Raw genomic sequence first — 55,949 nt, 5'->3', positions numbered from 1 at the left:
ACCCAAGACGGCCTGTCCAAGAAAGAGATCATCCGCTGCCTCAAGCGCTACATCGCCCGCGAGCTCTATCGGGTCATCACCAGAACTGATCATGAACCCAGTGCTTGACATCAATAGGAGCATCCCGCACGGGGACGGCCGCCGTCACGGCGTGCCTTTGACCGGGTTATGTGGTTGTACTCCGGCCGGTCAGCGCATGAAAGCTTATTCTGGAAGTCGTGGCGGATGTGCTGGCAGGCCGGGGCTGCTCGTGGGAGTTCGAATCCGAATTCCTGCGTATCAAGCCCGAAAGCGGAAAAGCGCCCAAACTTCTCTCCGAACTCGGCGAGCGGGTGGTGCCCCACGAGGCGATCGCCAAGGTCACCCTCACTCCAGGCAAGCGGGGCACCGTGGTGTTGCGGGCCGACCTCAGGCGTGGGGCCGACCCTCTGATGGCCGCCGCGGCCGGGCAGCTCAGGGAGGCCGCCGACCCCTACCGGCTGGTGCTGCCGGCCGACAAGGAGTCGCTCGCCGACTACTACGCGGATGAGCTGCGCTCGGTCCTCACCGACCGCGGTCCGGCCACACGTTTCCTGGTGTCCCCTCCCGAGCCGCCACGTGCCTTCAAGGGCTGGGACGGCGCGGCGGCCTTCGACGGCGAGACCGTCACCCTCACCTGGTTCTGGTCGGGCGCGACGTCGGCCAAGTACGCGGCGGGCGACCAGCGCTACACCCCCGCCGACCTGGAGGGTGTCGACTGGCACACGCCGGACGGAGGAAGCGGGTGCCTGCGGCTCAGGGTGCGCGGGCGGCGACCGCCTCCCGAGCCCGACAAGGATCCCGCCGCCGTCGTGTTCGGGCTGGGCTGGGGTGCCACCCACAAGTCCCTTCCCTTCGCCGCCGCCGTCCTCGCCGCCATCCCCGCCCCCGAGCCCGTCCCCGCGGCGAAGACGCTCCCCTGGGCCGTGGCCGACGTCGCCGGGTTGATCGTCAAGCTCGGCGAGCTGCGCGACGCCGGGCTGCTGACAGAGGAGGAGTTCCGGGTCAAGAAGGCGGAGCTGCTCTCCCGCATCTGAGGGCAGAGGCTCACACGAGTTCCAGGCCGCCGTCGACGGTGAGGACCTGGCCGGTGATCCAGGTGGCGGCGGGGTCGGCGAGGTGCACGATCCAGGCGGCCACCTCGTCGGGCTCGCCACGGCGGCCGAGCGGGATGCGGGCGGCCTCGTCCTGCTTGATCTGCTCGACCGTGTCCTGGGGCAGCCCGGAGGCGGCCAGTGCCTCGCTCTCGGTCGGGCCGGGGGCCAGGGCGTTGACGCGGATGCCGTCGGGTGCGAGCTCCAGGGCCCAGCTGCGGGTCAACTGCTCCAGGGCGGCCTTCGAGGCGGCGTAGTGGGCGGCGCCGGGCAGCGGGCGGTGCCCGTACGTGCTGGAGACGTTGACGATCGCGCCGCGGGCGGCCTTCAGGTGCGGCAGCGCGGCGCGGGCGAGCAGGCTGGGCGCGGTGACGTTGAGCGCGAACAGGTCCCCGACGCGCTCGGCGTCGGTGTCGGCCAGCGCCATCATGGCGGTGGCGCCGGCACTGTTGACGAGCACGTCGAGGCGCCCCCACCGCTCGATCGCCGCGCCGACGATCGTTTCCGGCGCGTGCTCGCCGCGGACGTCGGCGGCGTGGACGGCGATGGCGGGGTGCTGGTCCGCGGTCTCCCGCAGCACGTCGGCGCGGCGGCCCACCCCGAGCACGTGCGCTCCGCCGCGGGCGAAGGCGAGCGCGGCGGCGCGGCCGATCCCCGTGCCCGCCCCTGTCACGATCACCGCTCTGCCCTCCATCCGGCCGCCTGGTCGATCGGTCACGACGTTCCCCCATGTTCGATGTTCGTGAAACGTCGAACAAGCTAGCATGGACGCATGCATAAGGCACATCATCCCGAGTTGGGCAAGATCGCACTGACCGAGGTGATGGCCGCGCTGAGCGATCCGATCCGGGTCGGGCTGGTGCGCGTGCTGGCCGACGGCCGCGAGCGCGGCTGGGGGCAGCTACGCGCACCGGTGGCCAAATCGACGCTCAGCCATCACCTGCGCGTGCTGCGCGACGCCGGGCTGACCCGCACCCGCCAGGAGGGCACCCGTTGTTACGTGACCCTGCGCGGGGACGACTTACAGGCCCGCTTCCCCGGCCTGCTCCAGGTCGTGCTCGCGGCGATGGAGATCGACGACGTGGGCTGCCAGGTCGGCCTGCGCGACGACGCCGATCGTTGACGCCCCGCTCCGGCGAGCGCGCGGCAACCTTCCGGCACCACCGCGAGATCGTGGAGCGGTCGGGGTTCCGGCCGGTCCGGAGCCGGGGCAGCAAGCGGCCCGCCACCCCGGTCAGGCAAGGGTGGCGGGCCGTCGAGCCGGCTAGACCGGGCTGTGCATGCGGCGGGTCAGGGCGTGCTCGACCAGCGTGATCAAGGTGCCTTTGACGGATTCGCGCTGCCGGGCGTCCAGCCGCACGATCGGGATGTGGCCGCCGATCGACAGCGCCTCGCGGAGCTCCTCCTCGGCGTGCGCGAACTGGCCGTCCCAGCCGTTGATGCCGATCACGAAGGGCAGCTTGGCCTCTTCGAAGTAGTCGATGGCCGGGAAGCTGTCGGCCAGGCGGCGCGTGTCGACCAGCACCACCGCGCCGATGGCGCCGCGCACCAGGTCGTCCCACATGAACCAGAACCGGTGCTGCCCGGGCGTGCCGAACAGATAGAGGATCAGGTCACGGTCGAGGGAGACCCGGCCGAAGTCCATCGCCACGGTCGTCGTCGTCTTGTTCGGCGTGAGCGAGACGTCGTCGACGTGCGCCGAGGCGTCCGTCATGACCGCTTCGGTGGTGAGCGGCAGGATCTCCGACACCGCACCCACGAACGTCGTCTTCCCCACGCCGAAGCCCCCGGCCACGACGATCTTCGTCGAGGTTAGGCCGGGGCTAGAGCCTGCGAAGTCCACTGAGCACCCTTTCGAGCAAGTTGAGGTCCGGCTTTCCCGCGTCCAGCGCAGGCTGGTGCACGCGGATCAGGCCCTCCGACGCCATGTCGGCGATCAACACCCGGACCACACCGAGAGGCTGGCGTAAAAGGGCGGAGATCTCGGCAACCGACCTGACGTTCCGGGTCAGCTGAATGATCGCCTGATACTCCGGACTAAGTAGGGAAATGTCTTGGTATTCCGATGTCACGGAGGACACCAGGGCCTCCATGGCGAACTTCATCCGCGGCGCGGTACGCCCCCCGGTCACGGCATAGGGCCGTACCAGGGAACTCGGTTTCTGCGGACGGGGAACCGCCGGATGCGGCGGGGTACTATCACCAGCCCAACCCTGACCTGACACCATGATCTCCTGTCACCGCCCCCTAGCGGGGACGGGCCGCTTGCAGCTCCGCGCGCACCGCCGGAGTCAGCACCTGGCCCGCCCGCTCGACCAGCAGAGTCATCTGGTATGCCACCAGCCCCATGTCACAGTCTGGTGCGGCCAGGACAGCCAGGCAGGACCCATCGCTGATGGACATGATCATCAGGAGGCCCCGCTGCATTTCGATGACGGTCTGGGTCACCATACCGCCCTCGAAGACCCGTGCCGCTCCCTGGGTCAAACTGATCACGCCTGAGGCGACCGCGGCGAGCTGGTCGGCCCGGTCCTTCGGAAAGCCCTCGGAAAAGGCCAGCGGCAGCCCGTCGGACGACACCACGACCGTGTGAGCGACGCCGGGCACGTTGTTCACGAAGTCCGTGATCAGCCAGCTGATGCCGCGCGCTCCCTGGCTCATTTCTCTCATTTGTCCTCCTCATTTTCTTCTCCGCGGGTGAACGCTCGGCCTTGCCGGACACCCTGCTGGAAGCTGGAGAGCCTGCTGCGCAACCGCTCAGGTGAGATCTGCGGCGCCGGTGATGTGGCCTGGGGCTCGGCGAGGCTGGCCGTGCCGGGCACCAGGTTGGCCTTGGGGACGCGGCGGGGCAGCCCCGAAGGCGTCGTGCCGGCCTGCGCAGGCTGCGCGGCGGCCTGCGCGGCCTGGAAGCCGGTGTCCGCGGGCGAGGACCACGACGCGCCGGCGCCCGACTGCCCCGGCTTGCGCTGAGGCAGCTTGCCCGGCGTCTGCTGGGCGGGAGCGGCGGGCGGCGGGTCCGCGGGCACCGCCGGTTGCACCGCGGTGCTCTCGTGCTCGGGCTCGGGCTGCGGCTCGTGACGAGGCCGCAGCTGCTCCGGCTCCGGCCTGCGGAACCAGTCGGAGCCGACCGACGAGAAGATCGGCAGGAACTCCTCGCTCTGCTCCTCCATGGGCGAGTTGCGCACCGCGGGCAGCGGCCCGGTCATGTCCTGCGAGGAGTAGTCGCCCGGCCCGAACGGGTTGTAGGCGGAATTCCCGTTCTGCTCGAACTGGTCGGCGGGCTTGGGCTCCTCCGAGAACGGCGAGTGGTACGACGGGTCGAACTGCTGCCGCGGCCGGTCCTCCGCCTCGAACAACGACCTGCGCGGCAACGGGTCGGCGAACGACGACCACCGCGACTCGTCCTGCGGCTGCTGCTGCGGCGGCTCCGTCGCGAACGACGGCCAGCGCGGCTCGTCATCCTGCAGCGGCGGGGGCTGCTCGGCGAACGACGGCCACCGGTTCTCCGCGAACGGCTGCGACACGGAGGAGGGCGGGGGCTCGTCCGAGAACGAGGGCCAGCGCTGCTCGCCGAACGGCGACGGCGTGGCCGGCGGCTCCTGGGCGAAGGACGGCCAGGCCGGCTCCTCCTGCGCTTCCTGCGGCTGGCCCGCGAACGGAGCCGGCTGGTCGCCGAAGGCCGGCGGCTGCTCCCCGAACGCCGGCGGCTGCTCGCCGAACGCGGCAGGTTGCTGCTCGGGCTGCTCGCCGAAGGCGGCGGGCTGCTGCTGATCGCCGAACGACGGCCAGTTGCCGGTGCCCGGCGCGGGCAGCGACCCCGGCCACTGCGTGTCCACGACCTGCTCGGAGCTCTCGCCCGAGGGCGCCCCGGAGCGGGAGCCCGATCCGTTGGTGGACGGCTGCCCGAACATGCTCGGGTCGAACGTGGTGAACGCTTCGTACTGGCCACCCTGCTGCGGCGCGCCCGAGCCGTCGCTGATGAGCATGTCGGGCATCATGACGAGCGCGCTCAGCCCGCCCGTCTCCCGCATGCTGAGCTGCACCCGGACGCCGTGACGCAGGGCCAGGCGGCCGACCACGAACAGACCCATGCGCCGCGACACGGACACGTCGACGACGGGCGGGTTCGCCAGCCGCCAGTTGGCCTCGGCCAGCTCTTCCTGGCTCATGCCGATGCCCAGGTCGTTGATCGACACGAGCACGCCGCCCTCGACCGGCGAGCTGGTCACCTGGACCTTGCTCTCGCGGGGAGAGAACGAGATGGCGTTCTCGATCAGCTCGGCGAGCAGGTGGACGGCGTCGGTGACGGCCGGGCCGACGATGAGGGTGCCGGACGCGATCTGGATCTGGACGCGTTCGTAGTTCTCGACCTCGGAGAGCGAGGCGCGGGCGATGTCGACCAGCGGCACCGGCTCGCTCCACTTGCGCGCGGCCTCCTGGCCGGCGAGAACCAGGAGGTTCTCGCTGTTGCGGCGCATGCGGGTGGCCAGGTGGTCGAGGCGGAACAGGTTGGCGAGCCGCTGCTCGTCCTCCTCGCCCTGCTCCAGGCCCTCGATGAGCTGCAGCTGCCGCTCGACGAGAGTCTGGCTGCGCCGGGAGAGGTTGACGAACATGGAGTTGACGTTCGCCCGCAGCTTGGCCTCGTCGCCGGCCAGCCGGATGGCCTCGCGGTGGACCTCGTCGAACGCCCGCGCCACTTCACCGATCTCGTCCCGGGTGTTGACGCCGACCGACGGCATCTCGGGCACGTGGGCGCCCTCGCCGGACTCGCGCAGCAGGCGGACGGTCTCGGGCAGCCGGGTCGTGGCGACCTGGAGCGCTTCGGCGCGCAGCCGGCGCAGCGGGCGGACCAGCGAGCCGGCCACGCGGGTGGTGATGATCAGGACGAGGAGCAGCAGCACGAGGATCATCGCACCGGACATGATCGCGTTGCGCTGCTCGGTGTCGCTGAGGTCGCGGGTGCCGGCCACGATCTTGGTGGCCAGGCCGTCCTCGACCTTGCGCATGGCGTTACCGGCCGCGGTGGTGCTCTCGAACCAGCGCGTACGGTCGGCGCGCGTGGTGACGTCGAGGTCCCTGATCCGGTTGAGGGCGCGCACCTGGGCGAGCGCCCGCTGCCGCATGGCGTCGGCGAGGTCGACCTCCAGGCCCTTGACGCCCTCGTGGAACGCCTCCAGGTCCGCCGGGGACGCCTCCTGCTCGAAGGTGAGCTGCTCGGCCTGCTGCTTGTTCCAGGAGCCGAGGAACTCCGCCCAGTCGTCGCTGTCGAGCTTGCTCTGGACGAGTGCCACGAGGAGGATGATCTGCTGCCGCGAGACCTCCTCCTTGACCCGCTGGAGCGCGCCGAGCGCGGCGACGTCGCCCAGGAGGGAGTCGTCGGTGACGCCGTCGCCCATGCCGGCCTGGACCGACGAGAAGACCTCGATCATCGTGGTGTAGGTGCCGATGACGGCGCGCGGGGGCACGTTGCCGACCATGGAGGCGCGCAGGCTGTCGAGGCCGTTGAGCCAGCGGTTCATGCTGGCGACGCCCTCGCGGACGCGGGCCGAGTGGGCGGCGTCGATGGCCGAGGCCGCGTTGACGACGTCCTGCTTGGCCTTGTCGGTCGTCTGCCGCTGGGTCTTGACCTGGACGAAGCGCTGGGCCTTCCTGCGGTCGGCGACGTACCACGCGGTGAGCGTGCGTTCCTTGCCCAGCTCGTGGTTGAGCGCGCCGATGCGCTGCACCAGCTCGGCGACCTGGGTGAGCCGGCGGTATTCGGCGCTGGTGCCGATGGCGTCGGCCAGCTGGATGCCGGCGAGCAGCACACCCACGACCGTGGGGATGAGGATCAGCGCGACCAGCCTTGAGCGCACACGCCAGTTCCCCAGCCGGAACCGTCCGCCTGTGTACTCCCCTGACCTCGTATGTCTGGGGTTATCCGTCCTCACTGACTCTCGCAACCTCTCGCCGGTACGTGCTCGAAAAAATCAGACACGCGTGTGGCGCATGGGATTCTGTCCGGCTGGGTAATTGGAACACAACCCGTACCAGATCGGCCAACCGAACATATCCCATCAAACACGCCCAAAGCAGCACTTCGGGGCGTCTACCGCCGTACACGTTTTCAGGCGGGCCGGAACGAATCCCGCTCGGCCGGTGCCGCGTGCTTCACCATGAGGTGGCGCGTCACCGAGTAGTCCTGCACCGCCTCCTGGCTCATGTCCTTGCCGAACCCGCTGCCCTTCACCCCGCCGTGCGGCGCCTCGCTGGCGATGGGCAGATGGTCGTTGACCCAGGTCACACCCACGTCGAGCCGATGCGACACGCGCATCGCCCGCGACACGTCGCGCGACCACACCGACGACGCCAGGCCGTACGTGGTGCCATTGGCCAGCCTGACGGCCTCGTCCTCGCCCTCGAACGGCAGCGCGACCAGCACAGGGCCGAAAAGCTCGCCTTGGACGATCTCGCTGTCCTGACCGACCTCGCTGACAAGCGTAGGCGAATAGTAAAACCCCGGCCCGTCGATCGGCGACCCCCCGTGGAGAATCCGCCCGCCCGACCTCGAGACGAACCCGTGCACCCGGTCCCGGTGGGCCGCCGAGATCAGGGGGCCGATGTCGGTCGCCGGGTCCCACGGGTCGCCGACGGTGATGTTGGCAAGAGTTGCCCGAATCGCCTCGACCGCGTCCGCGTACACCTCGCGGGCGACGTAGACGCGGGTGGCCGCCGTACAGTCCTGCCCGCTGTTGTACGTCGCCCCCATGGCCACGCCGTGAGCCATCTCGGCCAGATCGGCGTCCTCGAAGACCAGCGCCGGGGCCTTGCCGCCGAGCTCCAGATGGACCCGCTTGAGCGTGCCCGCCGCCCCGGCCATCACGGCGCGGCCGGTCTCCGTCGAGCCCGTGACGCTGACCATGTCGACCCCGGGGTCGGTGACCAGTGCCTGACCGACCTGCGCGTCCCCGGTGACCGCCTGGACGAGCCCTTCGGGCGCGCCCGCCGCGGCGAACAACTCCGCCAGCCGCAGCGTCGTGCGCGGCGTCTGAGGGGCGGGCTTGATCACCACCGCGTTGCCCGCGGCCACCGCCGGGCCGATCTTCCACACGGCCATGACGAAGGGGAAGTTCCATGGCGCGATCGACCCCACCACCCCGACGGGGCGGCGCAGCATGACCGAGGTGTACCCGGGGCTGAACACGCCGGCGCCCGACCCTTCGAGCGAGCGGGCGGCGCCGGCGAAGAAGCGCAGGTTGTCGACGGCGAACGGCAGCTCTCCGTCTCTGAACACCGCGGCGGGCTTGCCCGTCTCCTCCACTTCGAGCCTGGTCAGCTCTTCGGCGTCGGCCTCCACCAGGTCGGCCAGCCGCAGCAGCAGGCGCTGGCGCTCGGCCGGAGTGGTCTGCGACCACGTCTCGAACGCCGCGCGCGCCGACCGTACGGCGGTCGCCACGCCCTCCACCGGCGTGTCCGGAATTTCGGCACACGGGAGTCCGGTGGCGGGGTTGATCAGTTCACGCATCGGAAGACTTCGCTCTCAGGGGTCGTGCTACTTGCCGAGCTGCTCGATCAGGTCGGCGGCCTTGCGCAGCCCGTCGCGGCGCCGGATCTCCTCGCCCGCGGCGGCCAGCCTCGCGCGCAGCTCGGTGTCGCCGAGCAGCCGCGCGACCGCCCCCTTCAGCTCGTCGTCGGTGAAGGTATAGGTCGAAAGCCTGACACCATAGCCCAACTCATCCATTCTCTGGGCATTGTCGTACTGGTCCCAGAAGAGTGGCAGCAGGATCATCGGCTTGCCGAAGTGCAGCGCCTCGGTGGTCGTGTTGTTACCGCCGTGGGTGATGACGAGGTCACACAGTGGGATGATCCTAGTCTGCGGAAGGAACTCCGCGCCCCACATGTTGGCGGGAAGTTCGATCTCCTCGTGCAGCGGGCCCTTGGAGACGACGTACTGATGCGGAGTGTCGGCCAGCACGCCGATCACCCGCCGCATCAGCTCCACGTCGGACGAGCCCAGCGAGCCGAGCGAGAAGTAGATCAGCGAGCCCTCGCCACGCCGGAAGGGCAGTTCCCACTTCTCCTCCGTCTCGCGGACCGAGGAGTCGAGCCGGTGCCAGGTGTCGCCCAGCGGCCGGGCGTCGGCGTAGTCGGCGATCTCCGGATAGACGTAGAGGTTCAGGTCGCCGTTGTGCATGAAGTCGAGCTCCGGCAGCGGCTCGGTGCCCTGCTCGACGCACCACTCGTTCCAGGCGGTCCAGAGCTCGCGGTGGGTGCGGTCGTACTCCGCGCGGAAGGCCTCCCACTCCGAGCGGTCGCCGGCGGGGAGCCCGGAGAAGACCGGCGCGACGTTCTCGCCGCGGACCTCGAGCGGGTTGCAGGAGACGATGCGGACGAACTTCTTGCCCGCCGTGACCAGCGCCGGGAACGTGAGCACGTTGTCCTCGACGATGATGTCCGGCTGCACCCGCTCGATGATGGCCTTGAGCTGCGGCTCGCAGTATTTCGCGCCGTCGATCAGCTCGGCCCAGATGGGCTTGACGACGGTCTCGAGCTGCTCGCGGGTGCTCTTGCGGTACTCGGGCGCGGTCTCGCGGATGAAGTCCTTCCAGAACTGCCCGGGGTCCTGCTCCTCGGCGTCGTCGGGTGGCGGAGCGAGGTCGACCAGGTCCTCCTCGAAGCCGAGTGCTTCGAGCTTGCCCTTCCACGACGCCTCGGCGGCGAAGACGACGCGGTGACCGCGGCGACGCAGGATGTCGCCGATGCCGATGCTGTTGTTGGTGGGACCGTAGGCGCTTTCAGGCATGAACAGGATGGTGAGAGACATGGAGACTCCGGAACTGCTGATCAATTTGAAGGGGAATTCAAAAACGCATCTAGCGTGAAGGTCAACTTAAGGGCACTATGGTCACGGCCAACTGAACAGCAGCCAAACGGGTGAAGGTGGTGGGGGTGGCTCAGCGTAAAAGCCGGAGTGACCGGCGCATCGACTTGATCGAGGCCGCGCGCAGGGCCATCATCCGCCATGGCATCGACGGAGTACAACTCTCCCACGTGGCCGAGGAGGCCGGCCTGACCTCCGGAGCCGTGCTCTACCACTACCCCGACCTCAGCGAACTGCTGGTCGAGGCGCAGCACGCCGGCATGGAGCGCTTCTACGAGCAGCGGCTGCGCCGGCTCGCCGACTTCACCGATCCGGTGGAGAAGCTGGTCGTGACCATCAGGTCGGGGCTGCCGACCGGGCCGCTCGACCCCGACGTCCGCCTGCTCAACGAACTGGGCGGGGCCGCGGGCCGCAACAGGGTCTACGGCGTGTTGCTCACCTCGCTCTATGACCGCCAGGTGTCGATGTACCAGGCGATCCTCGACACGGGAGCGGCGCTGGGGGTGTTCCGGCTGAGCGCCGACTCGCTGACGGTCGCGCGCAATCTCGTGGCGCTGGAGGACGCGTACGGCTACCGCATCACGGCCAGGCATCCGGTGATCGGCCCGGCCGAGGCGGCCGAACTGATCCTCTCCTACGCCCGGGCGGCCACGGGCAACGACCTGTCTCACTGATCGACCGCCATGATGACGGCGTCCTCGGCGTTCCAGCGCACCTTGACCTTTGCCCCGGCCTCCACCGCGCTGGCGCCCTGGACGGCGACGAGCACCGGCTCGACCCGGCCCGGCACGTCCACGGAGATGTGCGACACGCCACCGTAGAAGCTGACGTCGAGGACGCTGCCCCGCAGGCCCGCGGTCTCGCTCTCGTCGACCAGCCTCACCCTCTCGGGGCGTACCGCGAGCAGCGCCTTGCTGCCCGCCGCGAGCTCGGTCATGGGCGTGCCCGCCAGCACGCCGAACTCCTCGCTCTCGAGCCCGTCGAGGCCGCCGGCGACGCCCTCGAACAGGTTGTTGGCGCCGACGAAACCGGCCACGAACGGCGACCGCGGCCGTTCGTACAGCGGGACGGGCTCGTCCACCTGGCACACCGTGCCGCTGTCGAAGACCGCGATGCGGTCGGCCAGCGACATGGCCTCCTCCTGGTCGTGCGTGACGACCACGAACGTGATGCCGACGTCGTGCTGCAGCCGCTTCAGCTCCAGCTGCATGTCGGCGCGGACCTTCTTGTCCAGGGCCGACAGCGGCTCGTCCAGCAGCAGCAGGCGCGGCCGCTTGACGATGGAACGGGCGAGCGCCACCCGCTGCCGCTGCCCGCCGGAGAGCTGGGCGGGCTTGCGCGAGGCGTGCGCGGTCAGCCCGACCGTCTCCAGCACCTCGCCGACGCGCTGCCTGATCTCCTGGCGGGGCAGGCGCTCCCGCTCCAGGCCGTAGGCGACGTTCTTGGCCACGGTCATGTGCGGGAACAGCGCGTACGACTGGAACATCAGGCTGATCGGCCTGCGGTTCGGGGGCAGGGCCAGCAGGTCCTCCCCGTCGAGGGTGACGGTGCCCCGGTCGGGCGTCTCGAACCCGGCGATGATGCGCAGCAGCGTGGTCTTGCCGCACCCCGACGGCCCGAGCAGGGCGAAGAACTCGCCCTGGCCGATCTCCAGCGAGACGCCGTCGAGCGCGGTGACGTCGCCGAACCTGCGCGTGATCCCGTCAACCTTCAGCACTCTGTCTCTCTCCGATCCTCGTCAGACGCTGGCCCGCGATCACCGCTACGAAGCTCACGAGGAGCAGGATCGCGGCCAGCGCGTTGATCTTGGGGGTCACCCCGAAACGGATCATCGAGTAGATGACGATCGGCAGCGTCGGCTCGGCGTTCCCGATGGTGAAGAAGGCGATCACGAACTCGTCGAGCGACAACGTGAACGCCAGCAGCGCCCCCGCCACGATGCCCGGCGCCAGCTGCGGCAGCGTGATCTTCATGAACGTGACCACGTGTCCCGCGCCGAGGTCGCGCGAGGCCTCCTCCAGCGAGGTGTCGGCCCCGGACAGCCGGGTGCGCACCACCGCGGCCACGAACGCCATGGAGAACAGGGCGTGCGCGAGGATCACCGAGTAGTGGCCGAGCGTCAGCGCGATCACGCCGTAGAAGAGCAGCAGCCCGATCGCCAGCACCAGGTCGGGCAGTACGGCGGGCATCAGCGCCAGCGCGTCGAGGGCCTTGGACCTGGAGTGGCGGGCCAGGCCGACAGCCAGCAGCGTGCCCAGCACGGTCGCGATCGCGGTCGACCCCACGGCCACGATCAGCGTGTTGATCAGGCCGTTCCTGACGCGCTCGTCCGCGGCCAGCTCGCCGTACCACTTGAGGCTGAACCCCTCATAGGTGTACGCCGACTCGCCGGCGTTGAACGACATGACGACGAGCACGACGATCGGCAGGTAGAGGAAGACGTACGTCACCCAGAGCGGGACGAACAGCAGCTTGGACCTACGCACGGCGCGCCACCCATGCCTGCGCCATCAGCAGCACCAGGAGCACCGCGATGAGCGCCAGCGCCAGCGCCGAGCCGAACGGCCAGTCGCGCGCCTTCAGGAACTGGTCGCGGATCAGGTTGCCGACCATGATCGACTTGTTGCCGCCCAGGATCTCGGGGATGACGAAGTTGCCGAAGCTCGGCACGAACACGAACAGGCAGCCGCTCAGCACGCCCGGGACCGTGAGCGGCAGCGTGACCTTGCGGAACGTGGTGAACGGCGAGGCGCCGAGGTTCGCCGACGCCTCCCTGAGCTGCGGGTCCAGCCGCTCGATCGCGGCGTACAGCGGCAGCACCATCAGCGGCAGGTACGAGTAGAGCAGCCCGGTGACGATCGCACCCTGGTTGTAGAGCAGCTCGTACGGCCCGAGCCCGATCGCCGCCAGCCCGCTGTTGACCAGCCCGGGACCGCTGAGCAGGATGATCCACGCGTAGACGCGGATGATGAAGTTGGTCCAGAACGGCAGCACGATCGCGACCAGGGCGATCGTCTTCCACCTGGGCGAGAGCCGCGCGATCGCGTAGGCCGTCGGATAGCCGATCAGCAGCGCGATGGCCGTCGTCAGGGCCGCGATGCGCAGCGAGCCGCCGACCACGCCCAGGTAGAGCGGGTCCATCAGGCGGGCGAAGTTCTCGGTGGTGAACTCGTACACGATGCCGCCGAAGCGCCCGCGCTGGAAGACGGTGTTGCTCAGCACCAGGGCCAGCGGCACCAGCAGGAGCACGACGAGGTAGGTCAGGCCCGGCGACAGGAACACGAACGCGCCCAGCCGGCGTCCGCGCGAAGGGGACGCCGACCGGGCCTTGAGCTCAGAGGTCACCGCTGTTACGACTGCGCCGTGACTTCCGTCGACAGGCGGGTGTACTTCGTGGACGCCTGTCCGAGGTCGACGATCGACTCACCGTCGAGCAGCTCGTCCGGCTTGATGCCGAGCAGCGAGCCCTTGGCGACCTTCACGCGCTCCATGGCGGCCTTGTTGGGCACCTTGTAGTTGATGTTCTCGGCGGCCCAGCTGTGGTTCTCGGGGGCGAGGATGTAGTTGATGAGGGCGTGGGCGGCCTCCTTGTTCTTGGAGGACTTCATGATCACCATGGTGTCCACCCAGAGGTCGCTGCCTTCCTTCGGCACCGCGAACGCGATGTTGCCCTTCGGGTCGGTCGTCGGGCACCAGCCGTCCCACGCCTCGACCATGATGGCCTCGCCCGACTTCAGCTTGTCGCCGAAGGTCGTGTCGTCGTAGCCGAGCAGATGTGGCTTCTGCGCCACGAGGAGCTCCTTGGCCTTGGCGATCTCCTCGTCCTTGTCGGTGTTGACCGAGTAGCCGAGGGCCTTGAGCGCCGGCAGCGCCAGCCAGCGTTCGGTGGTCATCATGGTGACCTTCTTGTCGGCCCAGGCCGGCGGCTTGAGAAGATCGTTCCAACTGGTCGGCTTCTTCTTCACCAGGTCGGTCCGGTAACAGATGCCGGTCGTGCCCCAGGTGTAGGGCACGGAGATCTTGTTGCCCTTGTCGTAGGAGAGCTGGGTGGCCTCGGGGTAGAGGTTGGCCAGGTTGGGGATCAGCTCGGGGTGGATCGGCTCCAGCAGGCCCTGCTCGTTGAGCGCCTGAGCGTACTGGCCGGACACGAACGCCACGTCGACCCCGCTGTCACCGGAGGCGGTGAGCTTGGCCATCGCGTCCTCGTTGGTGGCGTGCAGGGCGATCTTGATGTCCTTGACCTTGAGCTTGTCCTTGGCCCCCTTGGTGAACTCCTCGGGCAGGTAGCCGTCCCAAACGGTCACCTGGATCGACTGCTTCGTCAGGTCCGCGTTCGGCTTGAGGTCGTCGGCCGCCGCCGCGTTCGTGCCTTCTGGGCTTGTCGACGACTCACCGCCGCACGCCGCGACGGCAAGCGCGAGGCCGGCCACCGCGACGGCGGCCGGGAGACGACGGGTGAACCGGGTACGGGACACGGCCGCTACTCCTTCTTGAATTTGCGGTGTTAAGAGGGGTCGCGCGACCTTACCGGACACAGCGGACCAGATCAGGAGTGTTGCAGCAGATATCAACATGGGCAAGACTTTTTATGACATTGCTACCTGGAAGTTTGGCGATCGTGTTGAATTGGGATTCAATAGGGCCTCGGTTGATCTCTCTCGGTGAGAAGCCCCTCACCGGCCGAGATCGCGGGCTCACCACCGCGCTCGTGGGGCTGCTGGGCGAGGATCCGCCGCCGCCCTTCGCGGTGCGGCGCTTCCGCCCGCTGCCCACCTTCTCGTACGCCTCCAGGGATCTCCACACTGGGGCCCCAGGTGAGCGTGGTTTCGGCCCGCACGTGGACCAGACAAACCACTCCGTTGTCGTGGCCGAAAAGGTCGTTGTCAAGTGGCTGACCCCGCCGGCTCCCCTGCCGCATCCCGCCCCGGAACTCCTCGCCCATCTCGTTGAGGCGGGTTTCAACGACACCGCTCCTCCCTACGCGGCGCTGACCGCGGAGCTGGACGGCCGCGATCACCTCCTCGCCCTGGTCACGGGCTACCTGCCCGGGGCGCGGGACGGCTGGGAGTGGTGCGTCGACGAAGCCGCGTCGCCGGGGGGAACCGGTGATGGAACCGGCGCCACCGCCTTCGCCGCGCCGCTCGGCCGCCTGGCCGCCGACCTGCATCTCGCCCTCTCCACGCTGCCGCCGCCGCCCGCCGGGGCCGGCCCCGATCTGGCGGAGCGGGCGGGGTGCGCGCTCGCGGAGGCCCTGGAACTGACCGGCGGCGACGACGGCGAACGGCTGGCCGCCAGGTCCGCCGCCCTCCGGCGCGACCTGGCGCCGCTGGCCGTCCCCGCGGCCGGCCCGCGCATCAGGATCCACGGCGACCTGCACGTCGGCCAGATCCTCCGGTGGGACGGCGGGTACGCGGTGATCGACTTCGACGGCAACCCCACGGTCGCGGGCGCGGACCCGTACCAGCCGGCGGCCAGGGACGTCGCCCAGCTCACCACCAGCCTGGAGCACGTGGCGCAGGTGGCGATCAGGCGGCGGTCCACCCCGCCCGCCGAGGCCGCCGCGTGGGCGGCCGCCGCCCGCGCCGCCCTGCTGTCCGCCTACCGGGCCCGGCTGGCCGAGCGGGGCAGGCCCGACCTGCTGGACGACAGGCTGATCCGCCCGTTCGAGGTGGAGCAGGAGTGCCGGGAGCTCATCTACGCCGCCCGCCACCTGCCCCGCTGGCGCTACGCCCCCATGGGCGTCCTGCGCACCTGGTATCCCGAAGAGACCTCGTATCCCGAAGAGAACGCCGAGGACAACGCGTGAATCCCGAGCTCTACCTGTCCGACCTGGAGGCCAAGCCGGAGGCGCTGCGGAGCCTGGCCGGCGCCCTGGCCGAGGAGAACCCCTTCCTGGCCCTGCCTCCGGGCGTCACGAGGGTGCTCTTCCTCGGCATGGGCAGCTCCCGTTACGCCGCCGGGGTGGCGGCCCTGCGCCTGCGCGCGGCGGGCGTCGACGCGTACGCCGACTACGCCTCCGCCGCCGCCACCTGTCCGGCGAGGCAGGACACCCTGGTCGTGCCGATCTCGGCCACCGGCGCCAGCGGGGAGACCCTCGACGCCACGGCCCGCTACGCGGGCGGCCCCTCCCCCGTCGCCGTGCTCACCAACGCCCCGGGCTCGCCCCTCGCCGAGGCGGCCGACCTGGTGATCCCCATGCACGCGGGCGAGGAGCGCGGCGGCGTCGCGTGCCGGACGTTCCAGCACACCCTGGCGCTGCTGCTGCTCATGGAGGCCACGCTCACCGGGCGGGACCGCGACGTCCCCGCCCTGGTGGAGCGGGCCGCCGAGGCCACCGCCGACCTGCTGGAACGCCGGGACGCCTGGCTCCCGCGGGCGCTGGAGCTGCTCGACGGCCCGCACGGCGTCTACACCGTCGCCCCCGCCGAGCGCCTGTCGTCGGCGGAGCAGTCGGCGCTGATGCTCCGCGAGGGCCCGCGCCGCCCGGCCGACGCGTGCGAGACGGGCGACTGGTCCCACGTGGACGTCTACCTCACCAAGACCCTCGACTACCGGGCCCTGCTCTACCCGGGCTCCCGCTACGACGACCAGGCCATGGACTGGGTACGCCTGCGGGGCTCGACGGTGCTGGCCGTCGGCGCGGAGGTGAAGGACGCCGCGGCCGCCATCCGCTACCGGCACGACGGCGACCCGGACGTGGCCCTGCTCACGGAGACCCTGGTGGCCGAGCTGGTGGCCGCCCACTGGTGGAGCGGCCGGTAGGTCAGCCGGCGCGTACGGCCATGGCGTGTTCGACGAGCGTGATGAGGGTGTGCTTGACCGCCGGGCGCGCCCGCGCGTCCATGCGGACGATCGGCACGTGCGTCGAGAGCGTGAGCGCCTCCCGCACCTCGCTCTCGACGTGCGGGAACTCGCCGTTCCAGCCGTTCAGGCCGACCACGAACGGGATCCGCGACTCCTCGAAGTAGTCGACGGCGGGGAAACTGTCGGCGAGCCGGCGCGAGTCGACCAGCACCACGGCGCCGATGGCCCCGCGGACCAGGTCGTCCCACATGAACCAGAACCGGTACTGGCCGGGCGTGCCGAACAGGTAGAGGATCAGGTCGTTCGCCAGGGAGAGCCGCCCGAAGTCCATGGCGACGGTGGTGGTGGTCTTGCCCGGCGTGTGGCCGAGGTCGTCGATGCCCGCCGACGCGTCGGTCATCACCGCCTCGGTGGTCAGCGGCAGGATCTCGGACACGGAGCTCACGAACGTGGTCTTGCCCACGCCGAACCCGCCCGCCACGACGATCTTCGTCGAGGTGAGCCGGCTAGAGCCTGCGAAGTCCACTTAACACCCTTTCGAGCAGGTTTCTATCGGGTAATCCCGCATTCAGCTGCGGCTGGTACACCTTGACCAGCCCGTCCGCCTCCATGTCGGCGATGAGCACCCGCGCCACTCCGAGCGGGACGCTGAGCAGCGCCGAGATCTCCGCCACGGACCGCACCTGCCGGCACAGCTCGCTGATCGCCCGGAACTCGCGGGTGTAGGTCGAACCGAGCTGGGCCGAGGTCGCCGACGACACCAGAGCCTCCATGGCCAGCTCGGTGCGCGGCGCGGTCCTTCCGCCGGTGACGGCGTACATGCGGACGAGCGAGCTGCGCTCGGGCTCCGGCTCGCCGTTATCCCACGATGCCACGGTTCACTCCCTTGACTTCCTCCCCACGCCTAAAGGCAGGGGACTCCAATCCGTCACCGGATCGGGGTTCCTGTTTCATCGGGCCACGCCTCCCCGGAAGACTCCGGGGCCGGTCTTACCAGCCCTCCGCAGGCGTTTTACCTCTCGACCAGCCCGGCCGCGAGGATGTTCTTCGCCGCGTTCACGTCCCGGTCGTGGACGCTCCCGCAGGCAGGACAGGTCCACGAACGGACGTTCAACGGCATGGACCCGTTGACGTGCCCGCATCCGCGAGCCGAGCACAGCTTCGACGACGGGAACCACCGGTCCACGGCCGCCAGCGTCCGCCCGTACCAGGCGGCCTTGTACTCCAGCATCCCCCGCAACTCCCGCCAGGAGGCGTCGGAGATGGCGCGGGCCAGCGAGTGGTTCTTGACCAGGTTGCGGACGGTCAGGTCCTCGATCGCGAGCGTTTGGTTCTCGCGCACCAATCGAGTGGTGACCTTGTGCAGGAAGTCCCGACGCCGGTCGGTGATCCGGGCATGCGCCCGCGCCACCTTCAGCTTGGCCTTGGCCCGGTTCGCCGAGCCTTTCGCCTTCCGGGCCAACTCCCGCTGCGCCTTGGCCAAGCGCCGCCTGTCCCGTCGTTCGCAGCGCGGATTCGTGATCTTCTCGCCGGTGGAAAGCGTCAGCAGATGAGTGAGCCCGGCATCCATCCCGACCTGCGCATCCACGGGCGGCAGCGGGCTGGTCTTCTCCTCGACCAGCAGGGACACGAACCAGCGTCCCGCCGCATCCTTCGACACCGTCACCATGGACGGCTCGGCTCTTTCCGGGAGCGGACGCGACCACACGATGTCCAGCGGAGCTTCCATCTTCGCCAGCTTCACCACGCCATCCCGGAACGAGAAGGCGTTGTTCTGGAACGTCGCCGATGCCCGCGACTTGTGCTTGGACTTGAAGCGCGGGTAGCGGGCACGCTTGGCGAAGAAGTTGTTGAACGCTACCTGCTGCCGGCGCAACGCCTGCTGCAACGGGACGTTCGACACCTCGCGCAGGAACTCCAGTTCCGGGTCCTGCTTCCATGCGGTCAGCCACTTGGCCGTGTCCACGTACGAAGTCGAGACGTGCTCGTCGGTGTAGCGCCGGTTGCGTTCGGCGAGTGCCTTGTTCCAGACCAACCGGACACACCCGAACGTGCGGTTCAGCAGATCTGCCTGTTCGGGGGTCGGATAGAAGCGGTACTTGTAGGCCCGCTTCACGATCTGGGACATGCTTAACATGAGAGCGCTTGATCATGTTAAAGCTTGACCCCCATTCCGGCCTATCCCCAGGGCTGAAGCCCGGGGTCTGCGGCCTGTAAACACACATGATCACCACGGACGCGCGGCGGACAGCTCCGCCCGTACGGCGGGCGTGAGCACCTGGCCCGCGCGCTCGACCAGGATCGTCATCTGGTAGGCGACCAGCCCCATGTCGCAGTCGGGTGCGGCCAGCACCGCCAGGCAGGATCCGTCGCTGATCGACATCACGAGCAGCAGCCCGCGCTCCATCTCGACGAGCGTCTGGGTGACCCCTCCGCCCTCGAAGACCCGCGCCGATCCGTGCGTGAGGCTGACCAGGCCCGCCGCGATGGCGGCGAGCTGGTCGGCGCGGTCCTTGGGGAAGCCCCGCGAGTACGCCATGGGCAGCCCGTCGGCGGAGACCACGACGGCGTGCGCCACGCCGGGCACCTCTTCGACGAAGCCGGTGACCAGCCAGTTGACGTCCCTGGCGGCCTGGCTCAGCTCCTTCACGAGTCCTCCTCGAGCTCGGCACGGCCCTTGCGCACGCCCTGCTGGTAGCTGGCCAGCCGGGAACGCAGCCGATCAGGGGACAGCGGTGGAGCGGGAGCGGGAGCGGGCGCCGGATTCGCGGTGCCTGGTACCAGATTCGCCTTCGGCGTCCTTTTCGGCAAGCCCGAGTTCGTGGTGCCGCTCTGGGCGGGCTCCGCGGCCGCGCCCGCGGCCTGCCATCCCTGGTCGGCGGGCGAGCTCCAGGAGGAGTCGCGGTGGTCGGCGGTGGGGGCCGCCTTGCTGAACCAGCTGCTCTCCTCGACGGCGGCGAAGATCGGCAGGAACTCGTCCTGGGACGGCCCTGCCAGGTCGGGCGGCGGCTCGGCCGCTTGCGTGTACGGCGGCTGCTCGCCCGGATAGGTGTACGGCGGCTGCTCTCCCAGAGTGGGAGGCAGGGTGGGAGGCAGGGCGGGCGGCAGGGTGGGCGGCGGCGCGGCCGGCAGGGTCGTCGGCGACGGGCCGAACCACGACGACGGCTCGGCCGTCACGGGTGCGGCGTCGAACGACGGATGCCCGGGCGGAGGGCCCGTCAGCGAGGCGGGCGGGGGCGTGTGCACGGGGGCGGCGAAGGAGTCGGCGGTCCCGAAGGACGGCGTACGCACCTGCGCCTGTCTCGGCACCTGGACCCGTCCCTGCGCGGGCAGCGCGCTCGGCACCTCCGTGAGCAACATCGGCGGGATGAGCACCATGGCGGTCAGCCCGCCGATGTCCTGCGCCCGCAGCTGGACCTTGATGGTGTGCCGCAGCGCCAGCCGGCCGACCACGAACAGGCCCATGCGCCGCGACACCGACACGTCCACGACCGGCGGATTGGCCAGCCGCCAGTTGGCCTCGGCCAGTTCGTCGGGGCTCATGCCGATCCCCTGGTCGGTGACCGACACCATCAGGCTGCCCTCGTCGAGCCGGCCGCTGGAGATGATGACCTTGGTGTCCCGGGAGGAGAAGGAGACGGCGTTCTCGACCAGCTCCGCGAGCAGGTGCACCACGTCGGTGACGGCCTGGCCGGCGATCGCGACGTCCGACTCGACCTGGATGCTGACCCGGTCGTAGCTCTCCACCTCGCCCAGCGCCGCCCGCACGATGTCCATCAGCTCGACCGGCTCGCTCCACTTGCGGGCGGCTTCCTGGCCGGCCAGGACGAGCAGGTTCTCGCTGTTGCGCCGCATGCGGGTGGCCAGGTGGTCGAGCTTGAACAGGTCGCCGAGCCGGGCGTCGTCGCGCTCTCCGCGCTCCAGCCGCTCGATCAGCGTGAGCTGCCGTTCGACGAGCGTCTGGCTGCGCCTGGACAGGTTGACGAACATGGCGTTGACGTTGGAGCGCAACCGCGCCTCGTCGCCCGCCAGCCGTACGGCCTCGCGGTGCACCTCGTCGAACGCGCGCGCGACCTCGCCCACCTCGTCCCTGGAGAAGATGCCGATGGGCGGCACCTCGGCGTTGACCGCGCCGTCGCGCGACTCCCGCAGGTGCTGCACGAAGTCGGGCAGCCGCCGGCCCGCGATCTCCAGTGCCTCGCTGCGCAGGCGGCGCAGGGGGCGTACGAGCGACCTGGCCACACCGGTGGTGATCAGCAGCACCGCCACCAGCAGCGCGAGGACCGCGCCCGCGGTCACGTACGCCTTGCGCCGCTCGTCCGCGCTGAGCGCCTCGCTGCGGGCCACGATGCCCTCCGCCCGGCGCCGCTCGACCGTGCGCATGGAGTCGACGACCACCGCGGCGGCGTCGTGCCACTCCTTGGCGTCGTCGCGCTTGGCCTGGTCGAGCCCGCGCAGCGGCAGCTCGTTGGTGGCCCTGATCATCACCAGCTCGCGCAGGAACAACATGCGCTCGGCGGACCTGCCGTTGACGGTCTCGTCGAAGAAGCGGCGCTCGCCTGAGGTGGCCTCCTCGGCGAAACCCCTGCGCTCGCTGGCCTCCTTGGACTGCTCGCCGAGGAAGCGTTTGAGCTGGTCGGGGTCGAACGCCCCCTCGACCAGCACGATCGTGACCAGCGCCTGCTGGTAGGAGACGCTCTCCTTGGCCCGGGCGAGCGCGTCGAGCATGCGGGTCTGGCGGAACAGCTCGTCGTCGACGCTGCCCTTGATCAGCTCGTTGTGCACGGACAGCAGGTCGGCGATCACGGTCGTGTAGAGCTCGACGGCCGGGCCGGGCAGCAGGTTGGCGTCGAGTGCCTGCGCGCGCAGGGTGCTCAGGTCGTTCAGGCGGCTGAGCAGGGTCTCGATCTGGTCCGCGGTGCGCCCGCTCACGTCGTTCAGCAGGGACTGCGCGAGGCCGCGCACCTGCTTGACGGACAGGTCGGTCTGGTCCATCTGGGCGCGCACCGTGCCGAGCTCGACCGCGGGCCGGTCGCGGGCGATGTACCACGCGGTCCTGGCCCGTTCTGTGGACACCTGGTGGGTGAGCTCGCCCAGCTCCGCGGACATCCGGGCGAACTGGTTCGTACGGCTGTAGTCGCCGGCGGCGGAGGTCGAGGCGAGCACCTGGACACCGCCGAGCAGGACGGCGGCGGCCGTGGGGATGAGGATGAGCGCGACCAGGCGCGCCCGCACGCGCCAGTTGCGCAGCCGCCAGCCGCTCTCGCCGGCCTGCCTCTCGCTCAGCTGTGTACTCACCGAACGCACCTCGCCCGAATCGGCGTATATGAGGGGCATACGCCCCGGGGGAAATCAGCAAGTGCGGGTAATTGGAACACATCCCATACAGGACGGCCAACCGAACTTAACGCGACAAAAGTCGAGTCGTGTGACTCCTGAGGATAGAACTTGGGACACCATGCGTGAAGCACCCGGGCGAGAGATTAACCCAGATCAAGATAGATGTCCGCTAATGAGCGGTTAGTACGTTTCAACGCATAACACGGAAGCCGCACCGTGATCTCCGGAGTGTCACAGCGTTGAGAATGTCGCTAATCACCACATATGTTGAGCGACGTCATAACGAGGAGGCGAGTGTGGGCGATTCTCACAGCGCGGCCATCACCGTCGACGGCCTGTGGAAGATCTTCGGGCCCAAGGCACAGAAAGTGCTGAACAGCGAGGACAGACATCTCGATCCCGCCGCGCTGAGAGAGAAGACCGGCTGCACCGCCGCGGTCAGGGACGTCGGTTTCGAGGTACGCCCCGGCGAGGTTTTCGTGGTCATGGGGCTGTCCGGCAGCGGCAAGTCCACCCTCGTACGCTGCCTCACGCGGCTCGTCGAGCCCAGCGCCGGCGAGATCACCATCGGCGGCGAGGACATCGGCCGCGCCTCGCCCGCCCGGCTCCGCGAGATCCGGCGGCACCAGGTCAGCATGGTCTTCCAGCACTTCGGCCTGCTGCCGCACCGCAAGGTGATCGACAACGTCGCCTACGGTCTGGAGATCCAGGGCACGCCGAGGGCCGCCAGGCACGAGCGGGCCGAGGAGATCCTCGCCCTGGTCGGCCTCGACGGCCACGCCGACGCCTACCCCGACCAGCTCTCCGGAGGCATGCAGCAGCGGGTCGGGCTGGCCCGCGCGCTGGCCGTGGACCCGCAGGTGATGTTGTTCGACGAGCCGTTCAGCGCGCTCGACCCGCTGATCAGGCGCGACATGCAGGCCGAGGTCATCCGCCTGCACCGGGAGGTCGGCAAGACGATGGTGTTCATCACGCACGACCTGTCGGAGGCGCTCAAGCTGGGCGAGAGGATCGCGATCATGCGGGCGGGCTCGATCGTGCAGCTCGGCACCGCGGAGGAGCTCGTGGGCGCGCCGGCCGACGACTACGTGGCCGACTTCGTCCGTGACGTACCGAAAAGCCACGTGCTGACGCTGCGCCGGCTCTGCCGGCCCCCCGAGCCCGGCGAGTCGCTGGACGGGCCCGAGTTACCGGTCACCACCGTCATCAGGGACGCCATCGCCGCCTCCGCCGCCTCCGCCCACCCGATCAGGGCCGTGGACGGCGACGAGCTGGCGGGCGTCGTGGACCGGGTCGACCTGCTGTCCTTCCTGTCGGGCCAGGAGAGCCCCGTGCGAGCGGGCGCATGAGCAGCGCCACGGCCGCCGGCAGGCCGGCCTGGCTCGGCCTGCCGGGGTGGGCGGCCCCCGCGGGGGCGGCGGTCCTGTTCGCGGCGGCGTACCTGGCCTTCCGCGACACGGCGACGCTGCCGCACAGCAGGGAGGCGGCGCCGTTCCTGGCCGTCACCGAGCTGCGCGAGTGGATCGACGACAACAGGAACGACAACCCGCTCTTCCTGTACTTCCTCAACTACATCAGGCTGTTCGTCGGCGGGCTCTACGACGCCTTCCACACCGTCCTGTTCGCGCTCGGCTGGCCCGGACTCACGGGCGTCATGGGTGCGCTGGGCTGGTTGTCCGGCGGCCGGTGGATCGCGGCGCTCGCGGTGGGCGGCGTGAGCGCGTTCGGCCTGCTCGGCCTCTGGGAGTCGAGCGTCGACACGCTGGCCCTGGTCGCGGTGGCGGTGCTGCTGTCGCTGGCCGTCGGCATCCCGCTGGGCGTGTGGGCCGGGCTCTCCGAGCGCGTGCGCAGGGCGCTGACGCCGGTCCTCGACGTCATGCAGATCATGCCGACGTTCGCGTACCTGGCGCCGCTCGCGCTGTTCTTCCACATCGGCGCGCCCGCCGGCGCCATCGCGACGATGATCTACGCGATCCCGCCCGCCATCCGCATCACCGCCCTGGCCATCTCGGAGGTCTCCCCCACGGCGGTCGAGGCGTCCGCCTCGCTGGGAGCCACGGGCCGGCAGACGTTGTTCAAGGTCCACCTCCCGCTGGCCAGGTCCACGATGGCGCTGGCGGTCAACCAGACGATCATGATGGCGCTGTCCATGGTCGTCATCGCGAACCTGATCTCGGCGCCCGGGCTGGGCGGCGACATCATCCGCGGCCTGTCGCGAGCCCAGGTCGGCATCATGCTCCCGGCGGGCGTGGCCGTGGTGATCATGGCGGTGACGCTCGACCGGATGACGATGGCCCTCTCCCGCCGGGACGCGCACGCCCGGACCTCACGGGTCGACCTGGCCGGGGCGGGAGCGCTGGCGCTGGCCGGGCTCGCGCTCATCCCCGTGTCGCCGCGCGTCTGGCCCGAGAACCTCACCCTCGACGTCGTGGCGGAGGTGAACGCCGCCGTCCGCTGGGCCGAGACGACCTGGTACCCGGTGACGACGTTCATCAGGGAAGCCACCACCCAGGCCCTGCTGAACCCGCTGCAGTCGCTGCTCACCTCGGCCCCCTGGTGGCTGGTGGCGCTCGCGGTGCTGGCGGCGGCCTGGCGGGTGAGCGGGCTGCGTCCCGCGCTGACGGCGCTGGCCTGCCTGCTGGCCATCGCGCTGCTCGGCCTGTGGGAGCACAGCATGATGACGATGAGCACGGTCGCCGTCGCGGTGCTCGTCACGCTGGCCATCGGCCTGCTGCTCGGGGTGGCCGCGGCCCGCTCGCCGCACTTCTCGGCCGTGCAGCGGCCCATCCTCGACGCCGCGCAGACCATGCCCGCGTTCGTCTACCTGCTGCCGGCCCTGGCGCTCTTCGGCACCACCAGGTTCACCGCGATCTTCGCCTCCGTCATCTACGCGGTCCCGCCGGTCGTACGCCTGGTCGAGGACGGCATCAGAGCGGTGCCCGCCACGGTCGTCGAGGCCGCCGCATCGGCGGGCTCGACCCCGGGCCAGCTGCTGTGGAAGGTGCAGCTGCCCATGGCGAGGAGGGCCATCCTGCTCGCGGCCAACCAGGGCATCGTGATGACGCTGGCCATGGTCGTCATCGGCGGCCTGGTCGGGGCGGGCGCGCTGGGCTACGACGTGGTCCTCGGGTTCTCCCAGCGGACCGACTTCGGCATGGGCTTCGTGGCCGGCATCGCCACGGTGCTCCTCGGAGTCATGCTCGACCGCATCACGCAGGGCGCCGACAGGCGCTCTTCCCCCCGAAAGAGGAAGTTCACATGAAGATTCGCCTGCTCGCAGGCCTTCTCGCCCTGGGACTCACCACGATGGGCTGCGGCGGAGCCACGGTCGACACCTCGACCAGCTCCGCCGCGCCGGAGGCCGGCGCCAGCGCCTCGGGCGCCTCCGCCGGCACGGTGAAGATCGCCATCAATCCGTGGGTCGGTTACGAGGCCAGCGCGAACGTCGTGGCGTACCTGCTGGAGAACGAGCTCGGCTACGAGGTCGAGCTGCCCGAGATCAAGGAGCAGCTGGCCTGGGAGGGCTTCGAGACCGGCGACGTCGACGTCATCATCGAGAACTGGGGCCACCCTGACCTGAAGAAGCAGTTCATCGAGGAGAAGAAGGTCGCCGTCGAGGCCGGCTCCACCGGCAACAAGGGCGTCATCGGCTGGTACATCCCCAAGTGGATGGCCGACGAGCACCCCGACATCACCGACTGGAAGAACCTCAACAAGTACGCCGAGCTGTTCAAGACCTCCGAGTCTGGCGGCAAGGGCCAGCTGCTGTTCGGCGACCCGTCGTACGTCAGCAACGAGGCCGCGCTGATCAAGAACCTCAAGCTCGACTACAAGATCGTCACCGGCGGCAGCGAGGCGGCCCTGATCAAGGGCGCCCAGCAGGCGCAGGCGCAGAAGAAGCCGCTGCTGTTCTACTTCTGGGACCCGCACTGGCTGTTCAGCCAGACCGAGCTGGTCCGGGTCAACCTGCCGCCCCACACCGAGGGTTGCGACGCCGACCCGAAGAAGGTGGCCTGCGACTACCCGGAGATGGACCTCGACAAGATCGTCAGCAAGAAGTTCGCCGACACCGGCGGCAAGGCGTACGAGCTGGTCAAGAACTTCAGCTGGACCAACGCGGACCAGAACGCCGTCGCCGACGACATGACCAACAACGGCATGACCGGCGAGGAGGCCGCCAAGAAGTGGGTCGAGGCCAACCCCGCCAAGTGGCAGGCGTGGATCCCCAAGTAGCCCCTCGACGACCCGGGTCCCGGCACGCGGGGCCCGGGCACGGAGACCTCTGATGCGAACGAAGACGCTCGTCGGGCCGCTGGTCGCGGCCCTGCTCCTGGCGGCCTGCTCCACCGGGGAGCCCGACTCGGCCACCGTGTCCAAGGGGACGGTCGCCATCGACGTCCACGCCTGGGTGGGCTACGAGGCCCAGGCTGCCGTGCTGGCGTACCTGCTGAAGCACGAGCTGGGATACGCGGTGAAGACGCGGAAGGCGGCGGAGGCGCAATCCTGGAAGGACTTCGAGTCCGGCAAGGTGGACGTGATCGTCGAGAACTGGGGGCACAACGATCTGAAGAAGGAGTTCATCGAGGAGAAGAAGGTCGCCCTGTCGGCCGGTCTTACGGGCAACAAGGGAGTGATCGGCTGGTACGTCCCCGAGTGGATGGCCAAGAAATATCCCGACATTACGGACTACCGAAACCTCAATAAATACGCACACCTCTTCCGCACCCCAAAGACGGGAAATGCCGGACAGATCCTGGACGGCGACCCGTCGTTCGTGACCAACGACGAGACACTCGTCAAGAACCTCAACCTCAACTACAAAGTCGTCTACTCGGGCAGCGAGGAGGCGTTGATCAAGGCGGCCCAGTCCGCGACGAGGAATCGGACGCCCTTGCTCATGTATTTCTACGAACCGCAATGGTTGTTCACCAAGGTCAGACTCGTCAAGGTCGCGCTGCCCCCGTACGCGGTGGGCTGCGACGAGGTCCCGGCCAAGGTCGCCTGCGACTACCCGCCCTACCTGCTCGACAAGCTCGTCAGCCGGCGGTTCGCGGAGACCGGCGGGCCGGCGTACGAGCTGGTGCGCAACTTCAGCTGGACCAACGACGACCAGAACACCGTGGCCAGCGACATGATCAACGAGAAGATGACCGCCGAGCAGGCGGCCGAGCGATGGGTCGCCGAGAACAAGATCGTGTGGAAGGACTGGATTCCCCGTTGAGGTACGACTACGTCATCGTGGGCGGCGGCAGCGCGGGCTGCGCCCTGGCCAACCGGCTCAGCGCCGACCCCTCGACGTCCGTGCTGGTGCTGGAGGCGGGCAGGCCCGACTACCTGTGGGACGTGTTCATCCACATGCCCGCCGCGCTGATGTTCCCGATCGGCAGCCGCTTCTACGACTGGAAATACGAGTCCGAGCCCGAGCCGCACATGCACGGCCGCCGCGTCTACCACGCCCGAGGCAAGGTGCTGGGCGGCTCCAGCAGCATCAACGGCATGATCTTCCAGCGCGGCAACCCGCTCGACTACGAGCGCTGGGCCGCCGACCCCGGCATGGAACGCTGGGACCACGCGCACTGCCTGCCCTACTTCAAGCGCATGGAGACCTGCCTGGCCGAGCCCGGCACCGACTTCCGCGGCGGCGACGGCCCGCTGAAGCTCGAACGCGGCCCGGCCCGCGGCCCGCTCTTCGAGGCGTTCTTCGAGGCCGTGCAGCAGGCCGGCCACCCGCTGACCGACGACGTGAACGGCTACCGCCAGGAGGGCTTCGCGGCCTTCGACCGCAACGTCCACCGCGGCCGCCGGCTCAGCGCGGCCCGCGCCTATTTGCACCCCGTACGCCGGCGGCGCAACCTCACGGTCAGAACCCGCGCGTTCGTGGAGCGCGTGCTCTTCGACGGCACCAGGGCCGTCGGCGTGCGGTGCGACGGCGAGCGCATCGAGGCGGGCGAGGTCATCCTGAGCGCCGGCGCCGTCAACACCCCCCAGCTCCTGCAACTGTCCGGGGTCGGCCCGCGCGAGCTGCTGGAGCCCCTGGGCGTGAAGATGGTGCACGACCTTCCGGGCGTGGGCGAGAACCTGCAGGACCACCTGGAGGTGTACGTCCAGCACGGCTGCAGGCAGCCGGTCTCGCAACAACCGTCGCTGGCCAGATGGCGCAGGCCCTTCATCGGCGCCGACTGGCTCTTCCGCAGGAGCGGCCCGGGCGCCACCAACCACTTCGAGGCCGGCGGCTTCATCCGCTCCAACGACGAGGTGGCGTACCCGAACCTGATGTTCCACTTCCTGCCGATCGCGGTCCGCTACGACGGCTCAGCCCCGGCCGGCGGCCACGGCTACCAGGTGCACATCGGCCCGATGTACTCCGACGCGAGGGGCTCGGTGCGGATCACGTCGGCCGATCCCCGCCAGAAGCCGGCCCTGCGCTTCAACTACCTCTCCACCGACCAGGACCGCCGCGAGTGGGTGGAGGCCGTCAGGCACGCCAGGACCATCCTGGCCCAGCCCGCCTGGGCCGGCCTCGACGCCGGCGAGCTCTCCCCCGGCCCCGCCGTGCAGAGCGACCAGCAGATCCTCGACTGGGTCGCCAGGGACGCCGAGACCGCGCTCCACCCCTCCTGCACCTGCAAGATGGGCACCGGCGAGACGGCGGTGGTGGACCCGGGGACGATGCGCGTCCACGGCCTCGACGGGCTGCGCGTGGTGGACGCCTCGGCGATGCCGTACGTCACCAACGGCAACATCTACGCCCCGGTCATGATGCTCGCCGAGAAGTCGGCCGATCTCATCCTCGGCAACACCCCGCTGCCCCCGGAGCCCGTGGAGTTCTACCGCCACCCCCGGCCGGCCTGACCCGCGCTCCTTGGTCCGGATCGTCGGTGCGCGGCCACTACCGGTCCCACAGCGCACTGATCGGCAGGGCGGTGAGCCGATCCCCGAAGGCGAGTGACCGCTTGCCGGTGTAGAGGACGAACCCGTGACTCCTCCGCTCCCTGAAGGCAGCGGCTTCTCGCCCCGCTTACGCGGGAGACGACGGCCAAGCCCTGACCGATGCCCGAAAGCACAAGCACCATCCGCAGGAGGCGACGGTGTCCGAGGTTCTGCCACTGAACGCCCGGGCCTTGGCGGCCCTCCCGCTCCCTGCAGATGGCGACCACTTCCGACATCACACATGACTGCCGTACGGTGTACCGTACGACGGTGACCCTCGAGTACTCGGGCAAGGGCGACCCGGCGCGCAGCCTGGCGCTGCTCTGGCGCACCGGAGAGCGGGCCAGCCGCAAGGGCAAGCCGGAGCTGAGCGTCGACCGCATCGTGCGGGCCGCCATCGAGGTGGCCGACGCGGAGGGCCTGCAGGCGCTGTCCATGCGCCGCGTGGCCGAGCGGCTGGGCGTCGGGACGATGTCGCTCTACACGTACGTGCCCGGCAAGCCGGAGTTGTTCGACGTCATGCTGGACACCGTCTACGGCGAGACCGGCAGGCCGGAGGACGTGCCCGGCGGCTGGCGGGGCCGGCTGGAGCAGATCGCCAGGGCGAACTGGGCACTCTATCTGCGCCACCCCTGGCTGCTGCAGGTGGCGACGAGCCGCCCGGTGCTCGGCCCGAACGTCACCGCGAAGTACGACTACGAGCTGCGCGCGATCGACGGGATCGGGCTGACGGACGTGGAGATGGACTCGGTGATCACCCTGATCACCGGTTTCGTGCACGGCACCGCCCGGGGCGCGGTGGAGGCCGCGCAGGCCGAGACCCGGACGGGCATGACCGACGAGCAGTGGTGGGCCGCGCACTCGCCCTTCCTCGGCAGGATCGCCGACGTCGACCGCTATCCCACGGCGACCCGGGTGGGTCAGGCGGTGGGGGAGCAGCTCAACGCCGCCTACAGCCCCGAGCATGCCTTCGAGTTCGGCCTCCGGCGCGTGCTCGACGGCATCGAGGCGCTGGTGGACAGCCGGGCCGACGGGGGCGGTCAGGCTCCGGGCAACGCCCGCTCGTAGCGGGAGCGCTAGCGCACGGGAGCGGAGCGCAGCCGTACGACGTGCTCGACCAGCGAGATCAGCGTCGACTTGACCGCCTCGCGGTTGCGGGCGTCGGTGCGCACGATCGGCACCTGCGGCGACAGCGCCAGCGCCTCCCTCACCTCCTGGTCTGAGTGCGGGAACTGGCCCTCCCAGCCGTTGATGCCGATCAGGAAGGGCAGCTTGGCCTCTTCGAAGTAGTCGATGGCCGGGAAACTGTCGGCCAGGCGGCGCGTGTCGAGCAGCACCACCGCGCCGATGGCGCCGCGCACCAGGTCGTCCCACATGAACCAGAACCGGTGCTGCCCGGGCGTGCCGAACAGGTAGAGGATCAGGTCACGATCCAGCGACAGACGGCCGAAGTCCATCGCCACGGTCGTGGTCTGCTTGTGGGGCGTCAGGCCGAGGTCGTCGATGCCCGCGGACGCGTCGGTCATCACCGCTTCCGTCGTGAGCGGAAGGATCTCGGACACCGCCCCCACGAATGTCGTCTTGCCGACGCCGAACCCGCCCGCGACGACGATCTTGGTCGACGTGAGGCCGGGGCTAGAGCCTGCGTAGTCCACTGAGCACCCTTTCGAGCATGTTGAGGTCTGGCTGTCCCTCGCTGAGGTGCGGCCGGTGCAGGCGGACAAGCCCTTCATCGGACATGTCCGCCACGAGCACCCTGGCGACGCCCAGCGGGACACGGAGCAGGGCCGAGATCTCGGCGACCGACCGGAACGTCCTGCACAGCTGCATGATGGCCTCCTGCTCGGGGGTGAGCAGGGCCATCTCCTCGTCCGGGATCGACATCGACGAGATCAACGTCTCCATCGCGAGGTGATAGCGGGGCTCGGATCGACCGCCGGTCACCGCGTAGGGGCGGAACAAGGGCTCGTCGTCCCCGGCCCCGTCAACGCCGTACACGACCCTCTCCCATCAGTTCATCACCGCGTCCTGGCCGCCTGAAGCTCCGCGCGCAGGGCCGGGGTGAGCGCCTGTCCCGCCCTGTCCACCAGCAGCGTCATCTGATAGGCCACGAGCCCCATGTCGCAGTCGGGCGCGGCCAGCACCGTGAGCACGGAACCGTCGCTGATCGCCATGACCAGGAGCAGGCCACGCTGCATCTCGACGACGGTCTGCGTCACCGACCCGCCCTCGAAGACCCTGGACGCGCCCACGGTCAGGCTCAGCAGACCCGCCGAGACCGCGGCGAGCTGGTCGGCCCTGTCAGGTGGGAAGCCCTCCGACGCCGCCAGGCACAGACCGTCGGCGGAGACGACGACGGCGTGCGCCACACCTGGCGTGTTGCGGACGAAGTCGGTGATCAGCCAGTCGAAGCGATGTGCCTCATGGCTCAGGGTTGTCACGCATCCTCCCCAGCGGGACGCTCACTCACTCTTGTTCCTCCTGTCCACGTACTTCCTGGCGGGCCCGTCGCACACCTTGCTGAAAACCGGCCATCCTGCTGCGCATCCGGTCTGCGGAGACCGGTTGCGCCGGCGCCGGCCGCGACGGCTGTTGCTGCTGTGCCGCCTGGCCGGCCGCCGTGCCGGGGACCAGATTCGCCTTGGGGGTGCGCTTCGGAAGCCCGGCGGCGGTGATCCCGCCGAGACTCGGCTCGCTCGCGGCGGCCGCCGCCTGCCAGCCGGCGTCAGCGGCCGTTCGCCACGCTTCCTCCCCAGAGCGTACGGCCTGCCCCGGCGTGGCATCGCCGCCGCCCTCCGCCTGCGCCGCCTGCTCCTCCGGCGGCCTGCGGAACCAGGCCGACTCCACCGACGCGAAGATCGGCAGGAACTCCTCCTGCTCCTGCCCCACCGGCGACACGTCGACCGAGGGGACCGGGTCCGGCCTGCGCACGTCGTTCGTGGAGTACGACGGCGGCGGCGTCTGGAACGCGCCATTTCCGGATGGCGGAGAGCCCTTGCTCGGGTACGACGGGTAGGTTCCCGAGTCGAACGAGGCCGGCTGCCTGCGGTAGGAACCGCCGTCGGTGTCGGCGGTGAAGCCGTTGACACCCGCCCTGCCGGGGTCGGACGGGTGCGTTCCGAACGCCGGCCTCGGCGTCCCCGGCGCGCTGTCGTACGTGGCGGGGCCGGGCCGGGGCGCTCCCGTGACCCTGCCGTTGCCGCCCGGACGGAAGGAGCCAGGGTCGAAGGAGTCGAAGCTGCCGAACGACCGGAACGTCCCGTTCTGGGCGGGCTGACCCGCCTGGCCGGGCACCGGCACACCCGCCGGACCGGGCACGCCGGCCTGGCCAGGAACGCCGGCCTGGCCTGGGGCGGCCGCCTGACCCGGCATGGTCCCGCCGCCGAACGCCGGCCGCTGCGGCAGCGGCTGCTGCGCTCCGTCGGCGATCAGCGCGGGCGGCAGCAGCACCATGGCGATCAGCCCCGCGCCCTCGCCCTTCCTGAGCTGCACCCTGATGCCGTGGCGCAGCGCCAGCCGGCCGACCACGAACAGGCCCATGCGCCGGGAGACCGACACGTCCACGACCGGGGGCTCGGCCAAACGGCGGTTGGCCTCGGCCAGCTCCTCCTCGGTCATGCTGATGCCGGTGTCGGTCACCGACACCAGCGCGCCGCCGCCCTCGATGAGGCTGCTGGTCACCGTGACCTGGGAGTTGTTCGGGGAGAACTGGATGGCGTTCTCGACCAGCTCGGCGACCAGGTGGACCAGGTCGTTGGCGGCGCTGCCGACCACCGAGGTGGCGCGGTGCACCTTGACCTGGACACGCTCGTAGCCCTCGACCTCCGACAGCGCGGCGCGTACGACGTCGACCAGCTTGGCCGGCTGGCTGCGCCGGCGGGTGGCCTCGTGGCCGGCCAGGACCAGCAGGTTCTCGGAGTTGCGTCGCATGCGGGTGGCCAGGTGGTCGAGCTTGAACAGGTCGGCCAGCCGGCCGCCGTCCTGCTCGCCCTTCTCCAGGCCGTCGATCAGCGAGATCTGCCGCTCGACCAGCGTCTGGGTCCGGCGCGAGAGGTTGACGAACATCGAGCTGATGTTGCTGCGCAGCTCGGCCTCCTCGCCCGCCAGCCGCACGGCCTGCCGGTGCACCTGGTCGAAGGCCCTGGCCACCTCGCCGATCTCGTCGTTGCCCTCGACCTCGATGGGGCGTACCTCGCCCACGGAGCCTTCGCCGCTGACGCGCAGCCGCCGGACCACGTCGGGGAGCCGGAAACCGGCGATCTCCAGGGCCTCGGTGCGCAGCCGGCGCAGCGGGCCGACCATGGACCGGGCGATGGCCACGGTGAGGAGCAGGACGAGCAGCAGCAGCGCCACGATGAGCACTCCCGCGATGACCGCGTTGCGGATCTCGGCGCTGCGCAGTTCCTGGCTGCGCAGGCCGACCTTGCCCGCCAGGTCCTCCTCGATCCCGTGGAGCACGTCGATGGTGGTCGTGTTCTGCTTGAACCACTGCTCGCGGTCGCCCGTGGCGGAGATCAGGTTCTCGGTGATCCGCGCGCCCGGCGACCGGCCGCTGACCAGCGTGATCGCGCGTGCCTTGGTGAGCTGGACGTTGACGTACTCCTCGGTGCCGGTCAGCTTCCTGGACAGGGCGAGCCCGACGTCGGGGCCGGCCTCCGCGCCGACGGCGGCGATGTCGCTCTGCTGGCGCGCGTTGGAGGCGATGAACGCCTCGACCTCGTCGGCGCCCACCCGTTGGGTGTTGTAGGAGGCCTGGATCAGCTGGACGCGCTGCCGGGAGATCTCCTCCTTGGCCGACGCGAGCGCGCTCAGCGCGCGGAACTGGCCGATGATCTGCGAGTCGTCGGACAGCAGGCTCAGCTCGTCGTGCAGCCTGAGGAGGGTGTCGGTGAGGAAGTCGTAGCGGACGGGGTCGGTCTGGCCCTCTTCCCTGATCTGCTCCAGCCGGCTCAGGTCGTATCTCGCCTGCGCGGCGGCCTTGACGATGCGGGGACCGTAGGAGGTGTCCATCGTGTCGAGGTCGGACCGCACGGCCCTGACCAGCGTGTCGACGGCGGCCTTGCGCTGCTCCAGCGGGGCGGCGAGCTTCTTGCGCACGGCGCGGCCGGCGCCCGCCCATCCGGCGGTGTCACGCTCAAGCCCGATCGCCTGCACGAGGTCACGGATGCGCCCGGACTGCTCGGCCCCGATGGCCGTGCGGTCGTAGACGCCGATGCTCTGGACCGACTCGACCACGCGCGCTCCCCCGAGCACGACGCCGGCGATGGTGGGCACCAGGATGAGCGCGGTGAGCCGCCACCGCACGCGCCAGTTGCGCAAGCCGAAACGAGGCAGTGACCGCCGTTCGCGGTCCCGCTGCGCGGCTGGGCCGCCGCCGGAGTTCCCCGTAGTCACTGCTTCCGCTACCCCTCAATCGTCCCCTCAGTCAACGGGCCCTCAAGCCGTCCACAAGGTATCCACAGCATCCGACTTACCAGGCATTTCGGACACCATTGTTACAAAGATGTCCGCCAGTCGTGTGCTGTTGGTTATCTCAGTGCGGCAAGCACCTGATCACGGACTTGAGCCCTCTGCGCGTCGCCGCTGAGGGAGCGACCGGCGCGATCCACTACGTAGAAGACGTCCACCGCCTCCGCGCCGAGAGTCTCCACGCGGGCGGCCCTCACGTCAAGACCGCACTCGCCGAACGCCCGCCCGATGCGCCACAGCAGCCCCGGCCTGTCATGGGCTCTGACTTCCACCACGGTGGCGGTCGCGGAAGCGTCGTCCACCAACGTCACGCGGGGTGGGGCGACGGGCACGCGAGGCGGCCTCATGGAGCGTGTACGGCGGGCCAGCCGCTGCTCGATGTCAAGACGCCCAGCAAGGACGAGACGGAGATCCGCCTCCAGCGTCGCGGGGTCGGGCGGCGAGCCGTACTCGGGGATGACGGAGAACTCGATCACGGCCGTCGACCCCGCGGAGGCGGCCGAGGCGGAGCGCACGACGAGCCGGTGCGCGGCGAGCACGCCCGCGGCGCTCCACAGCAGGCCCACCCGGTCGGGAGCGACGACCGTGACCGCTCCCCCGTTGACGCGCACGGCGCCGCCGCCGTGCCGGGCGAGCGCGGCCTGCTCGGCCGAGAGCACGGGCGGCCTGGGCGGGGGCGAGCCGGCGAGCACGGACCTGACACGGCGTACGAGGTCGGCGACCAGCCCCTCCTTCCAGCCGTTCCACGCCGCCGGGCCGGTCGCGTTGCCGTCGGCGACCGCCAGCGCGGCCAGCAGGTCGAGAACCTCCCGCGTGCCGACCGTGGCCGCGACCTTCTCGATCGTGACGGGGTCGTCGAGGTCCCTGCGGGTGGCGGTCTCCGGCAGCAGCAGGTGGTGGCGGACGACGGTCGCGAGGGTATCCACGTCGGACGGGGGCAGGCCGATGCGGGTGGCGATGTCGCGGACCACGACCTCGCCGGTCACCGAGTGGTCGCCGGGCCACCCCTTGCCGATGTCGTGCAGCAGAGCACCGATCAGCAGGAGATCGGGACGGGAGACCTCGCGGGTGTGGCTGGCGGCGTTCGCGGCGGCCTCGATCAGGTGCCGGTCGACCGTGAACCGGTGGATCGGGTTGCGCTGGGGACGGTGGCGTACGCGCTCCCAGTCAGGAAGCAGCTTGACAAGGATGCCCGCCTGGTCGAGCTCCTCCCACACGGGCACGGCGGCACGGCCCGCGCCGAGGACCGACACCAGCGCGTCGCGCGCCTCCTCGGGCCACGGCACCGGCATCGGCGGCGACTGAGCAGCCAGAACGGACACCGTGGCAGGGGCGAGCGGCAGCCCCGAGTCGGCCGCCGCAGCGGCGGCCCGCAACACCAGGACGGGATCCTTGCGCGGGTCGATCCCCCGGGCGAGCACCACCCCGCCCCCGTGCTCGACCACGCCGTCCGCCAGCGGGCGGCGGCCCCGGGGAGCAGGGCCTGACAGGAGCCTGTCAACGGTGCGCCAGGTGGCGTCGAACGCGTGGGAGACGGTGCGGCCCGCCTCGGCGAGCCTGCGCATCAGCGCCTCGGCGTCGAGCAGGCCGAGCAGCCCGGCCACCGCGTCCTGCTCCTGCAACACCAGCCGGTCGGTGCCACGGCCGGTGACGACGTGCAACGCGTGCCGCACGTCGAGGATGAGCTCGTACGCCTCCCGCGCCCGAGGGCCGGGTGCCGAGGCGACCCAGGCGGCGGACACGGCCTGCATGGCCTGGACGTCGCGGAGCCCGCCGCGGCCGTCCCTCAGATCGGGTTCGAGGAGGAAGGCCAGCTCGCCGCTGGCGCGGGCCCGCTGGTCGGCGGCGGCGCGCAACTCGCCGAGCCGGCGCCGGGAGTCGGCCCGCCACTCGGCGAGCACCGCCTCCCTGGCCTTGCGGGTCAGCTCAGGATCGCCCGCCACGTGCCGGGCCTGGATGAGGCCGAGCACGGCCTTCAGGTCCTGGCGGGCGACGGTCACCGCCTCCTCGACCGTGCGGACCGAATGGTCGAGGTTGACCGCCGAATCCCAGATCGGATACCAGATCCGGTCGGCGATCCTGGCGACGTCGGCCCGCCCGTTGTGCAGCAGGACGAGGTCGAGGTCGCTGCCGGGGGCCAGCTCGCCCCTGCCCAGGCTCCCGACGGCGACCAGGGAAACGTGCCGGCCGTCGCCGGCCGTACGGAAGAGATCCTTGAGCCAGCGGTCGGTGTCCGCGGCCCGCTCCTTGCGCGCCGCGGCGTACGAACGGGCCTCGCCCCTCACTCCTGCGCCCCCTTGCCGAGCTCCGCCCGGACCCCGTCGTCCGGGCGTCGCCTGGGTTTCCTCACAGGGCCTCCGGGCCCCTCTCCCCTGTGCGCACGCGGATGACGGTGTCCACGGGCACGGACCAGACCTTGCCGTCACCGATCTTGCCGGTGTGCGCGGCCTTGACGATGACGTCGATCACGTCCTCGGTGTCGTCCTCTTCGGCGAGGACCTCGACCCTGACCTTCGGCACCAGGTCGACCTGGTATTCGGCGCCGCGGTAGACCTCCGTGTGGCCGCGCTGGCGGCCGTAGCCGCTCGCCTCGCTGACCGTCATGCCCTTGATGCCGAACTGCTCGAGGGCGGCCTTGACGTCATCCAGCTTGAAGGGCTTGATGATCGCTGTGATGAGCCTCATGCGTCCACCTTCTTCGTCGCGGGAGCGGTGACAGGGCCGTTGGGCGAGCTCACGCCGGAGGCGTGCACGGTGCCGAGGTCGTAACCCGTCTCGGCGTGGGTGGTGATGTCGACGCCGGTGACCTCGTCCTCGGAGGAGATGCGGAAGCCGATGGTCTTGTGGATGATCGTGCCGATGACCCACGTGATGACGAAGGAGTAGGCGCCGACCGCGACGGGGCCGAGCACCTGCAGGCCGAGCTGCCCGAAGCCACCGCCGTAGAACAGCCCCTCGCTCTGCTGGTCCGTGGCGGGGTAGGCGGCCAGGAAGCCGAGGGCGACGGCGCCGACCACGCCACCGACCAGGTGCACGCCGACCACGTCGAGGGAGTCGTCATAGCCGAGCCGGTACTTCAGGCCGACGGCGTAGGCGCAGCTCGCGCCGGCCAGCAGGCCGATGACCATCGCCGCCCACGGGTCGACGAAACCACAGGCCGGGGTGATGGCGACGAGACCGGCGACCGCGCCGGAGGCGGCGCCCAGGCTGGTGGCGTGCCCGTCGCGCAGCTTCTCCACGAGGAGCCAGGCGCCCACGGCGACCGCGGTGGCCACCTGCGTGTTGATGAAGGCCAGCCCGGTGATGCCGTCCACGGCCAGCTCGGAGCCGGCGTTGAAGCCGAACCAGCCGAACCAGAGCAGGGCGGCGCCGAGCAGCACCAGCGTCAGGTTGTGCGGCCGCATCGGCTCCTTGCGCCAGCCCTGGCGCTTGCCGAGCACGAGAGCGAGCGCGAGCGCCGCGGCTCCGGCGTTGATGTGCACGACGGTGCCGCCGGCGAAGTCCTCGATGCCCATGGTGTTGAGCCAGCCGGTGCCCCACACCCAGTGCGCGACCGGGAAGTAGACGACCGTGGCCCAGATGGCGGTGAAGAGCATCCACGCCCCGAACTTCGCCCGGTCCGCGATCGCGCCGCTGATCAGCGCGACGGTGATGATGGCGAAGGTCATCTGGAACATGGAGAAGACGAGGCTCGGCATGCCGGTGCCGTCGTCCTTGGTGGCGGTGTCGACCAGGCTCTGCAGCCCCAGGGCGTCGAAGCCGCCGACGAAGGTGTTGAGGGCCGAGCTGGGGTTGTCGGTGAAGGCCAGCGAGTGCCCGAAGAGCATCCAGGTGACGGTGACGGTGACGATGGCGCCGAACGACATCATCATCATGTTCAGGACACTCTTGGCCCTGGTCATGCCCCCGTAGAAGAACGCGAGGCCCGGAGTCATCAACAGCACCAGTGCGGCGGCTGTGAGCATCCAGGCAGTCGTGCCGCTATCGATCTTCACGACGCGACCCTCCTTACATGTGACGTGTGGCCACAGCGTGTTCGGCCGGGGTTTCGTGGCTCGACCAGGTATGTTTCACGTTCGTGAATCTCGCCGTACGGGTGTTTCGCCGACGTTTCGGCCTTCTCACAGGCACCATTTCCGCACCGCACTATCGGCGCGTGGGATACTTAGGCTTGCCTAACCTAACGATCAAGGAATGCCCATGCGTCTCCGCCTGGCCCTCGCCGCCGCGCTCTCCTTCACCCTCGTCGCCTGCGGCAGTTCCACCTCCTCGCAGGAGGCCGGTCCCACCCGGACCGTCAAACACGCCATGGGAGAGACCAAGGTGCCCATGGCCCCCAAGCGGGTGGTGGTGCTCGACACCGACAAGCTCGACAGCATGATCTCGCTCGGCCTCACGCCCGTCGGCGCCGCGCAGGCCTCCCAGAACCAGACCTGGCCCGAATACCTCGGCCCCGCGCTCAAGTCCACCAAGGCGGTGGGCACCCTCCAGGAGCTGAACCTCGAAGCCATCATGGCGCTGCGACCAGACCTCATCCTCGGCTCCAAGTTCCGGCAGGCCCCCTTCTACGACAAGCTCAGCAAGATCGCGCCCACCGTCTTCACCGAGCGCGTCGGCATCACCTGGAAGGAGAACTTCCTGCTCGACGCCGAGGCGCTGGGCAAGAAGGAACAGGCCACGCGGCTGCTGTCGGACTACGAGGCACGGGCCGAACAGGTGGGGGCGAAGTTCTCGAAGCTGGAGGTGAGCATCGTGCGGTTCATGCCCACCGAGATCCGGATGTACGGGCCCGAGTCGTTCAGCGGCATCGTGCTGGGCGACGCGGCCGTCCCGCGGCCCGAAGCGCAGCAGCTGGCCGGCCAGGACGACAGGCGCTTCGGCAAGCTGAGCCAGGAGAACATCGCCAAGGCCGACGGTGACGCCATCTTCTACAGCGCGTACGGCGAGGCCGCCGCCAAGTCACAGGCCACGGTCACCGCCGGTCCCCTGTGGAAGAACCTGAAGGCCGTCACGTCGGGCCACGCCCACCCCGTGGACGACGAGATCTGGATGACCGGCATCGGCGTCACGGCCGCCGGCAAGATCCTCGACGACCTCGACGAACACCTCACCCCGCTGGCGTGACCCGATCGCCCTTCCTGACCGGACCGGGCCGCAGCACCCGCGCGTAAACCCCCGCGCACGGCTGCGGCCCCATGTCGAGCACCGGCACCCGGTTGTGCCTGGCCACGGTGCGCAGGGCCTCCGTGTCGCGATCCAGCGGCCCGTGCGCCAGAGTCGGCACGGCGCAGCGAGGCGTGGCCACGATCACCTTGAGCACCAGTTCGTCGCCCACGTGCAGCTCCCGGCCCGCCCAGGCGTTCTCCGGGAACCCCTCCTCGTCCGTCGCGATCACCAGGTTGGGCCGGTAACGGACCGCCTCGACACGCCCGCGCGGGCTCAGCGCGCCGATCCGCTCGACAGCGGACGTGGAGATCAAATGAATCGGGGCGAAATCGAAGAACGTGCCGTCCGGAGACGCCCCACCGAGCGTGCCCACCGTGTGCGGCACCTCCGCCTCGATCCCCTCCGCCAGCACCTGCTCCGGCACCGACCGTTCGAACTCGGCGCCCGCCGGCGGCACGTCGATCACCCGCACCTCGCGACCGAGCATCCGCGACAGCTCCACGTCACCGGGGACCCGCGCACCCTCGATCGTCAGCAGGCCACGCCAGAGCCGCGGGTTCTTCGCGCTGGCGATCTTGCCGGTGGCGACGTCGAGCACCGCCCGCACCCGGTCCCCCGCAAGGCCGCGCTCGGTCACCTCGCTCTGCCCGACCTCCTCGCCCAGCATCGACTTCACCGGATACCGCCGCAGCATCTCCACACGCATCCCCCGACCCTACGTGTGCGTGCTTCGCAGCGTGCCGGTGGTCCCCCAGAGAAGCCCCGATCTGCTTGCTTCTGCCGGTGGGGCCGCTCAGGTCGCGTTCGGGCTGCTCCCTTGAGAAGCTTTCTTGGGAACCCCCTCGGGCCGGGCGCCGCACTGCGTGCCTACGGCCCGCTCATCCCGCCGTGAACCTCAGGCGGCGGCCGTGGCCATCTTGCGCAGGCGGGCCAGCGCGTCCCGCTCGATGCGGCGGGCGCGGTCGCGGCCGATGCCGTAACGCTCACCGACCTCCGTGAGCGTGTGCTCGCGCCCGTCGAGCAGGCCGTAGCGCCAGCGCAACATCTCGCTGGTGACGCCCTCGAGCCCGGTCAGCCACTCGTTCAGCCGCTCCCGCTCCAGGATGTCGATGGCCTGCTGCTCGGGATCCGCCCACGTCTCGTCGGCGATCATGTCGCCCAGTTCGGTCTCGTCCTCGTCGCCCACCCCGAGCTGGAGCGAGACCGGATCCGACGCCCACCGCCGCAGCTCCCGCACCCGCTCGATCGGCAGGTCGAGGATCTCGGCGAGGTCGTCGTCGGTCGGCTCGGCGTCGAACTCCGCCAGGATGTCGCGCCGCACGCGCATCAACCGGGTCATCTGCTCGCCCGCGTGCGTGGGCAGCCGCACCGGCCGCGCCTGCTCGTGGATGGCCCGCCCCACCGACTGCCTGATCCACCACGTCGCGTAGGTGGAGAACTTGTAGCCCCGCCGGTAGTCGAACTTCTCCACGGCGCGGACCAGGCCGAGGTTTCCTTCCTGCACCAGATCGATGAGCGGCATCCCCCGGCCGGAGTATTTCCTGGCCACCGCCACCACCAGGCGCAGGTTGGCCTGGATGAACTCGTCTTTCGCCCGCTGGCCGGAAATGGCCAGGCGCTCCAGCTCCTCGTCCGCCGCGTCCCCGATGCGCGGCTCCGAGCCCCCGCTGTCGAGCAACTGCTCGGCGAACAGCCCCGCCTCTATCCGCTTGGCGAGCTCCACCTCTTCCTCCGCCGTGAGCAGCGGGACCCGGCCGATCTCGGCCAGATAGGTCCCCAGCAGGTCGCGGTCGGCGACATGCTGCTCTTGCGTGCGACTCCCCGTAGGCCTTGCCATCCCCAGGCACCTCGTTCCCGCAGCTGCGTTCCCTACCGGGCCAACGTCCGGCCACAGGCAAAGATTCCCTAAAGCACTACGTCGGAGGGAGGGTTCTGGATGTCCTCCTCAAGGAGGAGGCCGCCGTGAAACACCTGGTGGACAAGGGGAACGCCAGGTCGGTAAGCGAGGTGCGCATAAGAGGGGGCGTCGAGGATGACGAGGTCCGCGCGGGCTCCGCGCCGCAACCAGCCTACGTCCGCACGCCGGAGCGCGCGTGCCCCGCCGTACGTGGCCGCCCTGATCGCCTCCAGCGGCGTCATCCGCATCTCGCGTACGGCCAGCGCCACGCAGAACGCCATCGACGACGTGAACGACGACCCCGGGTTGCAGTCGGTCGCCAGCGCCACCGTCGCTCCCGCGTCGAGCAGCCGCCGCGCGTCCGGGTACGGCGACCGCGTGGAGAACTCGGCCCCCGGCAGCAGCGTCGCCACGGTGCCGGAGGAGGCCAGCGCGTCCACGTCGGCCGGCGTGAGGTGGGTGCAGTGGTCGGCGGAGGCGGCGCCGATCTCGCAGGCGATCCGCACGCCCGGCCCCTCCGTCAGCTGGTTGGCGTGCACCCGCGCCCCGAGCCCCGCCTTCACGCCCGCCGTCAGGATCTCCCGCGTCTGGTCGCCGTCGAACGCCCCGCGCTCGCAGAACACGTCCACCCACTTCGCGTAGGGGGCGCACGCTTCGAGCATCTCCCCGGCGACGAGCCGGACGTACGCGTCGGAGTCCATGCCGGAGGGAACGACGTGCGCGCCGAGGAAGGTGGTCTCGTCGGTCAGCGCGGTGGCGATCTCCAGGCAGCGGCGCTCGTCCCCGACGGACAGGCCGTAGCCGCTCTTGATCTCCACGGTGGTCGTGCCCTGGGCGAGCATCTCGTTCACCAGGCCGAGGGCGCGGGTGGCCAGCTCGGCGTCGCCGGCCGCGCGGGTGGCGGCGACCGTGGTCCTGATGCCGCCTCCGGTGTAGGGCTCGCCGGACATGCGGGCCTGGAACTCGGCGGTCCTGTCGCCGGCGAAGACCAGGTGGGCGTGACTGTCGACGAAGCCGGGGATGACGGCCCTGCCTCCGGCGTCCACGCGCTCGTCGGCGTCGGGCGCCCGGCTCGCGGGCCCGGTCCAGGCGACCTGGCCGTCGTCGATGACGAGGGCCGCGTCAGGGATCTCCTCGCGTTCCGGGTCGCCGGTGTACAGGAGCCCGATCCCGTCGATCAGCGTCGTGCCCGTCATGGTTCCTCCTGAGTGGTCGGTCTTGGCAGGGGCGCCGATCTACGCGGTCACCGCGGGGTGGCGCGCCGGGATCCGGTCCGGGCGGTCATCGCAGGGCGCCGATCGCCTCGGCGAGCATGGCGCCGACGTCGCCGAGCCGGTGGCGCCCGTCGGTGACCACGCGCCGGCCGCCGGAGACGACCGTGTGCACGTCGGCCGCCGTGGCCGCGTACACCACGGCCTCCAGCCCGCGCGCGCCCGCCGTGCGCACGGAGTCGAGGCGTACGGACACCAGGTCGGCCCACGCGCCCGGCACGAGCAGCCCCGCGCCGGGGAAGCCGAGCGAGGTGTGCCCCGTGACGGTGGCGGCGGCGAGGAGCTCGTCGGCGCGCCAGTGGCCGCGCTGGTGGCTGGCCAGCCGCTCGTCCAGCTCGACCGCCCTGGCCTCCTCGAACAGGTCGATCACGGCGTGGCTGTCGGAGCCGAGCGTGATGGACGCCCCGCGGTCGGCCGCCGCCCTGGCCGGGCCGACGCCGTCGGCGAGGTCGCGTTCGGTGGTGGGGCACATGCAGATGTAGGAGCCCGACTGGCCGAGCAGCTCGATGTCCACGTCGGCCAGGTGGGTGGCGTGCACGGCGGTCGAGCGGGGCCCCAGCACGCCCCGCTCGTGCAGCACCTGGACGGGCGTGGCCGCGTACGTCTCGACGCACGCGGTGTTCTCCGCCCGCTGTTCCGAGACGTGCACGTGCAGGGGCGCGGCGTTGCGGTGGGAGAACTCGGCCACGACCGGCATCTGCTCGGGCGGCACCGCGCGCACCGAGTGGACGGCCGCGCCGATCTCCACGTCGGGCTGCCCTTCGTACGCCGCCGCCAGCTCCTCCGCCCTGGCGTCCCAGCCTTCGGCGTCGCCGTCGGTGAAGCGCAGCTGCGTGCCGTCCAGGGGCACGCCGATGCCTCCGGACAGATAGCAGGTGTCGAGCAGCGCGATGCGCAGGCCGGCGTCGCGGGCGGCCTGGATGAGGGCGTGCCCCATCGCGTTGGGGTCGTCGTAGGGGTGACCGTCCGCGGCGTGGTGCAGGTAGTGGAACTCGCCCACGCACGTCACCCCGGCCAGCGCCATCTCGGCGTAGACGGCCCTGGCCAGGCGGAGATAGGAGTCGGGGTCGAGCTTGGCGGCCACGGTGTACATCCGCTCGCGCCAGGTCCAGAAGTCGCCCTTGCCCTCCTGGGCGCTGCCGCGCAGCGCGCGGTGGAAGGCGTGGGAGTGGGCGTTGGCCAGGCCGGGGATGGTGAGCCCCGCCAGCCGCTCGGCGGAGCCAGGCGGGCCCTGGCCGATGTGCGCGATCCTGGCGCCCTCGATCTCGATGAGCACGCCGTCGGTGACGCCGTCGGGCAGCCACGCCTGCTCGCACCAGTACACGCGGGGGGTCTCGCCCTCCGCGACCCCCTCGAAAGGCACGGCGCTCCGCTCGCCCATCAGGATCTCGACTTCGTCTCGGTCAGCGACACAGATCCTCCAGCACGTTCGCGAGTGCCACGACTCCCGCTTCGCAGTCTGCCCGTTCGGCGTGCTCATCGGGCGAGTGGGACACGCCGGTGGGGTTCCTGACGAACACCATGGCGCTCGGGACACCCGCCGTCGCCAGGATTCCCGCGTCGTGCCCGGCTCCTGTCGCCAGGATCGGCGCGGGCGTGTCGCCTCCGGCCACCCTGGCCAGCCGGTCCCGCAGTGCCACGTCGAAGTCGACGACCGGCGTCCACGACTCCTCCCGCACGTCCGCCGGGGCCTCGGCCGTCAGGTCCGCGACAAGGGCGCGTACGGCCGCCTCGCCGGCGCCGCGCGCGTCGAGCCAGGCCGAGACCAGGCCGGGGATCGCGTTGGCGTTGCCGGGCGAGACGCGGACCTTGCCCACCGTGGCCACCACGCCGTGCCGCTCCGCCAGCTCCCGCGCGGCCTGCACCATGCGGGCGAACGGCACCATAGGGTCGTCGCGGTCGGCCAGCCGGGTGGTGCCCGCGTGGTCGGCCCGGCCCCGGAAGTCGAACCGCCACCGCCCGTGCGGCCAGATCGCGTCGGCCACCCCCACCGGGCGGCCCTCCGTCACGAGGCCGCGCCCCTGCTCGACGTGGAGCTCGACGAACGTGCCGATCATGGCCAGGGTCTCGCCGTCACGCCCGATCGCGCGGGGGGTGCGCCCCGCCCGGGTCATGACGTCGGCCAGCGTGTCGCCGTCGTCGTCCTTGAGCCCGAGCGCCCGATCGGGCTCAAGGAGGCCGGTGAGCAGCCGCGACCCCATGCAGGGGACGCCGAACCTGGCGCCCTCCTCGTCGGTGAAGCAGGCGACCCCGACGGGCACGGCGGGGGTGACGCCGCGCGTTCTCAGCAGGTCGAGCGCGGCGAAGGCCGACACGACGCCCAGCGGCCCGTCGTACGCGCCGCCCTGGCGCACCGAGTCGAGGTGGCTGCCCGTGACCACGCCGGGCCGCCGCGGCGAGGGGTCGCCCCACCATGCCCACAGGTTGCCGTTGCGGTCCTCGCGCAGGTCGAGCCCCCTGCGCGTGGCCTCTCCCGCGAACCATTCGCGTAGCTCCAGGTCAGCGGGCGACCAGGCGTCTCTGACGTAGCCGCCGGTCGCCGGATCTCGTCCTACGTGCGCGAGTGGTTCAAGCATGACCCCACTCTAGTGAATGGACCCATTCAGCCCCGGGGCCGGATGGTCAGCTCGGTGAGGTGGGCGTCGGGGCCCGCGGTGACGGCGGCCAGCACCGCCCGCGCCACGCTCTCCGGGGTGAGGTAACGCTCCGGCTCGAAGTCCCCGCCCTCGAACTCGCGCACGCCGCGCTGCATGTCGGTGGCCGTACGGCCGGGGTAGACCGTGGTGACCCGCAGCTCGGGCTCCTCCAGGCGCAGCGCGTCGGCGAGGGCCTTCAACGCGAACTTGCTGGCGGAGTAGGAGCCCCAGCCGGGGTTCACCCGCTGGCCCGCGCCCGAGTTGACGCAGACGACGTGGCCGCCGGCCCGCCTGAGCGCGGGCAGGAGCAGCCTGGTCAGCTCGGCGACGGCGACGACGTTGACGTCCATGGTCCTGCGCCACACGTCGGCGGGCTGGTCGGCGATCCGGCCCAGCTCGCTGATCCCGGCGCAGTGCACGAGCACGTCGAGCCGCTCGACGTGCTCGACGTCGGCCTGCGTGACCCGTGTCAGCTCCACCGGCCACGGCCGCGCGCCGGGCAGCTCGGCCGCCGTCGCGGCGAGCGCGGCCTCGTCGCGGCCGCCGAGCAGGACGTCGTGCGTCGGGGCCAGGGCCCTGGCGACGGCCGCGCCGACGCCCCGGGAAGCGCCGGTGACCAGCGCCGTCGGTCGTTCACTCATGAGCCCAGCTTATGGACCTTGACAGGGCACGCTGGAGCCGTCGACCCGCCGCGGTTCATGGATTGGCCGAAAAAGAGGGAGATTCCAGGCGCCTTGTGTGGCAGGATGCCTCAGCTCGCGATGAGCGCGAAGACCTTCGAACACGTTTCAGGCGCCGGAGGACGTCACGGCGCCCCCGGCACCCGGGCGGGAAACCCCGCCTGACCAGAGCCATGCCGAAAGCCCGGGCCGGCCGGCGATCGGGCAGCTCGAAGTGGGCGAGTCGCCCAGAAGGAGCGAGAATCCTCATGATCATTCAGGCAGACGGCCTGCGCAAGACGTTCACCACCAGGAGCAGGAAAGGCACACAGACCGTCGAGGCCGTACGCGGTGTCGGCTTGGAGGTGAAGAAGGGCGAGATCTTCGGCGTGCTCGGCCCCAACGGCGCCGGAAAGACCACCACGATCCGCATGCTCTCCACGCTGATCGCCCCGGACGCGGGCACGGCCGTCATCGCCGGCCACGATCTGCTCAAGGAGCCCGCCGCCGTCCGCCGCAACCTCGGCTACGTGAGCCAGGCCGGCGGGGTGGAGGACACCACGAGCGCCAGGGCCCAGATCGTGATGGCCGCCAGGATCCACAACGTGGCCGATCCGAAGCGGGCCACGGCCGAGGTGCTGGAGCGCTTCGACCTGACCGAGATGGCCGACCGCCCGGGCCGTACGCTCTCCGGCGGCCAGAAGCGGCGCGTGGCCATCGCCATCGGACTGGTGCACAGCCCGCCGCTGCTCTTCCTCGACGAGCCCACCACCGGCCTCGACCCGCAGAACCGCGCCAACCTGTGGGAGCGCATCAGGCAGTTGCGCGAGGCGGGCACGAGCGTGCTGCTCAGCACCCACTACCTCGACGAGGCCGACGCCCTGTGCGACCGGCTGATGATCGTCGACCACGGCGAGGTCGTGGCGGAGGGCACCCCCGGCGACCTCAAACGGCAGGTGTCCGGCGACGTGATCACGCTCAGGGCGGACGACCTCGGCAAGGCCGCCGACACGCTCAGGCCCCTGGCCCGCGAGACCCGCGTCGACGAGGACGTGCTGCGCGTCTACGTCGACGACGGCGAGCACACGCTGCCCGCGCTGCTGCGGGCGCTGGAGGAGCAGGGGATCGGGCTGAGCTCGATCGCGCTCGACAGGTCCACCCTCGACGACGTCTTCCTGGCCAAGACCGGCCGCACCCTTCGTGACGCTGGAGCCGGCTCATGATCCGCCACACCGTCCTGTTCACCGGCTACGAGCTGAAGAAGTCGTTCAGCAATCCCGTCTGGCCGCTGTTCGGCATCATGCAGCCGGTGCTCTATCTGCTGATGTTCGCGCCGCTGCTCAGGACCATGACCCCGGGCGGCACCACCGTCGACGCGCTGCGCATGTTCACGCCGGCGTCGATGATGATGATCGCGGTCTTCGGTTCGTTGTTCTCCGGGTTCGGCCTGATCGCCGAGTTGCGCAACGGCTCGCTCGAGCGATACGCCGTCAGCCCCGCGTGGCGGCCGGCCATCGTGCTCGGGCGGGTGGCGAAGGACATGGTCGTGCTGGTGTGCCAGGCGATCCTGGTGCTGGTCGTGGCGACCGCGATGGGCGTGCGCATCGGGGTCGTCGAGCTGGTGCTGGTGCTGCTGCTCATGGCGGCCACCGGGTTGTTCGCCTCGGGACTGTCGCAGGGGCTGGCGCTGACCGTGCGCGACGAGAACGGCATGTCGCAGACGCTCAACCTGTTCATGCTGCCGATCATGCTGCTGGCCGGGTTGTTCGTGCCGATCTCGTTCGCGCCCGACTGGATGAAGGCGCTGGCCCCGATCAACCCGCTCTACCACGCGGTCGAGGCCGGGCGGGCGTTGTTCGCCGGGCGGCTGTCCGACTCGTCGATCCCGGTGGCGTTCGGGCTGTTCATCGTGCTGGCGGTGCTCACCACGATCTGGTCGATGCGCTCGCTACGCAGGATCGCCGGTTAGGAACGTGCCGGTCTCGTCCGTCATCCGCTCGTACTCCTCCAGCCGCGCCTGGGTGCGCAGCGGCGCCGCGTCGGCCATGGCCTCCACCAGGGCCATGGCCAGGGCGAGCGGCGCCGCGTGGGAGTCGAACACCAGCCGGTCGCCGACCGGCGCGTCCAGCACCACCTCGGCGGGGAAGTCGGGCCGGTCGCAGATCGCGGCCACCCGGTAGCCGAGCTTGTCCGCGTATTCCAGGGCGTTCATCACCTCGACCGGGTAACGCGGCAGCACCACGGCCACCAGCCACTCCGCCCCGGCGCGGCGGGCGGCGTGCAGGCCGTCGATCAGCTCCGAACCGCCGTGCGCGAGCAGGCGCACGTCGGGATGGACGCGCCGGCCGTAGTAGGCGAACGTGGTGGCCAGCCCCGCCGAGACGCGCAGGCCCAGCACCGGGAGCGGCTCGGCGGCGGCCAGGCACTCGCCCAGCTCCTTGAGCGGGAGTGACGGCAGCCGGTCGCGCACCGAGGCCAGGTTTGTGATCTCGCGGTCGATGGCCCCTTTGATGAGGCTCTCCTGCGGCCCCTCCGGCGGCCCGCCCAGCACCAGCGGGCGCAGCGCCTGCCGCAGCTCCGGATAGCCGGCGAAGCCGAGCACCATCGCGAACCTGGTCACGGACGGCTGGCTCACCCCCACCCGCTCGGCCAGCTCCACGCTCGACAGGAAGATGGCCTCCTCCAGGTGTTCCGACAAATAGAGTGTGATCCTCCGCTGCACCGGTGAGAGCCTGCGACCGTCGAGCAACCGGTCCAGCCCGCTGTGATATGCGCCCGTCACGCCTCCTCCAACGCCGCGACCCCGGCGTCCTCATCCCACATCGGCATCAGGAGTCACTCAGGATTCGCGCATCGGGATGCGGACGCCGCGTTCCTCCGCCACCGTGGCCGCCTCGTCGTAGCCCGCGTCGACGTGGCGCATGACGCCGGTGCCCGGGTCGTTCGTGAGCACCCGGTCGAGCTTCTCTCCGGCGAGCGGGGTGCCGTCGGCGACCGTTACCTGGCCGGCGTGGATCGAACGCCCGATGCCGACCCCGCCGCCGTGGTGGATGGACACCCAGGCGGCCCCCGAGGCGGTGTTGAGCATGGCGTTGAGCAGCGGCCAGTCCGCGATCGCGTCGGACCCGTCGGCCATGGACTCCGTCTCGCGGTAGGGGGAGGCCACCGACCCGCTGTCGAGGTGGTCGCGCCCGATCACGACGGGCGCCTTGAGCTCGCCGGACGCCACCATGTCGTTGAACCGCTCGCCCGCCAGGTTGCGCTCGCCGTAGCCCAGCCAGCAGATGCGCGCGGGCAGGCCCTGGAAGTGCACCTGCTCGCCGGCCTTCCTGATCCACCTGGCGAGCGCCTCGTTCTCCGGGAAGAGCTCCAGGATCGCCCGGTCGGTGGCGGCGATGTCCGCCGGGTCGCCGCTCAGCGCCGCCCACCGGAACGGGCCCTTGCCCGCGCAGAACAGCGGCCTGATGTACGCCGGCACGAACCCGGGGAAGTCGAACGCCCGCTCGTAGCCGGCCAGCCGGGCCTCGCCGCGGATGGAGTTGCCGTAGTCGAACACCTCCGCGCCGGCGTCCTTGAAGCCCACCATGGCGCTCACGTGCCGGGCCAGAGAGGCCCGCGCCCGCTCGGTGAACCCGGCCGGGTCCTTGTCGCGCTCGGCCGCCATGTCCTCGAAGGCCACCCCCTCCGGGAGGTACATCAGCGGGTCGTGGGCCGAGGTCTGGTCGGTGACGATGTCGATCTCCGCGCCGCGGGCCAGCAGGTCGGGCACCGCCTCCGCGGCGTTGGCCACCACCCCGATCGACAGCGGCCTGCGGGCGTCGCGCGCCTCGTAGGCCAGCCGCAGCGCCTCGTCCAGCGACTCCGCGGCCACGTCGAGGTAGCGGTGCTCGATGCGGCGGGTGACCGAGCGCGGGTCGCAGTCGACGCAGATGACCACGCCGCCGTTCATGGTGACGGCCAGCGGCTGGGCGCCGCCCATCCCGCCGAGCCCGGCCGTCAGCGTGATCGTCCCGGCCAGCGACCCGCCGAAGCGCCTGTCGGCGACCGCCGCGAACGTCTCGTACGTGCCCTGCAGGATGCCCTGCGTGCCGATGTAGATCCACGAGCCGGCGGTCATCTGCCCGTACATGGTGAGGCCGGCCGCCTCCAGCCGCCGGAACTCCTCCCAGTTCGCCCAGTCGGGCACCAGGTTGGAGTTGGCGATGAGCACCCGGGGCGCCCATTCGTGGGTGCGGAACACGCCCACGGGGCGCCCCGACTGCACCAGGAGGGTCTCGTCGCCCTCGAGCGTCGTCAGCGTCCTGACCAGCGCGTCGAACGACGGCCAGTCACGTGCGGCGCGGCCCGAGCCGCCGTAGACGACCAGCTGCTCGGGGTGCTCGGCCACCTCCGGGTCCAGGTTGTTCTGGAGCATGCGGAGCGCCGCCTCCTGCGGCCACCCCTTGGCGGTGATCGTCGTGCCTCGCGGCGCGCGCACGCTGCGGCTCATGGTGACCCTCCTGAATGAGAGCATTCATCAATGTCACCCGCAGACTACATCGGCTAGCTCACCAGGAACTGGGTGGCCGCCAGCTCGCGATAGAGGTCGTCCAGGCCGACCAGCTCGTCGTGCGTGCCGACCGCGCGCACCCCTCCGCTCTCCATGACCACGATCCGGTCGGCGTTGGTCACGGTGGACAGGCGGTGCGCGATGACGAGCACCGTGGTCTCCGCGGCCACCTCGGCGATGACCTCGCGCAGCCGCAGCTCGTTGACCGCGTCGAGCTGCGAGGTGGCCTCGTCGAGCAGCAGGAGCCTGGGCTTGCGCAGCAGCGCCCTGGCGATGGCGACGCGCTGCCGCTCGCCGCCGGACAGCAGCACCCCGCGGTGCCCGACCGCCGTCTCCAGCCCTTCGGGCAGCCTGGCCACCAGGTCGTCGAGCCGGGTGCGGGCGATCGCGCGGCGCAGCTCCTCCTCCGTGGCGTCCCTGGCGGCGAAGAGCAGGTTCTCCCGCAACGTGCCGGCCAGCACGGGGGCGTCCTGCTCGACGTAGCCCAGTGCGGCCCGCAGCTCGCCGAGCGGCCAGTCGCGGATGTCGCGGCCGCCGATCCTGATCGTGCCGCCCTGGTGGTCGTAGAAGCGTTCGAGCAGGGCGAACACCGTCGACTTCCCCGCCCCCGACGGCCCCACCAGCGCGGTCAGGCCGCCGGGCGGCACCTCGAAGGTGACCCCGTCGTGCACGATCGGCCGGTCGTCGCCGTACCGGAACACCACGCCCTCGAACGTCACCCCGACCGGCTCGACGCTGCCCTGGGCGACGCGGACCGGCTCGGTCGGCTCCGCGGGCAGCTCTTCGATCTCCTTGATCCGCTTGAGCGCGGCCAGTCCCTGCTGGAGCTGCACACCGCCCTGGACCAGCTGCCCGATCGGCGGCACGAGGTAGAACAGGTAGAGCAGGAACGCGATCAGCGACGACACCTCGAGCGTGCCGGAGGCCACCCTCGACCCGCCGACGCCCAGCACGCACAGGAACGCGATCTGCACCGCCATCCACGTCGCCACACCCGCGAGCGAGGTCCACCCGGCGACCTGCAGGCCCCTGTCACGGGCGCGGACCGCCGCCTCGCCCACCTCGGCGATCTCCCGTTCCTCCGCGCCGCTCGCCTTCACCGTCCTGTACGCCTGCAGCGCCCGGTCCAGCACGGCTCCCATCTCGCCCACGGCCTCCTGGGCGTGCGTCTGGGCCCGCTGGATCCTCGGCATGATCAGCGCGACCAGCCCGCCGATCACCACCACCACGAGCAGCGTGATCAGCAGCAGCACGCCGTCCATGGCCGCCATCATGACGATGGCCCCGACCAGCATGAACGCCGCGCTCACCGACTCGACGATGCCGTTGGTCAGCACGGCGCGCAGCAGCGTCGTGTCGCTGGTCACCCGCGACATCAGGTCTCCGGGCTTGAGCCGGTCGACGTCGGCGACCTTGAGGCGCAACATCCGGTCCACGAGCCCGCGCCTGGCGCCGAGCACGATGCCCTCGCCCGTGCGTTCCATCAGGTAACTGCCACCGGCCGACACGACCGCGCCCACCAGCACCGCGACGGTGAGCCCTAACAGCGGTCCGGCCATCGACGTGTTCTGGCCGAACGCGTCGACGACGTACTTGGCCAGCAACGGCATCGCCAGACCCGCCACCGAGCCGATCAGGCCCAGCAGGCCGCCCAGGAACAGGACCTTTCTGTGCGGGCGAACGTAGGCGAGCAACTCCTTGACCACCGCAACCCCCTTCACGACATTTCTCGACTTTGCTCCAACGAACGGGAGCCCTCGATCGACACCGATCGCCAGAGTCAACCTAAATTGACGACCCTAGTATGTCAACTTTGGTTGACTCCTCCTTCGTGAGGAGGAGACGGCATCCGGAAGCGGCGCATTCCGACGACCTCCGAGGCGCCGACCGCACCCGGCCGGACGTTCGCGGAACTGGTCGGCGCGGACTCGCTGACGGGCTTGCAGGAGATCAGTCGATGTCCGGCAGATCGGGATCGTCATGGCCGGCGTCACCGTCGTCGACCCGCCGCAGCTTGAGGTCCTCCACCCAGCCCTGCACGAACTGCCGGATCTCCACGATCCGCGCTTCGTCCACGCCGTACGCCTCGAACGCCTCAACGGTCATGCCCTCGACGCGCTCCAGCCGCATGAGCAGCTCATGAGGCGAGAAGCCGTCATGGTGCACGGCCGCGAGCCGTTCGAGGCGGCTGCTGGAACGCCTCGCGCAGCAGGTCGATCGCACACCTTTCCCCGGTCGTCATGTCCTCGACCATCAGGCGCGCCGTCCGCGGCGTGACGTCGGTGATCGATGCCCGCAGGCCCGCGTCCAGGAACGCGCCGGCGACGCCGCCCGCCACCTCGCGAAGGGATGTCTCCATGGCGGTGGCGAAGTCGAGGCCGGCGCCCGGCCGGTCGGTGAAGCCATGAGCTCTCATGGCGTAACCGCCCGCGAGCACCAGACCGTATGTCTCACACACGGGTGACACGGCCTGGAGCAAACGCCGCTGGAAGGAAGGAAGCTCCATGTTTCAGGCGTTCCACCGCCCGCGCCGCGTGGACGGCAGATCGTGCCGCCCTGAGAGGAACTCCTGGAAGGCGATCTTCGCCTTGATCACCGGCCGCCGCCAGCGTTCCTCCCGGTGGATCGCCTTGGCCATCTTGCGCGGTGACTGCCTGGTGAAGAACCAGTGGGCCCAGGGCGAGCCCGGCCGCGCCAGGCGGAACGCGCCCACCACCAGCATGGGCGGGATGAACAGCCCCGCCATCCCGGTCCAGATCTTGCCCTTGAGCAGGGTGACGACGGCCAGCGCCAGGTTGGCGATGATGAGCACGGCGGGGTTGACCGGGGTGCCGTAGTCCCAGGTGAGCGGGCGCAACCCCATGAGGAGCAGGCCGGTGACGGCGACCGCGATGAAGACGGCGTCCACCGAGGTGCGCCCCTCCTCTTCCCAGTAGACGTCGTGCAGGTGCAGGATCAGCGCGAACTCGTCCAGCACCAGCGCCGATCCGATGCCGAACACGCACGCCGCGGCCGCCGTGCCCGCGTGCGAGGCGGGCGGGACGATGAGGCCGGCGACCCCGCCGGCCATCATCAGCACGACGCCGAACACGACGTGGTGGATGTGCATCTCGCCCACGCTGACGTTGCGGAACCAGCCGATCTTCGCCCTGATCAGGCGGACGTTGATGCGCGTGGCGATGAAGGCGACGATGAGCGCGACGAAGTAGCAGAACAGCGGCAGCCGTCCTGTGGCGATGATGGTGTGCTGAAACCAGGTCCCCATGATGCTGGAAACGATGCTACGAGCCGATGAGCCCTTTATGCGCGCAACCGGCGGCCCTCAGGCCAGGAACGCGCGCAGGAGGGCCGCCGTGCCCTCCAGGTGTTCGGCCACCGCCTGCCGGGCCGCGTCGGGGTCGCCCGCCAGGATGGCGTCGACGATGGCCTGGTGCTGCACGGCGGCGTGGTCGAGGTTGACCTGGAGCATGGGGATGGCGTTGAGCAGGTCGCTGACCCGCGAGCGGGCGTCCGCGCAGGTCGTGGCGAGCAGGGGCGAGCCCGTCAGCTCGGCGATCGACAGGTGGAAGGCGGTGTCGAGCCGGCGGTAGTCGTCGAGGCCGGCCTCGTTCACGTCGGCGAGCCGGCGTACGAGCACCGCCCGCTGCTCCTCCGCCGGCCGGGACATCGCCAGCACCTGGGCCGCCCCGCACTCGACCGCCAGGCGGAACGTGAGGGCGTCCGACAGGTCGGCCATGCCCATCTCCTTGACGGCCTCGCGCAGGTGGCCGGCGTCCGGCTCGGGCGGCGCGTACGTGACGAACGCGCCGCCGTAACGGCCCCTGCGCACCTCGAGGTATCCCGCGTCGGACAGCGCCCGGATGGCCTCGCGCAGCGTCACCCTGCTGATGCCGAGCCTGACGGCCAGCTCGCGCTCGGGGGGAAGCTTGTCGCCCGGCGCGACCAGGCCGAGCTTGATGGCCTGGAGCAGGCGTTCCACGGTCTCCTCGAAGGCGTTGCCGGCCCGGACCGGGCGCAGCACCGTCATCAAACGCGCCGACTCGTCCAACGTGTCCTCAGGTCTTGACAAGGGATCCCGCCATACACATCAATGGTCTAAGACTAGCCCAATCAACGGGGACGCGTGTCAGCGCAGATCGGAGCGGCGTAGCGTGAGCGATGGAGCGAGCACCGGATACCTTTCCGTCAGCGAGCTGCGCGACGAGGTGGCGTCCGGGCGGATCGACACCGTGCTCCTCGCGATCGCCGACATGCAGGGCAGGTTGCAGGGCAAGAGGCTGTCCGCACGCTATTTCCTCGACGAGGTGCTGCACCACGGCTCCGAGGGGTGCAACTACCTGCTCGCGGTCGACGTGGACATGAACACCGTGGCCGGCTACGCGATGTCGTCCTGGGAGCGCGGCTACGGCGACTTCGTGATGAAACCCGACCTGACGACGTTGCGCCGGGTGCCGTGGCAGGAGGGCACCGTCCTGCTGATGGCCGACCTGACCTGGGAGGACGGCGGCGACGTGCCGCCCTCCCCCCGCCAGGTCCTGCGCAGGCAGCTCGCCCGGCTCTCCGAGCGGGGGCTGGCCGCGTACGTCGGCACCGAGCTGGAGTTCTGCGTCTACGACGACACCTACGAGCAGGCGTGGCAGCGCGGCTACCGCGACATGTCGCCCGCCAACCTCTACAACGTCGACTACTCGCTGCTGGGCACCGCCCGCATCGAGCCCCTCCTCCGGCGGATCAGGCGCGACATGGAGGGCGCCGGGCTCTACGTCGAGTCCGCGAAGGGCGAGTGCAACCTGGGCCAGCACGAGATCGCCTTCCGCTACGCCGAGGCGCTGAAGACCTGCGACAACCACGCCATCTACAAGAACGGCGCCAAGGAGATCGCCGCCCAGGAGGGCAGGTCGATCACCTTCATGGCCAAGCCGAACGAGCGCGAGGGCAACTCCTGTCACATCCACATCTCGCTCAGGAGCCTCGACGGCGACCCCGTCATGGCCGGGCCGGGGCCGTACGGGCTCTCGCAGCTCGGCGCCCGCTTCATCGCCGGGCAGCAGGCCTGCCTGCGCGAGCTCACCCTCCTGTACGCCCCCAACATCAACTCCTACAAGCGTTACGTGCCGGGCAGCTTCGCCCCCACGGCGATCAAGTGGGGCGTCGACAACCGCACCTGCGCGCTCAGGCTCGTCGGGCACGGGCCGTCGCTGCGGATCGAGAACCGCGTGCCGGGCGGTGACGTCAACCCGTACCTCGCGGTGGCGG

The 55,949-nt window shown here is 70.4% G+C and carries 51 protein-coding genes (1 of these 51 only partly in view); 15 read left to right on the top strand and 36 right to left on the bottom strand.

The features are described from left to right. The first annotated feature begins 218 nt into the window (after positions 1-218). On the top strand, positions 219-1,055 hold the full coding sequence (locus tag ABGB14_RS44255; RefSeq protein ID WP_347649883.1) for a DUF4429 domain-containing protein: 837 nt from the start codon (positions 219-221) through the stop codon (positions 1,053-1,055). Between the two features lie 10 nt (positions 1,056-1,065). Here the strand turns inward: ABGB14_RS44255 and ABGB14_RS44250 are convergent, their stop codons facing one another. Next, on the bottom strand, positions 1,066-1,830 hold the full coding sequence (locus ABGB14_RS44250) for an SDR family oxidoreductase (protein ID WP_347649882.1): 765 nt from the start codon (positions 1,828-1,830) through the stop codon (positions 1,066-1,068). A gap of 54 nt (positions 1,831-1,884) precedes the next feature. Between ABGB14_RS44250 and ABGB14_RS44245 the strand changes: the two genes are divergently transcribed. Then, positions 1,885-2,235 (top strand): metalloregulator ArsR/SmtB family transcription factor, encoded by a 351-nt coding sequence (locus tag ABGB14_RS44245; RefSeq protein ID WP_347649881.1) that lies wholly within the window; start codon positions 1,885-1,887, stop codon positions 2,233-2,235. Between the two features lie 141 nt (positions 2,236-2,376). Here the strand turns inward: ABGB14_RS44245 and ABGB14_RS44240 are convergent, their stop codons facing one another. The 6 genes from ABGB14_RS44240 to ABGB14_RS44215 form a co-directional block, all read right to left on the bottom strand. Next, positions 2,377-2,907: an ATP/GTP-binding protein gene (locus ABGB14_RS44240; RefSeq protein ID WP_347649880.1), complete on the bottom strand. Its 531-nt coding sequence runs from the start codon at positions 2,905-2,907 to the stop codon at positions 2,377-2,379. 28 nt (positions 2,908-2,935) lie between these two features. Further along, on the bottom strand, positions 2,936-3,340 hold the full coding sequence (locus tag ABGB14_RS44235) for a DUF742 domain-containing protein (protein WP_226898832.1): 405 nt from the start codon (positions 3,338-3,340) through the stop codon (positions 2,936-2,938). A 19-nt stretch (positions 3,341-3,359) separates the two neighbouring features. Next, positions 3,360-3,773: a roadblock/LC7 domain-containing protein gene (locus ABGB14_RS44230; protein ID WP_201760494.1), complete on the bottom strand. Its 414-nt coding sequence runs from the start codon at positions 3,771-3,773 to the stop codon at positions 3,360-3,362. A gap of 5 nt (positions 3,774-3,778) precedes the next feature. Further along, a complete protein-coding gene (locus tag ABGB14_RS44225; RefSeq protein ID WP_347649879.1) occupies positions 3,779-6,967 on the bottom strand; it encodes a nitrate- and nitrite sensing domain-containing protein in 3,189 nt (1,062 codons plus the stop codon). A 251-nt stretch (positions 6,968-7,218) separates the two neighbouring features. Then, positions 7,219-8,616, bottom strand: coding sequence for an aminobutyraldehyde dehydrogenase (locus ABGB14_RS44220; protein ID WP_347649878.1), 1,398 nt, complete (start codon positions 8,614-8,616; stop codon positions 7,219-7,221). Between the two features lie 27 nt (positions 8,617-8,643). Beyond that, on the bottom strand, positions 8,644-9,894 hold the full coding sequence (locus ABGB14_RS44215; RefSeq protein WP_347649877.1) for a glycosyltransferase: 1,251 nt from the start codon (positions 9,892-9,894) through the stop codon (positions 8,644-8,646). A 146-nt stretch (positions 9,895-10,040) separates the two neighbouring features. On the opposite strand from ABGB14_RS44215, the gene ABGB14_RS44210 reads away from it, so the two are divergent. Then, entirely contained in the window at positions 10,041-10,646 is a 606-nt protein-coding gene (locus tag ABGB14_RS44210) for a TetR family transcriptional regulator (RefSeq protein ID WP_347621882.1), read from the top strand. On the opposite strand, the gene ABGB14_RS44205 is transcribed toward ABGB14_RS44210, so the two are convergent. The 4 genes from ABGB14_RS44205 to ABGB14_RS44190 are packed head-to-tail and all read right to left on the bottom strand — an operon-like array spanning position 10,640 to position 14,447. Continuing rightward, entirely contained in the window at positions 10,640-11,689 is a 1,050-nt protein-coding gene (locus ABGB14_RS44205) for an ABC transporter ATP-binding protein (RefSeq protein ID WP_347649876.1), read from the bottom strand. The two genes, ABGB14_RS44210 and ABGB14_RS44205, sit on opposite strands and share 7 nt — an antisense overlap. After that, positions 11,676-12,458, bottom strand: a complete 783-nt coding sequence (locus tag ABGB14_RS44200) for an ABC transporter permease (protein WP_347649875.1) — start codon at positions 12,456-12,458, stop codon at positions 11,676-11,678. Before ABGB14_RS44200 ends, ABGB14_RS44205 begins: the two co-directional genes overlap by 14 nt. Then, positions 12,451-13,317 carry an ABC transporter permease gene (locus tag ABGB14_RS44195; RefSeq protein WP_347649874.1) on the bottom strand — a complete coding sequence of 289 codons (867 nt, stop codon included), beginning with the start codon at positions 13,315-13,317 and terminating at the stop codon, positions 12,451-12,453. Before ABGB14_RS44195 ends, ABGB14_RS44200 begins: the two co-directional genes overlap by 8 nt. A gap of 5 nt (positions 13,318-13,322) precedes the next feature. Further along, positions 13,323-14,447 (bottom strand): spermidine/putrescine ABC transporter substrate-binding protein, encoded by a 1,125-nt coding sequence (locus ABGB14_RS44190; protein ID WP_347649873.1) that lies wholly within the window; start codon positions 14,445-14,447, stop codon positions 13,323-13,325. Between the two features lie 173 nt (positions 14,448-14,620). Between ABGB14_RS44190 and ABGB14_RS44185 the strand changes: the two genes are divergently transcribed. Both ABGB14_RS44185 and ABGB14_RS44180 read left to right on the top strand, forming a co-directional pair. Next, positions 14,621-15,778 carry a hypothetical protein gene (locus ABGB14_RS44185; RefSeq protein WP_347649872.1) on the top strand — a complete coding sequence of 386 codons (1,158 nt, stop codon included), beginning with the start codon at positions 14,621-14,623 and terminating at the stop codon, positions 15,776-15,778. Beyond that, on the top strand, positions 15,775-16,734 hold the full coding sequence (locus ABGB14_RS44180) for an SIS domain-containing protein (RefSeq protein ID WP_347649871.1): 960 nt from the start codon (positions 15,775-15,777) through the stop codon (positions 16,732-16,734). Before ABGB14_RS44185 ends, ABGB14_RS44180 begins: the two co-directional genes overlap by 4 nt. 1 nt (position 16,735) lies before the next feature. Here the strand turns inward: ABGB14_RS44180 and ABGB14_RS44175 are convergent, their stop codons facing one another. From ABGB14_RS44175 to ABGB14_RS44155, 5 genes are all read right to left on the bottom strand, one after another. Continuing rightward, a complete protein-coding gene (locus ABGB14_RS44175) occupies positions 16,736-17,302 on the bottom strand; it encodes an ATP/GTP-binding protein (RefSeq protein WP_347649870.1) in 567 nt (188 codons plus the stop codon). Then, positions 17,283-17,597 (bottom strand): DUF742 domain-containing protein, encoded by a 315-nt coding sequence (locus ABGB14_RS44170; protein WP_347649884.1) that lies wholly within the window; start codon positions 17,595-17,597, stop codon positions 17,283-17,285. The genes ABGB14_RS44175 and ABGB14_RS44170 overlap by 20 nt, the downstream gene beginning before the upstream one ends. Before the next feature lie 191 nt (positions 17,598-17,788). Then, the gene (locus tag ABGB14_RS44165; protein WP_347649869.1) at positions 17,789-18,904 is read right to left on the bottom strand and encodes an RNA-guided endonuclease TnpB family protein; all 1,116 of its coding nucleotides are present in this window, start codon (positions 18,902-18,904) and stop codon (positions 17,789-17,791) included. A gap of 99 nt (positions 18,905-19,003) precedes the next feature. After that, the gene (locus ABGB14_RS44160; protein WP_347649868.1) at positions 19,004-19,426 is read right to left on the bottom strand and encodes a roadblock/LC7 domain-containing protein; all 423 of its coding nucleotides are present in this window, start codon (positions 19,424-19,426) and stop codon (positions 19,004-19,006) included. Further along, positions 19,423-22,074: a nitrate- and nitrite sensing domain-containing protein gene (locus ABGB14_RS44155; RefSeq protein ID WP_347649867.1), complete on the bottom strand. Its 2,652-nt coding sequence runs from the start codon at positions 22,072-22,074 to the stop codon at positions 19,423-19,425. Before ABGB14_RS44155 ends, ABGB14_RS44160 begins: the two co-directional genes overlap by 4 nt. A 338-nt stretch (positions 22,075-22,412) precedes the next feature. On the opposite strand from ABGB14_RS44155, the gene ABGB14_RS44150 reads away from it, so the two are divergent. From ABGB14_RS44150 to ABGB14_RS44125, 6 genes are all read left to right on the top strand, one after another. Further along, positions 22,413-23,465: a glycine betaine/L-proline ABC transporter ATP-binding protein gene (locus tag ABGB14_RS44150; protein WP_347649866.1), complete on the top strand. Its 1,053-nt coding sequence runs from the start codon at positions 22,413-22,415 to the stop codon at positions 23,463-23,465. Beyond that, a complete protein-coding gene (locus ABGB14_RS44145) occupies positions 23,462-25,378 on the top strand; it encodes an ABC transporter permease subunit (RefSeq protein ID WP_347649865.1) in 1,917 nt (638 codons plus the stop codon). Before ABGB14_RS44150 ends, ABGB14_RS44145 begins: the two co-directional genes overlap by 4 nt. Beyond that, the gene (locus ABGB14_RS44140; protein WP_347649864.1) at positions 25,375-26,349 is read left to right on the top strand and encodes an ABC transporter substrate-binding protein; all 975 of its coding nucleotides are present in this window, start codon (positions 25,375-25,377) and stop codon (positions 26,347-26,349) included. The genes ABGB14_RS44145 and ABGB14_RS44140 overlap by 4 nt, the downstream gene beginning before the upstream one ends. Positions 26,350-26,401: 52 nt before the next feature. Beyond that, positions 26,402-27,337, top strand: coding sequence for an ABC transporter substrate-binding protein (locus ABGB14_RS44135; RefSeq protein ID WP_347649863.1), 936 nt, complete (start codon positions 26,402-26,404; stop codon positions 27,335-27,337). Further along, a complete protein-coding gene (betA, locus tag ABGB14_RS44130; protein WP_347649862.1) occupies positions 27,334-28,968 on the top strand; it encodes a choline dehydrogenase in 1,635 nt (544 codons plus the stop codon). The genes ABGB14_RS44135 and betA overlap by 4 nt, the downstream gene beginning before the upstream one ends. A 348-nt stretch (positions 28,969-29,316) precedes the next feature. Continuing rightward, positions 29,317-30,114 (top strand): TetR/AcrR family transcriptional regulator, encoded by a 798-nt coding sequence (locus tag ABGB14_RS44125; protein WP_347649861.1) that lies wholly within the window; start codon positions 29,317-29,319, stop codon positions 30,112-30,114. Between the two features lie 8 nt (positions 30,115-30,122). Here the strand turns inward: ABGB14_RS44125 and ABGB14_RS44120 are convergent, their stop codons facing one another. The 7 genes from ABGB14_RS44120 to ABGB14_RS44090 form a co-directional block, all read right to left on the bottom strand. Then, positions 30,123-30,701 carry an ATP/GTP-binding protein gene (locus ABGB14_RS44120; RefSeq protein ID WP_347649860.1) on the bottom strand — a complete coding sequence of 193 codons (579 nt, stop codon included), beginning with the start codon at positions 30,699-30,701 and terminating at the stop codon, positions 30,123-30,125. Continuing rightward, positions 30,682-31,044, bottom strand: coding sequence for a DUF742 domain-containing protein (locus ABGB14_RS44115; RefSeq protein WP_347649859.1), 363 nt, complete (start codon positions 31,042-31,044; stop codon positions 30,682-30,684). The genes ABGB14_RS44120 and ABGB14_RS44115 overlap by 20 nt, the downstream gene beginning before the upstream one ends. 20 nt (positions 31,045-31,064) lie before the next feature. Further along, on the bottom strand, positions 31,065-31,487 hold the full coding sequence (locus tag ABGB14_RS44110) for a roadblock/LC7 domain-containing protein (protein WP_132330743.1): 423 nt from the start codon (positions 31,485-31,487) through the stop codon (positions 31,065-31,067). A 25-nt stretch (positions 31,488-31,512) separates the two neighbouring features. Next, on the bottom strand, positions 31,513-34,365 hold the full coding sequence (locus ABGB14_RS44105; protein ID WP_347649858.1) for a nitrate- and nitrite sensing domain-containing protein: 2,853 nt from the start codon (positions 34,363-34,365) through the stop codon (positions 31,513-31,515). A gap of 209 nt (positions 34,366-34,574) precedes the next feature. Continuing rightward, positions 34,575-36,800 (bottom strand): [protein-PII] uridylyltransferase, encoded by a 2,226-nt coding sequence (locus ABGB14_RS44100; RefSeq protein WP_347649857.1) that lies wholly within the window; start codon positions 36,798-36,800, stop codon positions 34,575-34,577. 61 nt (positions 36,801-36,861) lie between these two features. Further along, positions 36,862-37,200, bottom strand: a complete 339-nt coding sequence (locus ABGB14_RS44095; RefSeq protein ID WP_347649856.1) for a P-II family nitrogen regulator — start codon at positions 37,198-37,200, stop codon at positions 36,862-36,864. Then, positions 37,197-38,510 carry an ammonium transporter gene (locus ABGB14_RS44090; RefSeq protein WP_347649855.1) on the bottom strand — a complete coding sequence of 438 codons (1,314 nt, stop codon included), beginning with the start codon at positions 38,508-38,510 and terminating at the stop codon, positions 37,197-37,199. The genes ABGB14_RS44095 and ABGB14_RS44090 overlap by 4 nt, the downstream gene beginning before the upstream one ends. A 205-nt stretch (positions 38,511-38,715) precedes the next feature. Here ABGB14_RS44090 and ABGB14_RS44085 point away from each other — a divergent pair, with 205 nt between their 5' ends. Continuing rightward, entirely contained in the window at positions 38,716-39,639 is a 924-nt protein-coding gene (locus ABGB14_RS44085; protein WP_347649854.1) for an iron-siderophore ABC transporter substrate-binding protein, read from the top strand. Here ABGB14_RS44085 and ABGB14_RS44080 read toward each other — a convergent pair. The 6 genes from ABGB14_RS44080 to ABGB14_RS44055 form a co-directional block, all read right to left on the bottom strand. Beyond that, positions 39,623-40,387 (bottom strand): MOSC domain-containing protein, encoded by a 765-nt coding sequence (locus tag ABGB14_RS44080; RefSeq protein ID WP_347649853.1) that lies wholly within the window; start codon positions 40,385-40,387, stop codon positions 39,623-39,625. The two genes, ABGB14_RS44085 and ABGB14_RS44080, sit on opposite strands and share 17 nt — an antisense overlap. Before the next feature lie 189 nt (positions 40,388-40,576). Next, positions 40,577-41,518: a sigma-70 family RNA polymerase sigma factor gene (locus ABGB14_RS44075; protein WP_132509943.1), complete on the bottom strand. Its 942-nt coding sequence runs from the start codon at positions 41,516-41,518 to the stop codon at positions 40,577-40,579. A 68-nt stretch (positions 41,519-41,586) separates the two neighbouring features. After that, entirely contained in the window at positions 41,587-42,774 is a 1,188-nt protein-coding gene (gene hutI, locus ABGB14_RS44070) for an imidazolonepropionase (protein ID WP_347649852.1), read from the bottom strand. A gap of 85 nt (positions 42,775-42,859) precedes the next feature. After that, complete coding sequence (locus ABGB14_RS44065) at positions 42,860-44,230, bottom strand: formimidoylglutamate deiminase (protein WP_347649851.1); 1,371 nt, start codon at positions 44,228-44,230, stop codon at positions 42,860-42,862. 22 nt (positions 44,231-44,252) lie between these two features. After that, positions 44,253-45,425 (bottom strand): allantoate amidohydrolase, encoded by a 1,173-nt coding sequence (locus tag ABGB14_RS44060; protein ID WP_347649850.1) that lies wholly within the window; start codon positions 45,423-45,425, stop codon positions 44,253-44,255. Positions 45,426-45,451: 26 nt separating this feature from the next. Beyond that, positions 45,452-46,126 carry an SDR family oxidoreductase gene (locus tag ABGB14_RS44055; RefSeq protein ID WP_347649849.1) on the bottom strand — a complete coding sequence of 225 codons (675 nt, stop codon included), beginning with the start codon at positions 46,124-46,126 and terminating at the stop codon, positions 45,452-45,454. A 287-nt stretch (positions 46,127-46,413) separates the two neighbouring features. Here ABGB14_RS44055 and ABGB14_RS44050 point away from each other — a divergent pair, with 287 nt between their 5' ends. Together ABGB14_RS44050 and ABGB14_RS44045 are read left to right on the top strand one after the other, a co-directional pair. Beyond that, the gene (locus ABGB14_RS44050) at positions 46,414-47,367 is read left to right on the top strand and encodes an ATP-binding cassette domain-containing protein (protein WP_347649848.1); all 954 of its coding nucleotides are present in this window, start codon (positions 46,414-46,416) and stop codon (positions 47,365-47,367) included. Further along, positions 47,364-48,113, top strand: a complete 750-nt coding sequence (locus ABGB14_RS44045; RefSeq protein WP_347649847.1) for an ABC transporter permease — start codon at positions 47,364-47,366, stop codon at positions 48,111-48,113. The genes ABGB14_RS44050 and ABGB14_RS44045 overlap by 4 nt, the downstream gene beginning before the upstream one ends. Here ABGB14_RS44045 and ABGB14_RS44040 read toward each other — a convergent pair. The 7 genes from ABGB14_RS44040 to ABGB14_RS44010 all read right to left on the bottom strand — a co-directional run bounded on the left by ABGB14_RS44040 (position 48,093) and on the right by ABGB14_RS44010 (position 54,720). Next, positions 48,093-48,926 (bottom strand): MurR/RpiR family transcriptional regulator, encoded by an 834-nt coding sequence (locus ABGB14_RS44040; RefSeq protein WP_347649846.1) that lies wholly within the window; start codon positions 48,924-48,926, stop codon positions 48,093-48,095. The two genes, ABGB14_RS44045 and ABGB14_RS44040, sit on opposite strands and share 21 nt — an antisense overlap. A 57-nt stretch (positions 48,927-48,983) precedes the next feature. Next, on the bottom strand, positions 48,984-50,633 hold the full coding sequence (hutU, locus tag ABGB14_RS44035) for a urocanate hydratase (protein WP_347649845.1): 1,650 nt from the start codon (positions 50,631-50,633) through the stop codon (positions 48,984-48,986). 53 nt (positions 50,634-50,686) lie between these two features. After that, positions 50,687-52,414, bottom strand: a complete 1,728-nt coding sequence (locus ABGB14_RS44030) for an ABC transporter ATP-binding protein (RefSeq protein ID WP_347649844.1) — start codon at positions 52,412-52,414, stop codon at positions 50,687-50,689. Between the two features lie 229 nt (positions 52,415-52,643). Continuing rightward, positions 52,644-52,823, bottom strand: coding sequence for a hypothetical protein (locus ABGB14_RS44025; protein ID WP_347649843.1), 180 nt, complete (start codon positions 52,821-52,823; stop codon positions 52,644-52,646). Positions 52,824-52,848: 25 nt separating this feature from the next. Continuing rightward, positions 52,849-53,151: a hypothetical protein gene (locus ABGB14_RS44020; protein WP_347649842.1), complete on the bottom strand. Its 303-nt coding sequence runs from the start codon at positions 53,149-53,151 to the stop codon at positions 52,849-52,851. A 51-nt stretch (positions 53,152-53,202) separates the two neighbouring features. Continuing rightward, entirely contained in the window at positions 53,203-53,958 is a 756-nt protein-coding gene (locus ABGB14_RS44015; RefSeq protein WP_347649841.1) for a hypothetical protein, read from the bottom strand. 57 nt (positions 53,959-54,015) lie between these two features. Next, positions 54,016-54,720 (bottom strand): FCD domain-containing protein, encoded by a 705-nt coding sequence (locus tag ABGB14_RS44010; protein ID WP_347649840.1) that lies wholly within the window; start codon positions 54,718-54,720, stop codon positions 54,016-54,018. A 124-nt stretch (positions 54,721-54,844) separates the two neighbouring features. Between ABGB14_RS44010 and ABGB14_RS44005 the strand changes: the two genes are divergently transcribed. Continuing rightward, a protein-coding gene (locus ABGB14_RS44005) for a glutamine synthetase family protein (RefSeq protein ID WP_347649839.1) crosses the window boundary here: on the top strand, positions 54,845-55,949 show its 5' portion. Its footprint extends 266 nt past the window's final position; 1,105 of the gene's 1,371 nt are visible here — the first part of the coding sequence; the start codon lies at positions 54,845-54,847; its stop codon lies off the right edge, out of view.

The sequence above is a fragment of the Nonomuraea sp. B10E15 genome, from assembly GCF_039871615.1.
Lineage (GTDB): Bacteria > Actinomycetota > Actinomycetes > Streptosporangiales > Streptosporangiaceae > Nonomuraea.
The sequence above is the reverse complement of the archived record's forward strand: the minus strand, read 5'-3'. Positions and strand labels throughout refer to the sequence as shown.

Bases quoted from the DNA above. Each gene is read 5' to 3' on its own strand.
- ABGB14_RS44245 (WP_347649881.1), top strand. From the start codon at position 1,885: ATGCATAAGGCACATCATCCCGAGTTGGGCAAGATCGCACTGACCGAG.
- ABGB14_RS44235 (WP_226898832.1), bottom strand. From the start codon at position 3,340: ATGGTGTCAGGTCAGGGTTGGGCTGGTGATAGTACCCCGCCGCATCCG.
- ABGB14_RS44230 (WP_201760494.1), bottom strand. From the start codon at position 3,773: ATGAGCCAGGGAGCGCGCGGCATCAGCTGGCTGATCACGGACTTCGTG.
- ABGB14_RS44220 (WP_347649878.1), bottom strand. From the start codon at position 8,616: ATGCGTGAACTGATCAACCCCGCCACCGGACTCCCGTGTGCCGAAATT.
- ABGB14_RS44215 (WP_347649877.1), bottom strand. From the start codon at position 9,894: ATGCCTGAAAGCGCCTACGGTCCCACCAACAACAGCATCGGCATCGGC.
- ABGB14_RS44170 (WP_347649884.1), bottom strand. From the start codon at position 17,597: ATGTACGCCGTCACCGGCGGAAGGACCGCGCCGCGCACCGAGCTGGCC.
- ABGB14_RS44165 (WP_347649869.1), bottom strand. From the start codon at position 18,904: ATGTCCCAGATCGTGAAGCGGGCCTACAAGTACCGCTTCTATCCGACC.
- ABGB14_RS44145 (WP_347649865.1), top strand. From the start codon at position 23,462: ATGAGCAGCGCCACGGCCGCCGGCAGGCCGGCCTGGCTCGGCCTGCCG.
- ABGB14_RS44140 (WP_347649864.1), top strand. From the start codon at position 25,375: ATGAAGATTCGCCTGCTCGCAGGCCTTCTCGCCCTGGGACTCACCACG.
- ABGB14_RS44135 (WP_347649863.1), top strand. From the start codon at position 26,402: ATGCGAACGAAGACGCTCGTCGGGCCGCTGGTCGCGGCCCTGCTCCTG.
- ABGB14_RS44095 (WP_347649856.1), bottom strand. From the start codon at position 37,200: ATGAGGCTCATCACAGCGATCATCAAGCCCTTCAAGCTGGATGACGTC.
- ABGB14_RS44085 (WP_347649854.1), top strand. From the start codon at position 38,716: ATGCGTCTCCGCCTGGCCCTCGCCGCCGCGCTCTCCTTCACCCTCGTC.
- ABGB14_RS44080 (WP_347649853.1), bottom strand. From the start codon at position 40,387: ATGCGTGTGGAGATGCTGCGGCGGTATCCGGTGAAGTCGATGCTGGGC.
- ABGB14_RS44075 (WP_132509943.1), bottom strand. From the start codon at position 41,518: ATGGCAAGGCCTACGGGGAGTCGCACGCAAGAGCAGCATGTCGCCGAC.
- hutI (WP_347649852.1), bottom strand. From the start codon at position 42,774: ATGACGGGCACGACGCTGATCGACGGGATCGGGCTCCTGTACACCGGC.
- ABGB14_RS44065 (WP_347649851.1), bottom strand. From the start codon at position 44,230: ATGGGCGAGCGGAGCGCCGTGCCTTTCGAGGGGGTCGCGGAGGGCGAG.
- ABGB14_RS44060 (WP_347649850.1), bottom strand. From the start codon at position 45,425: ATGCTTGAACCACTCGCGCACGTAGGACGAGATCCGGCGACCGGCGGC.
- ABGB14_RS44055 (WP_347649849.1), bottom strand. From the start codon at position 46,126: ATGAGTGAACGACCGACGGCGCTGGTCACCGGCGCTTCCCGGGGCGTC.
- ABGB14_RS44050 (WP_347649848.1), top strand. From the start codon at position 46,414: ATGATCATTCAGGCAGACGGCCTGCGCAAGACGTTCACCACCAGGAGC.
- ABGB14_RS44045 (WP_347649847.1), top strand. From the start codon at position 47,364: ATGATCCGCCACACCGTCCTGTTCACCGGCTACGAGCTGAAGAAGTCG.
- hutU (WP_347649845.1), bottom strand. From the start codon at position 50,633: ATGAGCCGCAGCGTGCGCGCGCCGCGAGGCACGACGATCACCGCCAAG.
- ABGB14_RS44025 (WP_347649843.1), bottom strand. From the start codon at position 52,823: ATGCGGCTGGAGCGCGTCGAGGGCATGACCGTTGAGGCGTTCGAGGCG.
- ABGB14_RS44015 (WP_347649841.1), bottom strand. From the start codon at position 53,958: ATGGGGACCTGGTTTCAGCACACCATCATCGCCACAGGACGGCTGCCG.
- ABGB14_RS44010 (WP_347649840.1), bottom strand. From the start codon at position 54,720: ATGACGGTGCTGCGCCCGGTCCGGGCCGGCAACGCCTTCGAGGAGACC.